This is a genomic window from Collinsella sp. BG-O-102 (assembly GCF_023656745.1).
Taxonomy (GTDB): Bacteria; Actinomycetota; Coriobacteriia; order Coriobacteriales; family Coriobacteriaceae; genus Collinsella.
The window spans coordinates 115,344-173,014 of the sequence record NZ_JAMOKO010000002.1; the positions used below are offsets into that span (position 1 = coordinate 115,344).

Sequence of the window (57,671 nt, forward strand, 5' to 3'; positions counted from 1 at the left end):
TCGCGAGCGCGCCACTTAGCCGTGGAGTTGAGGCAGATGGAGAGCAGCGCATGATCAATAAACGGGTTGTCGAAGCGGTTTTCGACGGCGGCGGCAAAGGCCTTGCAGTCCTCGACATCCAAGTCGGCGGCAAGCGTCGGAATGACCTCGTCGTAGAGCATGGTGTTCATGAAGCCGCGAATGGTCTCGTCATGCATGCAGTCGCGCACGATATCAAAGCCGGCAACCCAGGAACCCGGAACGAAGGCGGTGTGGGCACCGTTGAGGATGCGGACCTTGCGCTTTTTGTACGGGGTGACGTCGGGAGTCACAAAGACACCCGGAAGACCAGCCTTCACAAAGGGAAGCTTCTCGGCAAGCGACTCGTCACCCTGGATGCCCCACATCTGAAAGGGCTCGCGCACGGCCAGGAAGGGATCCTCGTAGCCCAGACGCTCAGCCACCGCGGCGGCCTCGGATGCGTCGCGGATACGGCCCGGTACGATGGTGTCGACGAGCGTGGTGCAGACGGTGCAGTCGTTGGCCATCCACTGCGCAAACTCGTCCTCCCAGCCCCAGTCGCTCACATACTGGTTCATGATGCGCAGCAACTCCTCGCCGTTGTGATCGATGAGCTCGCAGGCGAGGACGATGACGCCCGGCTTACCGGCAGCCCAGCGGGTGTGGAGCACCTGGGCAAGCTTGGCGGGGAAGCTCGCAGGTGGCATGTCGTCGGCCTTGCAGGACGGGTCATAGGCGATACCGGCCTCGGTGGTGTTGGAGACGATAATCTCTAGGTCGTCGGAGACAGCGACCTCCATCATGGCGCGGTAGTCGTCCTCACGATACGGGTTAAGGCAGCGGCTGCAGGCGCTGATCACGCGGGACTCGTCAACCGTGTTGCCGTTCTCCTTGCCGCGCACCAGCACGGTGTACAGGTCGTCCTGGGCATTGATGCCGTCGGCAAAGCCAAAGGCACCGCTGATGGGCTGCACCATGACGACCTTGCCGTTCCAGCCGGTGGCCTCGTTGCCCATGTCAAAGAAACGGTCGACGAAGGCGCGCAGGAAATTGCCCTCGCCAAACTGTAGAACCTTCTCGGGAGCGTCCTTGGGCAGCAGATAGCCCTTGTAGCCGATCTTCTCGAGCGCATCGTAGCTGATGTTCTCCATCTGTGTCTCTCCTTAGATAGCTGTTAGCGTGCAAGCAAAACGGGGGCGCCGTGTGTGGCAACGGCGCTCCCGTGTTCGATGTGATTCGATGCGGGCTTAGGCCTCGACGGTGTCCAGGTCAAAGCCAAAGTAGCGGACCGCATTGTTGTAGCTGATGTCGCGCACAACCTCGCCCAGCAGCTCCATGTCGGCCGGGTACTTGCCCTGCTCGACCCACTCGCCGATCACGCTGCACAGCACGCGACGGAAGTACTCGTGGCGCGGATAGGACAGGAAGGAGCGGGAATCGGTAAGCATGCCCACAAAGTTGCCCAACACGCCCTCGTTAGCCAGAGCCGTAAGCTGCTCGCGCATGCCGACCTCGTTGTCGTTGAACCACCAGGCGGAGCCGTTCTGGATCTTACCGGCAGTCGGAGCCTCCTGGAAGCAGCCCATGACGGTATCGATCATGGTGTTATCGATGGGGTTCAGGCTGTACAGGATGGTCTTGGGCAGGCCGCAGGTCTCCTGGATGGAGTTGAGGAAATCGGCGAGCTGGTCGGACGGCGTGTAGTTGGAGATGCAGTCGTAGCCGGTGTCGGGACCGAGTTTGGCGAACATGGCGCGGTTGTTGTCGCGCTTGCAGCCAAAGTGCAGCTGCATGGCCCAGCCCAGACGGACATACTCGCCGGCAACGAACTGCATAAAGGCAGTCTTGTACTTGAGGACCTCTTCCTCGGTAAGCGGCTCGGCAGCCAGACCCTTGGCAAAGATAGCCTCGATCTCGTCGGCGGTAGCCGGGACGTACATAACGTAGTCGAGTGCGTGGTCGGAGGCGCGGCAGCCCAGCTCGTGAGCAACGTCGTAGCGCTTGGAAATGGCAGCCTTCATGCCCTCAAAGTCGCTGACCTCAACGCCGGCAACCTCGGAAAGGTGCTTGCAGTAGTCGGCAAACTCCTGGCCGCGCTCGATGCGCAAAGCGGCATCGGGGCGCATGGCGGGAACGATCTGAACGTCAAAGCTGTCGTCGGCGGCAATCTTCTTGTGCCACTCAAAGCTGTCGGCGGGGTCGTCGGTAGTGCAGATCATGCGGACGTTGGACTGCTTGATCAGGTTGCGGCAGGTAAAGCTAGCCTCAGCGAGCTTGGCGTTGGCAAGGTCCCAGACCTCCTGGGCAGTCTTGCCATTGAGGACGCCCTCGTAGCCAAAGTAGCGCTTAAGCTCCAGGTGGCTCCACTCAAAGACGGGGTTGCCAACGCAGCGACCCAGGGTCTCGGCCCACTTTTGGAACTTCTCGCGAGCAGGGGCGTCGCCAGTGATAAAACGCTCGTCGACGCCGTTGGCGCGCATCAGGCGCCACTTGTAGTGGTCGCCGCCCAGCCAAACCTCGGTGATGTTCTCGAAACGCTTGTCCTCCCAAATCTCCTTGGGAGAAATGTGGCAGTGATAGTCGACGATGGGCATGCCCTCGGCAAAGTTGTGGAACAGCTCCTCACCGGTCTTGGTGCTCAGCAGGAAATCCTGATCGTCCATAAAGTTTTTCATCAAACAGCCCCTTTGCTGGCAACGCGGGCGCACGGCGCGCTCGTTATCCTTTAGGTGAACGTTCACCATACTAATCCATTACGACTCAAAAGGTGAACGTTCACCTAACAACCATGGGGTGAACGGTAGGTTTTGCCCGTTCAACGGTTGCCGGAGCTGTGACTTGCATGCATTGCGGACCGGTTGGCGTCCCCGAACACCGAACTTGAGCGCTTTTGCTCAGGTGGGTCATGTCCCGACGTACATTTTTGGGAGTATTCAGCATTGGAGCGCGCCGTGCGCCATCCTCAGCGTCCTATTTGGAACGCAGATAGCGCCCGATCGGCATAAAAAGTGCCCCCGATGGCAAATTACGCCATCGGGGGGGGGTAGCGCGCAGAGATGTGGTGTAAGAGGCGGGGCATGCCCCGCCTCTTCCCTTTCTTGAAAGGGAGGGGACACCGCCTAGAATTCGTCGTTGGAGTAATGAAGGTGACGAATGGAAGGAAAGGCGATGCCCCAAGAAGAGAGTGTACTGCGCCTCGGCCGCGACGAGGCCCTCGAGGCGGCGAGGCTTTGGCAGGAGTGCGGCGACGCGCGCGAGTTCGCGTGCAGGGTGCTGGGCGGCGTGATGAACGCGCTGATGGACTCCGAGGCCCAGCAGATGTGCGGCGCGAGCCGCAACGAGCGCAGCGACGGCAGGGAGAACAGCCGCAACGGCTACCGCCCCAGGTCGCTCAAGACCGCCGTGGGCGACGTGGAGCTCGAGATACCCAAGCTCAGGCACGGCACCTACTACCCCGAGGGCATGCTCGCGCGATGGTCGCGCGTCGACACCTCGGTGGCCGCCATCGTGCAGGAGATGTACGTGTGCGGCGTGTCCACCCGCAAGGTCGAGCGCGTGGCGTCCAAGCTGGGCATATCCTCGCTGTCGAGCTCGGAGGTCTCGAGCCTCTGCTCCGACCTCGACGCCGAGGTGGCGGAGTTCCGCCGCCGCGACCTGTCGGGCACGCCGTGCTGCTACCTGTGGCTCGACGCCACCTACATGAGCTGCAGGGTCGGCTCGTCGGTCGTCTCGCAGGGCGTCGTGACCGCGATCGGGCTGGGCGCCGACGGGCGCAAGCACTTCCTGGGCTGCGACGTGGTCGACACCGAGAGCGAGGACTCCTGGGCGGCATTCCTCGGCGGGCTGCGCGAGCGCGGGCTGGCCGGCGTCCGCCTCGTGGTCTCCGACAGCCACGCCGGGCTCGTGGCCGCCGTCTCGCGCCTGTTCCAGGGCTGCGCCTGGCAGCGCTGCGTGACGCACCTGCAGCGCAACCTCCAGAGCGCCTGCTCGGGCAGGCCCGAGGACTCCAAGGCGGCCGTCAGGGACCTCGTGCACGCCGCGGTCTACCAGGACGACCCCGACCTCGCGCGCTGCGTGTGGGCCGAGGCGGCGCCCTGGGTGGCGTCGGTGTCCGCCAGGGCCGGCGAGGTCTTCGAGCAGGCCGAGGACTCCGCGCTGGCGTTCACGGCCTTCCCCAGGGCGCACTGGGCCAAGCTCCGCACCAACAACGTCCAGGAGCGCGCCAACCGCGAGATCAAGCGCCGCTACAGGGTCGTGCAGTCCTTCCCCTCGAGGGAGTCGATGCTGCGCCTGACGTGCGCGAGCCTCATGGAGACCGAGGGGCAGTGGTCCCAGCAGCGCGTGTTCTCCGAGGCCTCGGCCGCCGAGGGCTTCGCCGAGCCCGCGGACAGGCCGGCCCCGACAGAGGGGAGGCGCCGCGCGCTCGGGCGGCGCGCCAGGGAGATAGTGGACGAGATAGTCGAGAAGCGCGGCCTCAAGAAGGAGTAACATCGGGACTTGCAGCGACGGACCTCAGGACACTCTTACACCACGTCTGCGCGCGCGACCATCGGGGGCACTTAAAACAGTCGTTCTGCACCTCATTCAGGGCATGCCAATGCTGAATACTCCCAAAAATGCACGTCGCAAGAGGGGGTACCTGCTCAATCGGCTAAATACCCGCAAGTTCGCAGTAGCGGTCGACATTGCTGGCAAATACCATCTCGACGGCACCCTTCTGGACGGGCACCGTCGGGGTCCTTCCCCACAGCAGATAATCGCCCAGCGTCTTAGCGCCGCGATACGCCAGGCTCGTCGGGTCCTTATAGACAATATTGGTAAAGATACCGCGGCGCAAGGCCAGAGCACTTTCGGGAAACAGGTCGTTGCCGATCACCATGACCCGACCGGCCTTGCCGGTCGAGACGAGCGCGTCGGCAACCACTTCGGAACCAACGGCAAAAACGCTACAGATAAGTTCGGGGGCGTCCGGCGCACTCAAGCGCTTTTCGAGCTCATGCTCGAGTTGTTTGACTTGCGCATGGGCACCTGCAAGATCCTCAACCTGCCATGGAATATCACGTTCGCGCAGGTAATTGTGGAAGGCGCGGGCGGTTAGATAGTGCGAATCGGTATATGGGTCGCCTGTCAAAAGGAGCACGCGGGCGTCGGCCCCAGAAGCATGGACCAGGTTTGCCGCCTGCTCGGCCATAAGGCTGCCTGCCGTCGAATAATCGGCCAAGCTCGCACCCAAACGATTCAAATGCGGACGGTCGCCGTCGACAAGCTCAATCGTCACGCCCGCCTCGGCGATCTGCCCCAAAAGCTCAGTCGCACGATCGTCGCCCGGCGCATAGGCGAGCAAGCCATCAATCTTCTCGCCCACCTGCAGACGCTCGTCGATTTGCTCGAGTGCATCAGCGTAGCCGCCCACGCCAAATTCAACGCGCTCAACCGTAATGCCCCGGTCGATGACCTCCTGTTCAAAGCGATTGCAGCCTTCCCACAGGTAACGGAAAAAGTACGCTCCCTCGCGCGATGCGCGGGGCAGGCAAAACACCAGATTGATATCCTTGCGGCGCAGGCTTGAGGCACTTGTGTTGCGGTGATAGCCCATGGCCTCGGCCTTAGCGTTCACCTTGGCGCGCACGGATTCGCTCACGCCGGCCTTTCCCGTCAGAGCCTTGTGCACGGTATTGATGGAAACGCCAAGCTCGGCGGCTATGTCCTTCATGGTTACGCGAGCGCTCATGCGGTTACTCCGTTATAGATAAGTTGCCAATTAATAGTCCAGTTAACGATACCCCAAAAATACTCTTCGACTCGCCGTGCTCTCCCTCAAATGCACAAAGCGCCCCGCGAACGGATGCTCGCGAGGCGCTTAGATGTCTGGGCCTTACTTGATTCCGCGGCCCAAGTCTTCGGCGATTTTGTCCACGCCCTTAAGTGCGGCGCACGTCTTTTTGTTGGAGCAATGCCCCGTGCAAACGCCACCCTGAGCGCAGTCGGCGCAGGTGCCCTTGCGGTAGATGCGCACGCACACGGCGACAAACGCAATACCGATAACAGCCAGTACAACAATATCGATAGGTGCCATAGCAAGCCTCCTCTAGTTAACCATCACTTACTTTACCCCATTCTCCACCTACCAAATAGGGACAGGTTTATTTTGGTCGGTTTTATCTGCGGAAACGCCACATCTTACTTCTGGAGCAAAGCAATCTGTCCCCCCATTGCGTCAAAAAGCCCGAGTGTCGCTGGGACACCCGGGCTCGTGGAAAGGGGTTAATCCTTATTCGGACTTAAGCGGAAACTGCGGCGGAGGCAGCGTTGGTCTCGTCCTCGTCGGTCCATGCATGCTTGGGCATGGGACGGAAGATCTGGAAGAGCATCGCAACCAGCAGCATGATGGCCACAATCGTCCAGATACCAAACTGTCCAAGGACAAGCAGGTTGTAGAACTGGTTGATGAACAGGCCGATTACCCAAGCGAAGGCGCACTCGTAGCCGATGGCAATCGCAGTCCACTTGCCGGAATCCATCTGGTTGCGAATGGTGCCCATGGCGGCAAAGCACGGAGCGCACAGCAGGTTGAATGCACCAAAGGCAACGCAAGCGCCCATGGTCGGGAACATGCCGGCGAACGCGGTCCACAGGCTCGGGTCGGTCTCGGCGGCGTCGGCAACGGACAGCAGCGAGCCGGCGGTGGCGACGACGTTCTCCTTGGCGACAAGTCCAGAGACAGTCAGCGCGGTGGCCTGCCAGGTGCTAAAGCCGAGCGGGGCGAAGATCCAAGCGACCAGGTTGCCCAGCATGGCGAGCACGGAGTAGTCCATAAACTCCTCGGGGATGCCGTCCATAGCAGGCAGGAAGCCAAAGGAACCGTTGTAGCTACCAAAGTTGGAGAGGAACCAAACCACGACGGTAGAGGCGAAGATGACCGTGCCGGCCTTCTTGATAAAGGCCCAGCAGCGCTCCCATACATGCAGCGCCCAAGAGCGGATTGCCGGGAAGTGATAGGCGGGAAGCTCCATAACGAACGGCGTCGGGCGACCGGCGAAGAGCTTGGTCTTCTTGAGCATGAGGCCCGAGGCGATGACGGCAAAGACGCCCAAGAAGTAGAACAGCGGGCTGATCCACGCAGCGGTGGTGGAAGAATCGCCGATGATGGAGCCCATGAGCAGGGCGATGATCGGCAGCTTAGCGCCACAGGGAATGAACGTGGTGGTCATGACCGTCATGCGGCGGTCCTTCTCGTTCTCGATGGTCTTGGTGGCCATGACGCCGGGGACGCCGCAGCCCGAGGACACGAGCATGGGGATAAAGGACTTACCGGACAGGCCAAAGCGGCGGAACACGCGGTCCATGATGAAGGCGACGCGGGCCATATAGCCGCAGTCCTCCAGGAAAGACAGCATCACAAAGAGCAGGAACATCTGCGGGACGAAACCGAAGATGGCGCCCAGGCCGCCGACGATACCGTCACAGACCAGCGAATCGACCAGGCCGCCGTCCTCGGTACCACCCGCCACAAGGGCGTCGTGCACCACGGTGGTGATGCCGGGGACATAGGGGCCGTACTGTGCTGGGTCGACCGAGTCGGCGTTGTCGCCCGCAGCCTCAACAGCTGCGTCATAGGCGTCACGACCCTGACCGAGCACGTACCAGCCGTCGGTGCCGAAGAGCTGGTCGTTGGTGAAGTCGGTCACCGTGCCGCCCAGGGTGGAAACGGCGATGTAGTACACGCAGAACATGATGACCACAAAGATCGGCAGGCCCAGGATACGGTTGGTAACCACGCGGTCGATCTTCTCGGAGGTGCTCATCTTGGCAGGAGCCTTGGTCATGCACTCGTCGATAATGTGGGCAATCACGCCATAGCGCTCGCCGGTGATGATGGACTCGGCGTCGTCGTCGCAATCCTGCTCGCACTGGGCGACCAGCTGCTCGACGCGAGCGGCCTTCTCCTTGGTGAGGTTGATGAGCTTGCAGGCGTCCGCGTCGCGCTCAAACAGCTTGACAGCGTAGTAGCGACGCTTGTTGGCGGGAACGCTCGCCGGCAGGTTGTTCTCGATGTGGTCCAGAACGTCCTCGATGGAGGAATCGAACTTGTGCTCCGGCACCTGGCCCTTGGAAGCAGCGGACTTCTTGACCTGCTCGAACAGCTCGTTGATGCCCTTGTTCTTAAGGGCCGAGATCATCATGACCGGGCAGCCGAGCTTCTTGGAGAGCTTGTCCGTGTCGATCTTGTCGCCGTTCTTCTCGACCAAGTCGGCCATGTTAAGGGCGACGACCACGGGCAGGCCGGTCTCGATAACCTGAAGCGCTAGGTACAGGTTGCGCTCGAGGTTGGTGGCGTCGACCACCTGGACGACGACATCGGGCTCGCCGCTCATGAGGTAATCGCGCGAGCACTGCTCCTCGGGGCTATAGGGGGAAAGCGAGTAGATGCCGGGGAGGTCCGTGATGGTAACGTTCTTGTCGCTCAGGAGCTTGGCTTCCTTTTTCTCAACCGTGACACCGGGCCAGTTGCCAACGTAGCCGTTGGCGCCGGTGATCAGGTTGAAAAGCGTGGTCTTGCCGCAGTTGGGGTTACCCGCCAGCGCGACATGGATCTGAGAATCCGCCATTCAATCCTTCTTCCTTGTGTGCCTGCGCTGCTTTCTCCGCGCGGGCTGGATAATGTGCTTCAACGTTGCAAGTTTAAGTTAGAAAAACCTAACTTTATCTGCAGAAATATGTGCCGCCGGCCCTTACTGGACCTCGACGACGGCAGCCTCCTCCTTGCGGATGGAGAGCTCGTAGCCACGCACGTTGATCTCGACCGGATCTCCGAGCGGTGCAACCTTTACGACCTTGAACGAAGTGCCCTTGATGAGCCCCAGGTCCATAAGGTGGCGGCGAAGCGCACCCTCACCGTGAAGCTTGACGATGGTGGAGCTCTCGCCCACCTTAACGTCACCCAACGTCTTCATTTACTTGTCCCCCTTTCGGTTTTTTAAATGCTGCGGACTAACTGACGGTCATGATGTGCATGGCAACCTTGGAATCGATACCAAAGCGTGCGCCCAGCACCGTGACGATGATATTGGCGCCACTCGAACTCACCACGTGAACCTCACTGCCCTCGACAAAGCCGAGGTCCTTGAGGTGGTGCTTCATGTCCTCATTGCCCTTTACACGAGACACGCGCACGGTTTCGCCCGCTTTCACCATCGAAAGCGGCATGGCCGGCATCTGCGGTCCGCAAGACATGAGTGTGCTCCTAACGTCAGTTCGTCCTCAACATCGACGCAGCAAAAGTTAACCACGTCTATGTTCGCTACAGTAAACTAGCACGTGGTTAACTTTTTGGAAAGGGTCCCCATTCAGTTTTCGGAAAAGTTTCCTATATGAAACAAAGAAGGCACCGCAAAGACTGTCTCTTTGCGGTGCCTTGTCATACCAATTTATGCAACAGAGGGGGCTGCCCCTTTGCCACATTATTGCGGTTAAAGCGAGAGGTTTCTGATCGACGTGACGCAGGAGGCCTCATCCACGCCCGAAACGCGGAACACGATGTCTTCGCCACATTCGCCGTAGAGAGCCATGAGCCCCATCACATCGCGGCCGTCGGTATGGCGATCGCCGATGCTGACCGATACGTTGCTACGATGCTTGGCAATAATGTCATAGAGCAGCGCAACCGGGCGGGCATGCAATCCCAACGGATCTTTAATCGTCTTTGTAAACTCGACCATGTCCCCTCCCACGACGTCGCACATTCGGCCGGCAAACCCAGCCACGTGGTAGTTATTGTAGCGTTAGATGCTTGTCGAGACCCGCCAGAAGCTCGACTGGAAAGTGCGTCCCGTTATTTGGCTGGAGTCTGGGTCGCAGTTTCCCAAAGGGCCCTGTTTGGGAAACCGCAGCCCACTCTGGACGCAAATTCCGGGTCGCAGTTTCCGCTGAGCGGCCCTAGCGGAAAGCCCATCCCGCTCTGGGTGCAAATTCTGGGACGCAGTTTCCGCGACGCCCAGTCATCCCATGCCCCCACAATCTCGGCGTATAAAAAACGAGGAAAGGCACGTGTCCTTCCCTCGTTACGGGCACTATGTAGTCGCTCGCCTACATCAGGCGCAGGCTGACGTCCTTGAGCTGGGCGCCGGAAACGGCACTCGGGGCGCCCGACATGAGGTCGGAGCCGCTGGCCGTCTTGGGGAACGCCATGACGTCGCGGATGGAGTCGGAGCCGGTGAGCAGCATGCACACACGGTCCAGGCCCAGGGCGAAGCCGCCCATCGGGGGCGCACCAAACTTGAGCGCCTCCATGAGGAAGCCAAACTGCGACTCGGCGCGCTCTTCGGTAAAGCCCAGGAGCTTGAGCATGGACATCTGCATCTCGGCGTTGTGGATACGCATACCGCCGCCACCGGCCTCAAAGCCGTCCATGACAAAGTCGTAGGTGCAAGAACCGGCTGCCAACGGATTGGCCTCGATCTTGGCGATGTCGGTCTCGGTCGGCAGGGTGAAGGGCTGGTGCTCGGCAGCGTAGGCCTTGCGGTCCTCGTCCCAGTGGAACAGCGGGAAGTTGACGACCCACAGGAAGTCGTGGCCCTCGCGCTTGATCTCGAGCGCATTGGCCATGTGGGAACGCATGCCGCCCAGGATCTCGTCGGAGAGCAGGCGCGGGCCGGCGGCGAACATCACAAGGTCGCCGGGCTCAACGTCCATGCGCTCGCGCAGGGCCGCCATCTCCTCGTCCGAGAAGAACTTGACGATGGGGCTGTTGATGGAGCCGTCCTCGCGAAAAGCGATCCATGCCAGGCCCTTGGCGCCAAACGTGGAGGCCACGCCGGCGAGCTTATCGATCTTGGCACGGGCCCAGGCACCGGCGCCCTTGGCGTTGATGGCCTTGACGACAGAACCCTCCTCGTTTGCGGCGGTCGCAAAGACCTTGAACTTGGAGTTGGCAAAGATGTCGGTCAGGTCGACCAGGTGCATGCCATAGCGGGTATCGGGCTTGTCGGAGCCATAGGTGTCCATGGCCTCCCAGTAATCCATGCGGCGCAGCGGCGTGGGCATCTCGACACCCATGCGGCCGAAAGCGTCGGCCAGGACCTCCTCGAGCGCGCTCATGACGTCGTTCTGGTCCACGAAGGACATCTCGATATCGACCTGGGTGAACTCGGGCTGACGGTCGGCACGCAGATCCTCGTCGCGGAAGCACTTGGCAACCTGGTAGTAGCGCTCGACGCCACCGACCATGAGCAGCTGCTTCAGGAGCTGCGGGGACTGCGGCAGGGCGTAGAAGTTGCCCGGCTGGATGCGGCTGGGGACGATAAAGTCGCGGGCACCCTCGGGCGTAGACTTGAACAGGGAGGGCGTCTCGACCTCCATGAACTCACGGTTGTGCAGCGCCTCGCGAATGGCAAAGGTAAAGTCGGAGCGCAGCTTGAGGTTGGCCATCATCTCGGGACGACGGAGGTCCAGATAGCGATAACGCAGACGGGTGTCCTCGCTGGTCTCGATACCGTCCTCAATCTGGAACGGCGGGGTGACCGACGTGTTGAGTACCTCGGCGTGGTCGGTCAGGACCTCGATCTCGCCGGTCGCGAGCTTGGTGTTGGTGGTCTCCTCGCCACGAGCGCGCACGACGCCGTGGATCTTGATGGGCCACTCGGGACGCATGGTCTCGGCGATCTTAAAGGCATCGCCGTCGGAGTGCTCGGGGTCGAAAGTGAGCTGCGTGATGCCCTCGCGGTCGCGAAGGTCGCAAAAGATTAGGCCGCCGTGGTCGCGGCGACGGCTCACCCAACCGGTGAGGGTGACCTCTTCGCCCACGTTCTCGCGGCGAAGCTCGCCGCAGGTACGGGTGTGCATGGAATGCTCATCGATGGGACGGGTCTGGCTCATACCAGTGATCCTCCTTTATGGATCTGTGCCGCCCCGTGTCGTTCCGGGCGGCGTCGTACAGATTTGCCCAGCCTGCGTAAACCGCGCAGCCAGACATGGCGTTCTATCTTATCGCACTCGCGTCGATGTGCCGCGAAAAAGTGGCTCCTGCCCAAAGACTTGACGGAGACGAAACAATTGACGCGCCGCGACACCCGCCCGCGCTCGTCACGTGCGACAATATGCCCCAATAAAACAGCACTCGGAAAGGCCCACCATGACTGCACGCCTCATCGTTATGGATATCGACTCCACGCTCATCAACCAGGAGGTCATCGACCTGTTGGGCGAAGAGGCCGGCGTGGGCGAGCAGGTGGCACAGATCACCGAACGCGCCATGCGCGGCGAGCTTGACTTTAAGCAGGCGCTCGAGGAGCGCGTGGGGCTGCTCGCCGGCCTGGACGAGAGCGTGTTCGAGCGCACCTTTGAGCGCGTGACATTTACCCCCGGCGCGTTGGAGCTTGTGCGCTCAGCGCACAGCAAGGGCTGGAAGGTCGGCGTGGTGAGCGGCGGCTTTCACGAGGTCGCCGACAAGATCGTGGCTGCCACGGGCATCGATTTTTGCCTGGCCAATCGTCTGGAGGTCGTGGACGGCAAGCTCACCGGTAAGTTGGCTGCCGACATTGTGACCAAGGAGTCCAAGCATATCCAGCTGCTGGACTGGGCAGTTGAGTGCGGCGTCGATATGGCACACACCGTGGCAATCGGCGACGGGGCAAACGACATCCCCATGATCCAGGCCGCAGGGACGGGCATCGCGTTTTGCGCCAAGCCCAAGACGCGCGAGGCCGCCCCGTTTACCATCGACGAGCGCAACCTGATGCTCGCCATGGACATCATCCTGCGCGACTAGTCGATCCGTCTAACAATTGAATCAGTCTGTCCTATAGTTTCCGAACAATTTTGTCTTAGTGTTCGGAAATATACCCTTTGAGTGCTAGACTTTGCGCCGTCGAAGGGAACATATATGGATAAGCGAGATCTTGAGCAATTGCTGAGCGATGTTGCCGGCGGAGCAGTCACCCCTGCCGACGCCCTCACGCGCATCCAGACGGCTCCAACCGCCGATTTGGGCTTTGCGCAGCTCGATCTTTCGCGCGGGGTGCGCCAGGGAGCCGGCGAGGTTGTCTACGGGGCCGGTAAAACCGCCGATCAGATTGCCGCCATTATCGAAGCACTGCGCGATGCCGGCCAGGAGCGCATCCTGGTCACGCGCCTGGATGCCGAAAAAGCCGCGCGCACCGCTGAGCTTCTTGGCAACGGCATCGACCTGGGATATGTCCCGGACGCACAGCTCGCCCTCGTGGGCGGCAAGCCCTTCCCTACCGGCAACGGACGCATCGTCGTCGCCTGCGCCGGCACGAGCGACCTGCCCGTCGCCGAAGAAGCCGCGTTGACGGCCGAGTTCTATGGCAACGAGGTCGACCGCCTCTACGACGTGGGTGTCGCCGGCCTGCACCGTCTGCTCGCGCATGCCGAGGAACTTGCCCAGGCACAGGTGGTCATCGCCATTGCCGGCATGGAGGGCGCACTGGCGAGCGTTGTCGGCGGCCTGGTAAGCTGTCCGGTCATAGCCGTTCCCACCAGCGTGGGTTACGGCGCGAACTTTGGCGGCGTGGCCGCACTGCTCGCCATGCTCAACTCCTGCGCCAGCGGCGTCTCGGTCGTCAATATCGACAACGGCTTTGGTGCCGCCTACCAGGCAAGTCTTATCAATCATCTGAGCGCCGGCACGTCCTGCGCCCGCTAAGGAGCATTTCATGTCCAACCATCAGCACACGCTTATCATCGACGGCACCTCGGGCATCAGCGGCGACATGACCGTTGCGGCCCTGCTCGACCTGGGCGCCAGCGAGGAGCACCTGCGCGAGCAACTTGCCACGCTGCCGGTCGACGGCTTTGCGGTCGCTGTCACGCGCGTAAACAAGCATGGCATCGACGCCTGCGACTTCGATGTTCAGCTTGCAGCGGAGCTCGAAAACCACGATCACGATATGGCCTGGCTCTACGGCAACGAAGCGGGCACCGAGCACACACATGAGCATGAGCACCACCATCATGATCATGGCGAGCACGAACACGAGCACTGCCACGAGCATGACCATGAGGCCCACGGCCATGACCACGATGGCCATCATCACGCCCACCACCATCACCACCGCTCTTTGGCAGACGTCACCGCCATCATCGATGGCTCACGGCTAAGCGATGGTGCCAAGCGTCGTGCCCTCGCCATTTTTTCTGTACTCGCTGATGCCGAGGCAAAGGCTCACGGCAAAACGCCCGACACCGTCCTGTTTCACGAGGTGGGCGCCGTCGACTCCATTGTCGACGTCTGCTCTGTCGCCATCTGCCTCGACGACCTTGGTATTGAGGACATCGTGGTCGAGTCGCTCTCCGAGGGTCACGGCACCATCCACTGTGCCCACGGCCTCATGCCCATTCCCGTCCCCGCTGTCGTCAACCTGTGCCAGGCGGGCAATATCGCCCTCGCGCCTGCACCGGTCGCCGGCGAGCTCGTGACGCCGACGGGCGCCGCCATCGTCACCGCGCTGCGCACGTCCGACCAACTGCCCTCACGCTACCGCATCGAAGCCGTCGGCTACGGCGCCGGCAAACGCCCCTACGAAGGTTGCTCCGGTACGCTCCGCTGCCTGCTCGTTCACGCGGACGCATAGCCATGGATGCCCGCAAGGCAAAAAGCCGCGCTGCCATCGTTACGGCGTTCTCCGAGCTCCTGTGCGAGAAAGACTACGGCAAGATCACCGTCGGCGACATCATCACTCGTGCCCACGTAGGTCGGGCCACGTTCTACGGGCTCTTCAAGAGCAAAGATGACCTGCTCGCTGAGCTCGTGCGCGATATCTGCACCCATGCCCTCGACGATGACGGTACGCCCCTCGATGACCCACTCGTACAGGTCGAGCATATCCTCAACAACCTCTGGAATCGTCGGCAGGGTGTACGGGCACTGGTAGCCGGCGCCGGCTCACGCGTCTTCGCCGACTGTCTCCGCAAGACCATCATGTCGCGCGCAGCCGAAACCGTCCCCGTCGGCCCCGCAGGCCCCGCCGGCACCATGGACCGCAGTTTCCTACTACACCACATAGCCTCAAGCTTCGTAGGAATGGTCCAATGGTGGGCCTGGCACAATTTCCAAGCAGATAAAGCCGACGTAGCCAAAGACTACCTCTCAGCCATAAAGCCCCTCTTCACCTAAGTAAGAAGCTCATCCCAAATCATCGACCCAACGCAGGGCTCCGCGCACCCCAAAGTGTCACTCGCGCCTCAACGCCCCCACCAGCAACAAGCGCCCACCACATCCAAATTCAGATATATATGTTGGTTGCTTGTTCGAACGCAGCTGGATTCCCGCAGGGTTCGGCTAGGTTAACTTTCCGCCGCACTCCGCAGGACGCAAGAAGCTCCCGCCGCACGAAGTGCGCAGCGGGAGCTTCTTGCATGTCCGAGGACGCGGCGGAAAGTTAACCTATGCCGAACCCGGGCGTTATATCAATTGTCTTGGACTAGAACATGCCCAAGAAGCCGTGCACAAACAGTGCAGCCAGAGCGGCACCGACAAACGGAGCGATGCCAGGAACAAGCAGGCCATACTTCCAGTTGTTGTCAGCCTTGTTCTTAATCGGCAACACCTGATAGGCCATGCGAGGACCAAGGTCACGTGCCTGGTTCATGGCGAAGCCGGTGATGCCGCCCATGCCCATGCCAACGGCCCAGACAATCAGACCGACGCAGATGGCGAGCAACAGAACGTTCTCACCAGCACGGCTAGCAGCAGCAAGGATGGCGCTGATGAACACGAAGGTGCAGATAGCCTCGCAGAAGAAGTTGCGGGCATAGTTCGTGCCCTCGGTGGTGGGGTTGGTCGAGAAGATGTTGCGCTGAGCAATGGGATCGACGACGCCTTCGGAAGCCTTGAACTCATCGGCATACATAAACCAAGCGATAACGGCACCCACAAAGCCGCCGAGCATATCGGCAAGCATGAAGGGGATGCAGTTGCCCCACGGCACCAGACCGACGATGCACTGGGCAAGCACCATGGCCGGGTTCATGCACACGGCGCCACCAAAGACAAACAGGCAGACCGAGATGCCAAAAGACCAAGTGGTGATGGCAAACATGTGGCCGGAGCCCTGATACTTGGTGCCCTTAAGCACGGTATCGCAGTGTACGCCCACGCCAAAGATGATCATGAGGGCCGTTGCGCCGAATTCGCAGAGGAGTTTGGTAAGCATAAAACCTTATCTTTCTTGTCGGTTATAAACGATTCGTTTAGGCCGCGCGCTAGTGCTGAGCGACGACAACGCCCAGGCCATCGGGAATGACGGCCACCTTGGCATCGGCACCCTTCATCTCAAAGGCGAGCTTGAGCGCCTCCTCGAGGGTGTTGACCGGCGTCATGTGCATATCCTTAATCATCTGGTGATCGCACAGGTCGGTAACCATGATCACAGGGTGATGTGCCAGGATGCGGGCGAAAATCTGGCTCGTCCACTGATCGGGCAGGGTCTCGTCCTTTGGACGATCGATGCAGGCACGCTCAAACTCTGCCGGATCGTTGTCGGCGATGTTGTGATAGAAGCCCTCGCCACCGTGACCGTCGGCACAACCGGCAACGTCGATAATCACACCGCCCTCGGGAAGCGTGGCCTCGGCAGAGCACATGCCCTTCACGGCCTGGTAGATGTTCTGGTCGAGCGGGTAGCCGCCGTTGGTGGTGATGGCAATCTCGCACTCGACGGGCTCAACGCCGGCAAGGCTCTTTACGAACTCGCAGCCAGCCTCGTGTGCCTTGTGGATGTCGCCGGCGAAGGAGCCAATGACCTCGTGCTTGCCGTTGAGCACCACGTTAAGCACAAAGGCAAGGTGAGCCATCTCGGCAGCGGCAAACATGTCCTCGCTCACGTGGTTATGGCACAGGTTGCCGGCACGCGAATGGGAATCGTTCACAAACTGGCCGTTGTGGTTGTACATGATGGTCTTGTAGCTGGCGATGCCAGGCAGGACGGACTTGCGGCTGCCGGAGAAACCAGCAAAGAAGTGCGGCTCAATAAAGCCCTCGGCAAGCAGCAGATCGCAATCGACGGCAATCTTATTGATGATGCACTCGCCACCAGAAGGCAGGGTGCCGATCTTTTTCATCATGCTGTCGTCAGTCGCGACGTGCATAACGATTTCCTCGTTGGCAACAATTTCCTCGCCGTACTTGTTGACGAGCTCCTCGTGCGTCGACGGACGATGCATACCCGTAGCAACCAAAATACGCACGCGAGCCTCGGGCGCAGCGGAATGGATGTGATGCAGCAGAATAGGCATCGTCACACGCGAGGGAACGGGGCGCGTATGGTCGGAGCTAATGATGACGATATCCTTCTTGCCAGCACAAAGCTCCTCGAGCGAAGGCGAGCCATAAGGGTTGGCAAGCGACTCCTCCACCAGCTCTTCCTGCGATTTCGTGGTCTTAAACTCGTTTTGATGACCTTCCATCACACCCGCGAAGTTCTTATCCTCGAGCTCCAGATGCAACGTTTTGTGGTCAAACGGCAGTTCACATTCAAACAATGATGAGCGCCCTCTTCCTTTCAACTGACACACTAGATAAACCGTTGGAAGGATACGCCGCTCACCGAAAAACACCACCGTCCACCGACTCATTAACACAACGTTCATATTTGACCCACAACAAAACGGCCGCGATCCCAAACGGGACCGCAGCCGCTACAGTCGTAAGGCGCGAAGCGCACTTAATTCTCATCAGCCCCAATCCCCGAAGACCGAGAACAAAGGGGCCCGATGGGTCTCCCTCTGAATGCATTCCGCAGCACGAAGCCTTTTCCAAACGCGCGAAGCGCGCCATTATTCCCCCAGCCAGTAATCCGCCGAAGACCGGACATCGCAGGGCCCGCCATTAGTTTACTTTTAGGCACACTCCGCAGGACGCAAGAAGCCCTCGCCGCACGAAGTGCGCAGCGAGGGCTTCTTGCATGTCCGAGGACGTGCCTAAAAGTAAACTAATGGCGGGCCCGGACGACTACAGGGCTATCGATTACCCCGTGTTCTGCAATCCTGCCGAGACGCCGGTCACAGTCGAAAGAATCAGGCTCATGTACTCGGCCTTCTTCTCCTCGGCCATCTCGTCCTGGTTCATACGCACCTCGCGAAGGGCGCGGACCTGGGCGATGGACAGGGCGTCGACGTAGGGGTTGCGCACGCGGACGGCGCAACCGAGCACGCGGCGACGCTGCAGCGGCCACTCATCACCGACGATGGCAAGGACCCACTTACGCGTGAGCTGCATCTCGGTGAAGACCTTCTCGGACAGATCCTGGCGATCGCCCAGGTGCAGATACATCTTGGCGATGCGCTGGTCGGTCTTGGCGATCGACATCTCGATGTTGTCGATAAAGGTGCGGAAGAACGGCCACTCCTGGTAGGCAGCCTTGAGCTGGTCAAGATCGCCAAGCTGCTCGCAGGCGGTGCCCAGACCGTACCAAGCGGCCAGGTTAATGCGCGCCTGGCTCCAGCTGAAGATCCACGGGATGGTACGCAGGTCGTCGAGCGACTTGGCACCCAAGCCGCGCTTGGCGGGACGCGAGCCGATCGGCAGCAGACCGACCTCGGTCAGCGGCGTCACGGTCGAGAACCATGGCGTAAAGTCCTCGGTGTTCAGCAGGTCCAGATAGCGCTCGTGGCTTGCGGTGTTGAGCTTCTCGGCCATATCCCAGAACTTCTGCGTGGTCTCGGTGTTGGTCTTCTCGACACTCGGGGCCGACTGCAAAAGCGTTGCGGCAGCAACGGACTCAACATGGCGCTGAGCCAGCGTGCGGTTACCGTAACGGGCAAAGATGACCTCGCCCTGCTCGGTAAGCTTAAAGAAGCAGTTGACCGAACCCTTGGGCTGCGCCAGCACGGCCTTGTTGGCCGGGCCGCCGCCACGGCCCACGGCACCGCCGCGACCGTGCATGAGCACCAGGTCGATATCGTTCTTCTCTGCCCACTTGGCGATGCGCTCCTGCGCGGAGTGCAGCGCGAGCATGGCCGTGGTAGGACCGGCATCCTTGGAAGAGTCGGAATAGCCCAGCATGACCTCCATGCGGCGGTTGGTCTGGGCAAGGCGCTTTTGCACCACGGGCAGCGTAAGCATCTGATCGAGCACGTCGACGCAGCCCTCGAGGTCCTCGAGCTGCTCGAACAACGGGATCACGTCGAGCTCGGGGACATCCTCCTCGTGTGCAAAGGACAGGTGCGCCAGCTCAAAGACGTCGGCCACATGCTGAGCGCTCTTGGTAAACGAGATGATGTAGCGGTGCGCCATCTTCTTGCCGTAGCGCTTTTGGATGGAGCCGATAGCGCGGAAGGTATCGATGACCTCGCGCGTCATGGGCTGCAGGTCGCCATGGATACCGTTCTCGTGGATATCCTTAAGGGCGCGGGCATGCACCACGGAGTGCTGACGGAACTCCATCTCGACCATATGGAAGCCGAAGGACTCGACCTGCCAGATGATGGTCTGGACCGGGCCGTAGGCAGCACGGACGGCACCGCAGGCGGCCAGCGAGCGCTGGACGACGCGCAGGTCCTCCAGGAACTCATCGGCGCTGTGGTACATGGTGTCGGTGATACGACGGACGGTGGCGTTCAGGCGGTCGGCCATGACGAGCATGACGGCGCGATGCGGCTCGTGCTCGGAGATCAGCTCGGCGCGGGCCGTGTAACGAGGGCTCATCTCGACCTGATGGTTCCACAGGTTAATGAGCTCGGCCGACGGCTTGCTGTAGGTAGCCTCGAGCGTGAGGTTGCGGCCGATGTGGCGGCACTTGTCCTCGAGCTTGAGCACCATGTGCGTAAAGTACTTGGCGGCGACCTCACGGCTCACCTTGGCGGTGACGTTGGGGTTACCGTCGCGGTCGGAACCGATCCAGCTGCCGGGATGGAAGAACGCCGGGCACAGCGGCGGCACAGTACCGGCCTTGTCGCCCAGCACCCAATCGTCAAAACGACGATAGATAACGGGGATAACGTCGAACAGCGTGTTATCGAAGATGTCGATGATGGTATCGGCTTCCTCGACCGGCGTGGGCTTCTTGAGCGCGATGGGGCTCGTACGCACCAGGGCGTCGATCTCCTGCAGCATATGGCGCTCGTTCTCCACCAGGTCGGAGCCGCCCAGACGCGGACGCTCCTCCAGCAGGTTGGAGATACGGCGGATCTTGCCCTCGACGGCCTTACGACGGGCCTCGGTGGGATGTGCGGTAAAGACAGGGTGGAACTCGAGCTTGTCGAGCAGCTCGTTGGCACCCTCGACACCCAGCTCATTCACCAGCTGGTGATAGGCAACGGTAAGCTCGTTGGCAGGATCGACCTCGGTATCGGTCGACGCACCGGCCTCGCGCTCGCGCAGCTGCGCCACACGGTAGTTCTCCTCCGACAGGTTTGCCAGATGGAAAAAGCTCGTAAAGGCGCGAACGATGACCTGCTGCTTATCGAGCGGCAGGCTGTCGATCAAATCGACGACCTCACGAAATGCCACGGCAGTGGGCTCGTCGGCGGTGGGCACGCCCTGCTCGTCGACGGCTTCGTCGGCAGCGCAGGTACCGGGGTTGCCGGCATTGACCACAATCTCGGCTGTCAAAATCTTGTCGAACAGGTCCGCGATCTCGGGATCATACTCGCTAAGCACACGGCGCTCCAGGCGCAAGAACAGCGCCAGATTGTCGCGCAGCTCCTCGGGGATCTCGATCTCGGCGAGACGCTCCCTGGACTCGGCATTCGAGCCGATTCGGTTAACGAGGCGGTTGACCACGGCAGCGACGCGCGCCGCGGCTTCGGGTACAGACTGGTTGCTTAGGTTCTCAGCCACGTTTCCTCCCATTCCTCCTTCTATGCACGTAACATGCGGTATTCATTATAGGCGCTTGAGAAATACTTTCGACACTGATTGCGCTTTACCACACAAAAGTATTTTCTGCATTGCAAAGGTTTTTGCCCTAAATGGTCGTATTTCTCGGTGGGCGGCATACGTAAACGGGGGCATTCCGCATAAAAGCGAAACACCCCCGTAACAATCGCTCTCCATGAGCAGGGCACGTTAGCAGGCCCGAAGCTCAAAAAGATGCGCTACAGGCGCTCGCGAACCGCCTCGACGACGTTGTCCAGATCGGCGAGCACCTCGTCATGGCTCTGCATGTCGCGCACTTTGACCTTGCCGGCGGCAAGCTCGTCGCCACCCAGGACCAAGATGAGCTTGGCGCCTACCTTATCGGCTTGCTTAAACTGGGCCTTGAGCGAACGACCCTGATAGTCGGCCTCGGTCACGATACCTGCGGCGCGAAGCTCCTGCGTAATGGCAAAGACGTTCTGACGCAGCTCCTTGCCGGCGTTGGCGACATAGACGCACGGGGCCTCATCGGCACCCAAATCGCTGCCAAAGGCCTGCAGGGCCAGCAGGGCGCGCTCAAAACCGACAGCAAAGCCGACGCCCGCCGTGGGCTTGCCACCCTCGAGCTCGACCAGGCCATCGTAGCGGCCGCCGCCGCCGATGGAGCCGACGCCGGCGCCAGGGGCCTCGACCTCAAAGACAGTACGGGTGTAGTAGTCCAGGCCGCGCACCAAGGTGGGATCCTCGACATACTCGATACCGGCGGCATCCAGATAGCGCTTGACCTGCTCGTAGTGCTCGCGGCACTCATCGCACAGGTTGTCACCCATCAGCGGAGCCTCGGCCATGATCTCGCGGCAGTGGTCGTTCTTGCAGTCGAAGGCACGCAGCGGGTTGAGCTCGGCGCGCTCGCGGCACTCGTCACACATCTCGTCTGCGTGATCGAGGATGAACTGCTTGACCTGCTCGCGGTAAGCCGGACGGCACTGGGCGTCACCCATCGAGTTGATGAGCAGACGAAGCTTGGAAAGATCGAAGCCCAGGCGCTTGTAGAACTCCATGAGCATGATGATGCACTCGGCGTCTGCCGCCGGATCGGGAGCGCCGAGCCACTCGATGCCCACCTGGTGGAACTGGCGCAGGCGGCCCTTCTGGGGACGCTCGCCGCGGAACATGGCCTCGGCGTAGTAAGCCTTAAACGGCGTGGAGCCCTGGGGCACCAGATTGTTCTCGACGACGGCGCGCACCACGCCGGCCGTGCCCTCGGGGCGAAGTGCCAGGCGCTGCTTGGGCTTGAGTTTGGTGTCGGTGCCCTCGGTAAAGACGCGCTCCAGGTTGGCACCGCTGAACACGCGGAACATTTCCTTGCGCACGACGTCGGTCGACTGGCCGATACCGTGGACAAACACGTCAACCTGCTCGATCGCGGGCGTCTCGATGGGTTTAAAACCAAACGGCTCGAACACGCCGGCCGCAATCTGCTGCATCTTTTGCCAGGCGCGCATCTCGGCGCCGATAAGGTCGCGGGTTCCCTCCGCCTTCTGTGCCTGCATGGGCAAACACCTTTCTTTTGTATCGCGTCATAGGTAGTGGACATTATACGGCACAAAGCAGCAACGCGGCGGCGCGCCTGACCGAACGAGGGTATGGGGACTCGTTCGGCCAGACGCGCCGCCGCGGACGAAGCGGACAAGCGGCGATGCGCTTTGGCCTACCTACTCCCCCGCCACGCTCGCGCGCAGCTTGGCGGCGATGGGCTCGGATGCCAGCAGGAACACGAGCATGACCACGGAGCACGCCAGGCACACGATCCAGGTGCTCGCAAAGGAGCCCGAGACGGCAAAGAGCACATAGACCTGCCAAAGCTCACCCACAAAGCTCATGCCCGCGAGCACCGTCGAGGTGGCGATAACGGTAAGCGAGCCCAATACGCGGCCACTCACCTTATCGGCAACATGGCCGATAACGAGCGAACCCACGACACTCACCACGGTGGAGATGGCATTGGAGATGTTGTACTGCGCAAGGGAAATGCCCAGGTCGCTGACGATCAGCGGCTGGAACAGGCTCATGCAGTTGACGAAAATCGTGTAGCACGTGGCCATGATCACGAAGCCGGAGGTCACAACGAGCCAGCCGGGGAAGAACTTACGCTGCTGGGACATACTGCTCCTTATTTAACAAACGAATAGCCGGCGCCGGGCGCCGGTAGTGCCCAAGATTGCCTTGAAAGACAAGGGCATAGGCCTTACGGCCATGCCCGCAGGCTTGAAAGGCAAGGTTGGGTGCTACCGGTGGTCGGCGATATAGCCCAAAGCGACGGCGGTATAGGCCGCGGCGCCGAGAGGAAGCTCGGCATCGTTAAAACGTGCCTTGGGATGGTGCTGGGCAAAGTGTTCGTCCGTGTCGGTTACGGCCGCGCCCACGGTAAAGTACGCACTCGGAATCTCGCTCGAGATAAGCGCAAAGTCCTCACTCGCCATGGCATGGAAAAGCGGCAAGAAAGCCACCTTGGGCAGCACTGCGCCCACGTAGCCAAGCGACGCCTGAGTCATATCGCTGTCGAGTACAAGCGGCGGAACATCCGAAAGCGTCTCGATGGTCGCCGGCGTACGATATGTTGCGGCAACGCCGTTAACGACCTCCGCGATGCGGGTCTTTAGGTGCTCCATGAGCTCAACATCAAAGCCGCGCAGCGTTCCCTCAAGCACGCAGGTGTCGGGGATGACGTTGGCCGCCAAGCCGCCGGCAAACTTACCAACGGTAAGTGCGACTTCCTTGGCCGCCGGCACCTCGCGGGAGATGAGCTCCTGAAGTGCCAGATGCACATGCACGCCGGCCGTGATGGGGTCGATGCAAATCTCGGGGCTCGAGCCATGGCCGCCCTTGCCTTGAAGCGTGATGCGAAAACCGTACACGCCCGAGAGCGCCGGGCTGCCGTAGAGCACCAAACCAAGCGGCGACTGGCTATTGACATGCATGGCAAAGGCGACCTGAGGACGCGGGTTCTGCAGCAGACCGTCGGCGATGGCGGCGCGGGCACCCTCAAAGGTTTCCTCGCCCGGCTGGAACAGCAACTTAACCGTGGCGTTGGCATCAACAAGCTCTGCCTCGCGCGCTTTGAGCATACGAGCCGCACCAAGCAGCGCCGTCGCGTGCATATCGTGACCGCAAGCGTGCATGCAGCCGTTGGTGGATGCAAAGGGCTCGCCGGATTCCTCGGCAACGGGCAGGGCGTCCATGTCGCCACGGAGCATGATGACCGTACCGGCCTGCTCATTCGTGCAGACGCCATTACCCTGGGCCGCGGCGGCACCGGCGCCGACAAGGCCCACAACGCAGGAACCATCGACGAGCGTGGCAAACGGGATGTCCATCTCGGTCAGGCGCGCTTGGATATACGCAGAGGTCTGTGGGAGGCTATTACCCAGCTCGGGCATCTGGTGTAGATCGTGTCGCCACGCAGCGAGCTCGTCTGCAAAAGCCTGAGCTTCTGCAACAAGACCGTCACCGATAGCGGTCTGCGCCGCTGCGGTGGCCTTGGGCGCTGATTGCGGTTGAAGATCGGACAAAGCTGGTGCCATAGATGCCCTCCAGTATCGTTTTTGCAGCAAGCACTTTGATAGCATAAAGTGCAAGGTACTACTTTAAGGGCGAGGCATAAAAAATGCCGCCCCGGGAGGGCGGCGCAACAAGTTGTTTACAATTGCGGGCGCGGCTTTCGACGCAAAAAATCGAAGTGAGTCTCGCTCAAGATAATCGACAGGAAGATGAGCGCGAAGCCGGCGAGCAGGCGCGAGGTGAGCGCCTCCCCCATCAGCAGCACCGAGAACAGCACACCCGAAGGCGACTCCATCGAAAGGAGCAGCGAGCCCGTCGAGGCCGGGACATGCGCCAGGCCGACGTTTTGGATGAGCAGAGCCACGCATGTGCAGCCCACCGAGAGAAACGCCATCGCAGTGATAAAGCTCGGCGTCCACACGGACAGAGGCGCTTGGGTCTCGAATAGCAGCGACGTTGCCAGGCTCAGCACGCCGTTGCCCACAAACATCCAAAACGTGATGACGTTGATGTCCATTTTGCGACCGTACTTGGCAGTCACCGCCATCTGGATGGCGAAAAAGACCGCACCCGCCAGCGTAATGACGTCACCGATGTTGAATTCAACGCTATCGAGCGCCACCAAACCAATGCCCGCCAAGCACAGCAGTGCCGCGCCCAGGTTATAGCGGGTGAGTTTTTCGCCGCTCAGAAAATAGCTCGCGAACGGCACAAGGATGCAGTACGTGCCCGTCAAAAAAGCATTCTTGCCCGCCGTAGTATGTGCCAGACCGACCGTCTGCAACGCATAGGCCGCCCACATGAGCACGCCCATACTCAGGCCAACGATCAGGTTGCGAGCGTTGAAATGTGCAATGATGCGCTTGTGGAAGACGGCAAACATGACCAACGCTGCGGGCAGAAAGCGTACATAGAGCAGCTCGAACACCGGAATGGTGTCGAGCGCATCCTTCATAGTGGTAAAGGAGTAGCCCCAGATAATCGCCACCGAAAGCAGCAGAACTTTCCAGAACAGCGGCGAGCGAGCGCCGGCGCCGCGGGAGGTGCCGCCCGCGCCTAGGTCCTCGCGAGCAACAGGGCTATCGGGCAAGTTTTCGATTTCGTTGGCAGCGTATTGGGCCATGGAACATCCTCACACTCAAACTGGGCGTGGTGTCCGCACGCGTAAGGCTGCGTGCCGCCTCATGGTCAAATAAAAACGGGACGCGCCGGACCCCCGGCACGCCCCGCTACTGTAGCAACAACCAAGCAACCCGTGCAATCCAGCCCACTAAAGCGTTTTGTTCCGCCGTTCTACCGAACGGCGGACCGGCCGACGCTGCGCGAGCCGCATTCACACCAATCTGACGTTCAATTTCAAGGGCGCGACCAGAAGGTCAGCGCCCTTTCATTTCACGTCACCTTGGCGCAAATGCGGCTCGCTCGCTGACATTGCCGCAGCATCAGCGTTTACATTGTTGCGCTAGATTAATTTAGTACTCTCCAGCTTTTCGATGATCCAGTCGTTAGCTTTGATAACCGGACGGCGGAAGACGACGCCCAGGGCCAGCGACGGAATCAGGTAGCTCGCCAAGATACCCAGCTCAATCCAGTACTCCATATGGTAGGCACCGGCCATGGCGGCGTGCATGGCGTTGATGCCGTGAGTAAACGGCAGGAACGGGTAGATCGCCTGGAACACGGGGCCGGTCATCTCGATGGGGAACGTACCGCCCGAACCGCCGACCTGCATGACCAGCAGCACGACGGCGAGGGCCTTGCCGATATCTCCAAACGATACCGTAAGCGTGTAGACGATATTGGAGAACACTAGACTCGCGACCCAGCCCGCCAGCACAAACTGCAGGGGATTGTCGCACTGGATGCCAAAGAACAGAATGTCGCCCGCGCACACGAGCGTTGCCTGCAGCAGAGCCAGACCGCCAAAGAACAGGTAGCGACCCAGGTAGATCTCGTGCAGGCGCACGGGGATGAGCTCGTTGATAAGCTCATCGTCAACCGAAACCTTCATCATGGCCGCCAGTACGATCGAGCCGACCCATAGCGACAGAATCGTGTAGAACGGCGCCATAGCCGAGCCGTAGTTGCGGATCGGATAGACCGGCTTGCGATCGAGCGCAACGGGGCCGGAAAGCGACACGGCGAGGCCCTCGGGGTCGCTGCCAATCATTGTCTTAATCATGGCCAGGTCACCCGAGATCAGAGCGCTATCAAGCTCGTCCTTAAAGGCACTGATCTTGTCCGACGCCTCGCCCAGCTGATTGGAAGCCTTGTTGACCAGCTTTGCAGCCTTGGAGAGACCCTTCGCGAGCGAACCAGAGGCGTCGGTCAGACCGCTCACGGCGCTATCCAAGTCACCCGAGATACCGTTCAGGGAATCCAGAACGCCCGAAATGGTCTTCTTGAGCTCCTTGGCCTTAACCGAGAACGTAGAATCGTAGTCGGACTTGGCACCCGAGATACCCGCCTTGGCATCGGCGATGGCCTGGTCGACCTCGGCACGCGAATTGTTGACCTCCGCCATGCTGCCCGAAAGGGACTTTGCGGTCGCCGTCAGGTCCTTCGCATTGTTACGGTACTCCGCGGCAATTCTGCCCAGCGACGTCGCAGCGGACTTGAGGCCGTCTTTGAGCTTGTCATCACTCACCTGGTCGGCAAGGTTGCGGAGCCGATCGGCCATCGCATCGATATCGTCAGCACGCGTATTGAGCGCCGCTGCGGCTTCGTTGAGCTGAGACACCGTAAGGTCAACATGCTGATTCGCGGCATCGAATGCCTTCGCAAGCTCGGCGGACACGTTGTCGAACGAGCCCGCGCTTCCGTCAATCGCCGCGTCAACGGCATCGCTGGCGGCCTTGAGCGCTTCCTTGGAATCATTGATTCCGTTCTTGGCGTGCTCCATCAGCTGCTTCGTCGACTCATCAACGGTGCCCGTCTGCTTGAGCATGCCACCCGCCGATGTCAACGAATCGGACGTAGAGCTCAAAATGCCCGCGAGTGACGTCGCGCTCGCCTGAACGTCCTGCAGGTCCTCGACCGAATCGCCCAGTGTAGAGGACAGATTGGCGATAAAGTTGCTCACCTGGTCGGTGCTCATATAGTCGAGCAGGCTGGACACGGTCTTAAGGCCGATAGTCGTAATGGTCTTGGTAAAGGTCTCGTTGACCTGGCTCTGGACGGCGCTCGAGCCCTTCTCGGTCACGATCTGTGCGATGGCGTTGGCCTTCTGGTTCTCATAGAACTCGATATCGGCGTGCTTCACGTCGGTCGAGAAGAGCGTCATCATGTCTGCGCTAAAACTTTTAGGGATAACAACGGCCGCATAGTATGCGCCCGACTTAACGCCCTCAATCGCCTTATCGCGGTCGTTGAGGACGACCCAGTCGAAGTTCTCGTTGCCGCGCAGGGTGGCGGTTACGTTTTCGCCCACGTTGACCTCGACGGGAATCAGATCGCTCTCGTAGCCCTCGTCAGTGTTGACCACTGCAATTTTAAGGTTGCCGGTATTGCCGTAGGGATCCCAGCTTCCGGCGATGTTAAACCACGCGTACAGGCACGGCACGATGATCAGGCCCATCACAACAACCAAGCCGATCACGGAGCGGGACACGTTTTGGACATCGCGCTTAAACAGGTGCAGGATGTTTTTCATTTATGCCTCACCTCCTTTAGAGTGCTTGCCAAGCGGGGTGGTGTCCCCGTCGTTTCCGCTTACGTTGTCAACGTCGTCGACATCTTGAGCCTTACGATGCGCACCGATATGCGGCAGACGGCTCGTGGGCTGTTCGCTGTCCTTGGTGCCCCGCTCGCTGGCGTTGAGACCAAACATGCGACGGGCAGCAGGGATGGCAGCCGTGTGCTCGCGCATCTCGCGGCGAAGGTCCTCGTCCGAAAGCGCCGAGATACGCATCTGGGTATTGAGGCTCGCACGGATGTACTCGATGTTGATGAGCCAGCCACAGATGGCGATAACCGAAATGATCCAGATAACGAGCAGGATAATCTTGCCGTTATTGTCGATATCGAGCACCGTCGAGAGCACAAAGAGCAGGACCTGCACGCCTACCACGGCAGCAAAACCGCCCTTGATGTAGTACGGGTAGCGATGCTCAAACGCCACGGCATGATCGAGCAGCTCGCGACGGTACGAATCGGAATCGAGCATGACGCGCATGGCCGTGCGCAGCGAATAGCGCTGGCGCGGCAGGTCGTTGGACTCGCAGATCATGAGGCCCGTCGTGGAAAGCTGCTTATCAAAGAGCAGGTTAAGGTTGAGCAGCAGCGGACGCAGCTGCAGGCCGATAAAGAGCGCCACGATCAAGAACACGCCCAGAATGCACAGGTTGAACAGGTAGTTGAACGAATACATGCCGCCGACCGTCTCGCGCAGCAGATTGATGCCGTAGGTAAAGGGCAGCAGCGGGTGCAGCCACTGGAAGAAGCCGGGCATCATCTCGATGGGGTACATGCCCGACGAACCCGGGATCTGCACGATGACGAGAATGACGCCGATAGCCTTGCCGATATGCTTAAACGTGGTGGACAGCGCATAGATGATATTGACGTAGGTGAACGAAATGGCGATGCCGCCCAGCACGAACAGCAGCGGGCTGACGCACTGCACGCCAATCACCAGATCGCCTACCGTAACGATGATGGCCTGCAACGCGCCCAGGATCACCAGGAGCAACCAGCGGCCAAAGTAGCCCTGACGCGCGGTAAAGCTGCCGATGCCTTCGCGATCGACCTCGAGCTTGTAGATGGCGATAAGCACGTAGCCGCCCACCCAAAGCGCCAGGTTGGTATAGAACGGGGCAATGCCCGAGCCGAAGCTCTTAACCGGATAGATCGACTTGGACGCGAGCTCAACCGGAGATGCCATGAAATCTGCCACGTCATTGACATCGACGCCCATCAGATCGGCCAGCTCGCCCATGGACTCGGAGGTCTGCAGCGCCGCGATGTCATTGGCGGCGGTTGCAAGCTTGTCCTGGACCTTGGCAAGCGAGGAATCGGTCTGGGACAGCGTGGTCTTGGCCTGGCCGAGCGTAGCGCTAAGCTGCGCCAACGTGCCGCGCGCATTTGCAAGTGTAGGTGTCATACCCGAGACGATACCGGTCAGGTCGCCCGAAACGGCAGCAAAAGAGTCGAGCGCGCTCGAGGCCTTCGGCAGCGCGTTTTGGCCCAAGTCCGTCTGGGCTTGGCCAAGGTTGGTCGCACCGGTATGAATTGCGTTATTGATAGCGTCACTGGCACCCGAAACAGCCGCTGCGTCATTCGCCATGGCGCTCGACTGCGCGGACAGACCGTCCTTGATGCTCTGAAGCTTTTCATTCTGCTCTCGAAGCAAATCGATGGTCGATACAATGCGCGCGTCAATTTCCTCGGAACCTGTCGACGTGTCATTGGCGAGAATCTCCAAGTGCCCGATAACGGCCTTATTGTGGTCGATCGTCGCTTGAAGAGACTCGAGCGAGTTGTCGATACGGGTGGTCGTAGATGTGACCGCGCCCGTCAGCTTGCCGATGGCAGCGTTCGCAGAGGCCGACGTCTTGGTGAGCGCAAGGCTGCCTTCCGAGAGCGCCTTGGAGAGCGAGGTGATGGAGTTGCCCGCCGTGGTGCGAGCTTCGCTCAGCAGGTCGTTGCCCTGGGAGATCGCCTGCGTCAGCGACGGTGCCTGGCCTTGCAAGCCGGCAAGTGCCGCATCAGCCGAGGCGATAGCGCCGCTCGTCTTATCGATGGCGGCATTCATATCGCCAATCGAATCGCGCACCTCGCCCAAGGTGTCGGACGCCTCGGACACCGAACTTGCCAGCGAGTCCTGAGTCTGGGTTGCCTTGTCCTTTAAATCGACACCGGCATCCTTGGCGATACCGGCAACAGTCTTGCCTACCGTAGAGACAAATTCCGAGTTGATCTGCTCCTCGATGGTGTTTGCACCGGTATCGGTAACCTTGGGCGCAATGGCGCTCTTCTTCTCATTGACGTAGTACGTGAGCTTGGGCTGATGGTAGTTGCCGTCGAGCATCGAAACCAGGTTATCCGAGAAGTTCTTGGGAATCACGATAGCGGCATAGTACTCGCCGCTCTCGACGCCCTCCTTGGCATCGGCCGTCGAGTCGACGAACGTCCAGCCCAACTGATGATTCTCCTTGAGCTGGTCGACCACTTTGTCGCCAGCGTTGAGCTCACCCACCAAGTCGTTTTGGGTGCCTCGATCGTTGTTGGCGATAGCAATCTTGATGCCTTGGGTGTTTCCATACGGATCCCAGTTTGCCACGATGTTATACCAGGCATACAGCGAGGGAATAACGCACACGCCTAGGGTAACCACCAGGGCGACGGGGTTCACAAGCAGTCGCTTAATGTCGCGCTTAAATATCGCAAAGGACACCTTTGCATTGGATAGTTTGCTGCCGAGACTCACGCTTGGACCATCCATCCTGTCGTTAAATCGAATCGTACTATCGACAACCATTGTAGTAGGCGCTTTAACGTCTCAAAGCACAATGGTGTTGAGTTTTGCGGGTAGCAATATACTACGAAGATGAGTTAACGTACAGATGTACAGTATCCTAAATTTCAGCAGGTCACAAAACCACAACCCGCACAAATAAATGATCCCTTGGGGACGAAGGGATCATTCAAAAGGAAACGAGAGTGGAAAATCTCCCACTTCAAGCCCGCATTCGAGCCAAAAGTGGGAGATTATCCACTCTCGTTCTAATCTAGTTACGGTGCCGTATCCCCGAACTACATCAAGTTGCAAACAGCCGCCGCGAAGGCCACGGGGTCCTCGGGGAGGATGCCCTCGACCAGCAGGGCCTGATCGTAGAGCAAGCCTGAGTACTGCTTGATCTTGTCAGTGTCGCCCGCCTTCTGAGCAGCGACGAGCTTGGCAAAGACCGGGTGCTTGGCGTTGAGCTCGAGCACGCGCTGGCTCTTGGGCATACCGTCGGGCGCGCCCTCGGGTCCCTTCTGGAGCACCTTCTCCATCTCAAGCGAAAGCGGGCCCTCGGTGGTGATGCAAGCGGGGGCATCGGTCAGGCGCGCGGAGACGGCAACTTTCTCGACCTTGTCACCGAGCGCCTCCTTCATAGCGCTAAAGAGGTCCTCGTTTTCCTTGGTGGCGTCCTCGGCCTCCTTCTTCTCGTCCTCGGTCGCCAGGTCAAGATCACCGGTCGCAACGTTCTTGAGCTCTAGATGACGATCCTCGACCTCGGGCTCGGCACCGTCGGCCACAGCCTTCTCGGCAGCCTCGCGGGCAGCATCGTCCTCGTAGATCTTGGGCATATCAGCGGCAACGTACTCACGCATAGCCTGGAAGGTGAACTCATCCACGTCCTGCGTCAGCAGCAGCACGTCATAGCCGCGGTCGAGCACGCCCTTTACCACGGGCATCTTGGCCAAGCGCTCACGCGAGTCGCCGGCGGCGTAGTAGATGGCCTTCTGATCCTCGGGCATGCCCTTGGCATACTCGGCCAGGGTAATCATCTTCTGTTCCTTGGCAGACCAGAACAGCAACAGATCGGCGAGCTCATCGGCCTTCATGCCATAGCTCGAGTAGATGCCGTACTTAAGACCGCGGCCAAAGTTCTCAAAGAACTTCTCGTAGGCCTCGCGGTCGTTGTCACGCATATCCTCAAGGTCGGCGGTGATCTTCTTTTCCACACGCTTGGCGATGGCCTTGAGCTGACGGTTCTGCTGCAGCGTCTCACGCGAGATGTTGAGCGACACATCGGCGGAATCCACGACGCCGCGGACAAAGTTGTAGTAGTCGGGCAGCAGGTCGTCGCACTTCTCCATGATCAGGACGTTGGAGCTGTAGAGTGCCAGACCCTTCTCGTAATCCTTGCTGTACAGATCGAACGGCGCGCGGCCCGGCACAAACAGCAGGGCATCGTACTCGAGCGTGCCCTCGGCATGGAAGCTGATGGTGCGCGCAGGATCGTCAAAGTCGTGGAACGTGGACTTGTAGAACTCGTCGTAGTCCTTCTGCTCGACATCGGAGCTGTGCTTCTTCCAGATCGGCGTCATGGAGTTGACGGTCTCGAGCTCCTGGTAGTCCTCGTACTCGGGCGTGTAGTCATCGCCAGCATCCTCGGGCTTGGGCTTCTGGCGGCTCTTGGACACCATCATCTGGATCGGGTAACGCACATAGTTACTGTACTGCTGAATTAGGCTCTTGAGGCCCCACTCGGTCAGGAAGCGATCGTAGGTCTCGGCCTCGCCGTCGGCATCGAGCTTCTCGTTCTCGCGCAGCGTCAGGATGACATCGGTACCGTGCTCGGCACGCTCGCCGTCCTCGATGGTGTAGCCCTCAAGACCGTCGGATTCCCACACATGGGCGACATCCTCGCCGTAGGCGCGGCTGACGACCTTCACATGGCTGGCGACCATAAAAGCCGAGTAGAAGCCCACGCCAAACTGGCCGATGATGTCGACATCGGAGCCCTGCTGCTCGGCGTTCTCGGTCTTAAACTCCTCGGAGCCGGAATGGGCGATGGTGCCCAGATTGCGCTCGAGCTCCTCGGCGGTCATGCCAATGCCGTTATCCGAGATGGTAATGGTGCGGGCGTCTTTATCAAAGGAGACGCGAATGGCCAGGTCGCCCTGGTTGATCTTGACGCTCGGATCCTGCAGGCTCTTAAAGTTGAGCTTGTCGACGGCGTCGCTCGCGTTAGAGATAAGCTCGCGCAGGAAGATTTCCTTATTGGTGTAGATGGAGTTGATCATGAGGTCGAGCAGTTTTTTGCTCTCGGTCTTAAATTGACGCATGTGCAGTCCTTTCGCGCTACCCCCGTCCGCAAAAACGGCCCGGTTGCCCGAGCCGCATCGCAGACCTGCTATGTTCAGACTTAGATTTTATAACCCAATAGCGCGCATATATACATACGGAATCGAAAAACTGTATGTCCGAGCGCTCCAATGCGTCAATTGCCAAGGAGTGTCCCCAGCTGCCGGCAGAAAAGGAACGTCCCTATCTGCCATCTACGCGCTTGGCCATCCAGACATGGGGCTGGCCCTCGTCTTCGTAATCTACCGGGGCAATTTGCGTGTAGCCCGCCTTTGCATAGAGCGGCAACACGTATTCCTGCGCATGCAGCTTAATAAGCTTAGCGCCGGCATCGCGTGCACACGAAGCACTGGCCTCGACGATCGCACTCGCCAGTCCGCGACGACGCATAGCCGGCAGCACGGCGACGCGCCCCATAATGTAGGCCTCCCCCGCCGCAACGCCTTCGTCCATGTCGCATGCCGGCAACACCGGGGCCTCTGCGTCAGCCACGCGCTCAAGCTCCTCGGGAAACACGCGCGAGCAACCGGCAAGCTCGCCGTCTACATAGAGCGTCACATGAATGCAGTTCTGATCCTCGTCGATAGCGTCGAACTCATTCTCGTAGCCCTGCTCGTCCATAAAAACGACGCGGCGCACCAACGCCGCGTCATCAAAGCATCCCGTCTTAAGTTGGATATCCATGGCTGCCCTTTCATTCAATGCGAACGTTAGGGACAGATATTAGCGAAAATGAGCTCCGCGCACGCTAAACTTCGCGCGAGCCTTCGCCAGGCAGTCGTAATGACCCACGTTATGGGCATCGCTCGCGATGAAGCTGTACAGGTTCTGATCGAACAGGCGCTGTGCCGGCTTTTTTTCGCGACCAAAGCGACCGCCGGCAATAAAGTCCGCCGAAGCCTGCAGCTTGCAGCCCATATCGACCAGGCGCTCCGCCACGCTTACATCCTTTTGAACCGCACGATAGCGCTCAGGATGAGCGATGATCACCTGGTAGCCACGGCACTGCAAATCGTAAATCGTGTTCTCGTACTCTCTAAACGCATACGCATCGGCATGCGTCGAAAGCTCGAGCAGAAACTCGTTGGTTCCATCGAAATGCAAGTGCTCCGCGGCATCGATACCAAGTTCAACGAGCTTTCGATGGTTGACCTCGAAGCCCATCTGGAGCGGAAAACCGTCAGCGTTATCACGCAGCAGTTCAAAGGCATCCCACATCTTGTCGTAATCAAAATAGGGATCACGGCAGTGAGGAGTGCAAACAATTCTGGTTACACCGGCCCGCTTGGCAGCCTCGAGCATCGCCAAGCTCTCATCGAGATCGGCGGCGCCGTCGTCTACACCCGGCAAGATATGGCAATGAATGTCACGCATAGGTCAGCCTTAATCAACTAAACGTTTGCTCGGTTGGTGAAGATGCCCTTTTTGGAAGTCCCCTGATCGTCCGAGCCCTTCTTCACCTTCTTACCGTCCTTGGTGTAGTAGGAGTAGTAGTACTCGCTGGTCTCGGTCTCGCAGTAGTTCATAACGGTACCGATGAGCTTGACCTTTTCGGACTTCTTAAGCTGGCCGATAGCGTTGAGTGCCTCCTCGCGCTTGGTGAAGTCCTCGCGCACCACGAACAGCGTACCGTCGGTCAGGCTGGCAATCTCGGCAGCATCGATGAAGGTGCCGACCGGGGGAGCATCAAAGATGACGTACTGGAACTTGGCGGACAGTGCCTTTACCAGCTTGGCAAAGCGGTGAGAGACGATGATGTCGGCAGGATTGGGAATATGCGGCTCGGCATCGAGGAAGTAGAAGTTCTTCTGACCCGTCTCGACAATTGCCTGGTCAATGGAGATCTGCTCGGAAAGGACCGCATAGAGTCCGCCGCGCGAACGAACGCCGAGCATATCGGAAAGGGACCTGCGGCGCATATCGGCCTCGACCAGAAGCACGGACTTGCCGCTCGTGGCGATTGCCTGAGCAAGGTTAATGGAAACCGTAGACTTGCCCTCGTTGGGAATCGAGGAGGTAACGGTGATGGTGCGGATGGGGTCGTCCACGCTCGCAAAGCGGATGTTGGCCAGAAGGGTCTTGGCGGCATTCTGTACAACGAGCTTGTCGGTGTTCTTTGCCTTAGCCATGCCTATTTACCACCTTTCATAGCCGGAATTCGGCCAACAACGGGAATGCCCAGGAGCTCTTCTGCCTCTTCGGCACCGCGGATGCGGGTATTGAGCATGTCTGCCAAAACGACATAGGCGACTGCGATAAAGATACCGGCGAGGAACGCGACGGCAATATACAGCGTGCGCTTGGGGCCGCTGGGGGCTTCGGGGGTCTTAGCCTCGTCGATAACGTTGATGCTCTGGGCAGCGCCGACGTTCTGAGCGACCGTACTCACCGAGCTGGCCATGGCCTTTGCGACCTTAGCCGTCTCCTTGGCATCGGTGCCGGTAACCGAAAGCGTAATGACACGCGTGGTGGTCTCGGAGGAAACAGACACCTTGTAGTCATCCAGATCGGTGAGGCCCAGTTCATTGGCTGCGCCGCTCTTAACGCTATCGCTATCCAGCAGCGTGGCGATATCGTTGGAAAGCATCTGACTCGCCGAGAGATCGTTGTAGCTCATCTGACCGCTATCGTCGGTCTTGGCGAGAATGTACATGCTCGTCGTCGCGGTATAGGTGTTGTCCATCGCAACGAAGGACACGATGCCCATGGCGATCGCGCAGACCACCGGAAGGGTGATGACCAGCTGAAGGTGCTTCTTCAGCAGCTGGAACAGTTCGAGAAGGGTCATGCAGCTTGCCTTTCATTTCCCCAGTTCGGATTGACAAAACTGTCCGTATGTTATCGCATCTTTTTACCGAGACCAAACTCTATACATAAGAAACAGGCTCTCCTGTAAAAATGTCGGAAGCAATCGTAAAATTGCACAACAACGCCGCACCCGAAAGTCAAATGCGGCGTCTGCATCAATATCTATGTTGTATCGCTATGCGAATGGCTCGTCCTGCCGTATGGGAAACGTCACCGTAATGGTGGTTCCCACGCCCAACTCGCTCGACAGATCGAGCGTGGCGTGATGATACAGGGCCGCATGCTTGACAATTGCAAGCCCCAGACCGGTTCCGCCGCGCGCCTTGGACCTACTCTTGTCCACGCGATAGAACCGCTCAAATACCTTGCCCTGTTCTTCAGGCGCGATACCGATTCCCGTGTCGGCGACCGCAAGGAACGGATGGCCTTCGTCGTTGGTGCCGCACTGCAGCGTAACCGCACCGCCGGGTCGATTGTAGCGGATGGCGTTGCTCGCCAGATTATAGATGAGCTCGTCAATCAAGCGCGACACGCCTTCGATGACCACAGGCTTGGTCTCATGACTTATCGTCACATTCGCCTGACGGGCGACCTGTTCAAGACGCTGCTCAACCGCGTAGATGGCACGCGAGAGCTCAATAGGCTCCGTGGAACCAATGGGCACCGCCTCGCCCTCAGTTGCACGCTCGGCCTCGTCCAAGTTAGACAGCGTAAGGATATCGTTGACAAGCGCTGCCAAGCGGCCCGCCTCACGATAGATGCGACCGCCAAAGTTGCGCAGGTCGCCCTCGCCCTCGACCATGCCGTTTGCGATGAGCTCGGCATAGCCCGAAATCGCCGTAAGCGGCGTCTTGAGCTCATGGGTGATATTCGCCGTGAACTCGCGGCGCATACGGTCGTTGTCCGCTAGCACCGCCATTTGGCGCTTGAGTTCCTGGCGCTGCGACTCGATACGCTCAAGCATGGGGACCATCTCGGCATAGGCGTGCTCATAGCTACGGCGTGGGTGGTCCAAATCCACCTCTTGCAACGGCGCGATGATGGCACGGGACTCGCGGCGCGCCATAAAAAACGAGAGTACCGCACCCGCTGCTGCGATAAGCAGCATCGGCGCCACCATCGACAGCAAAATCGCCGTAACGCCAGGCTGGGCCTGCGCCAAGCGGACAACCTGGCCGTTATCAAGGGCGACGGCGCGATACAGCATAATCTCGTCGAGCGTAGAGCTTGCGCGCTCCGCGGAACCCAAACCACTCTCAAAGGCCTCGATGACCTCGGGGCGATCGCCATGGTTGGGCAGTGTGGAAGGCGACGCCTCGTTGTCGTAGGCAACCGATCCATCCTTGTTAATCAGCGTGATTCGTAAGTCCTCGCGATCAAGGCTACGCAAGAACGGGATGGGCTCCTGCTGTTCGTCGAGAGCGGCAGCAATGAGCTCGGTTTCCTGCGCCAGATTGGTACTCGTGGCATCCGCCAAGGTGTTTTGCACAAAGAACGCACCCAGCACCGTAAACGCCACGATAACCGCCATGGCGCAGACAAAGATCGTCACAAAAACGCGGTGCGACAGCGTATGTTTTCCCTGGGGGGCGAAGACCACGGGTTACTCCTCCGATGCGGTGGCCGCGGTGTCGTCACCTTCGGCACCATCACCGGCAGAAGGCTCGGCCAAGCGGTAGCCCACGCCGCGCACGGTCTCGATGGCGCTGGCATGCTCGCCCAGTTTTTGGCGAAGCGTCTGCACGTGCACGTCAACGGTGCGCGAACCGCCGTCGAAGTCCCAGCCCCACACGCTCTGCAGCAACGACTCGCGGGTAAAGACCACGCCGGGCTTGCGCATGAGGTACTCGAGCAGGTCGAACTCGCGCAGGGTGAGCTTAAGCGGCTCGCCGGCAACGGTCACCTCGCGATGGCTGGGCGAGAGCACGATGTCGCCCACGCTGAGCACATCGCTCGCCTGCTTGACCATGCCGCCGCGACGCAGCAGTGCGCGGCAGCGGCTCGCAAGCTCCATGAGCGAAAACGGCTTAGTCAGGTAATCGTCGGCACCGCCATCGAGCGCCATCACCTTGTCGAGCTCGGTATCCTTGGCGGTAAGCATCATGATGGGCACCGTCGCCGTCAGGCGATCGGCACGCAGTCGACGCATAATCGCCAAGCCATCGGTATCGGGCAGCATGATGTCGAGCAGGACGGCATCGGGTACCCGTCGCGCCACGGCAGCCTTAAACTCACCGTCGCACGAAAAGCCTTCGGCCTCAATCCCCTGCTTGCGCAGTGCATAGACCGTCAAATCCCTGATGTTGTCATCGTCCTCGACGTAATAGATCATGTTGAACCCCTTTGCGGCCGGCATGACCGCATCTTAACCCTAAAGGTACCTTTACTAGATGGTATCAGCCAAAACGTCCCGTCAAATAATCCGCCGTGCGCGGATCGGTCGGATTCTTGAAGAGTTGCGCGGTGGGCGCGTGCTCCACCAGCTCACCCAGCAAAAAGAATGCGACCGAATCGGAGATACGCGCCGCCTGCTGCATATTGTGCGTAACGACCACGAGCGTGCAGGTCTCTTTGAGCTCGCAGGCCAGCTGCTCCACCACCAGCGTCGACACAGGGTCGAGTGCCGAGGTCGGCTCGTCCATCAGCAGAATGTCGGGCTGCACGGCAAGTGCGCGGGCGATGCACAGACGCTGCTGCTGGCCGCCCGAAAGGCCCAGACCCGACTCTTTGAGCTTGTCCTTGACCTCATCCCATAGCGCAGCGCGACGAAGGGAGTCCTCGACCAGCTCATCCAGCGCAGCGCGATCGCGCACACCCATACCGCGCGGACCATACGCGACGTTGTCGTAGATGCTCATGGGAAACGGGTTGGGGCGCTGGAACACCATGCCCACGCGCTGGCGAAGGCGGCAGATGTCGTAGTCGCCCAGGATATCTTGACCATCGAGCGCAATCTTGCCCTCGATGCGGCAATCCTTGATGCCGTCGTTCATGCGGTTAAAGCAGCGCAGCAACGTGGACTTTCCGCAGCCCGAAGGCCCGATGAACGAGGTGATCTGCTTGTCGCGGATCTTGATATTCACGTCCTTGAGCGCATGGTGGTCGCCATAGAACAGGTCGAGGCCCTCGACATCGATACGCGTCGGCGAGGCGGCAAGATCCTCTGCCGTGGGGCGAGTCGCATCCCCAACCTCGCGCTCGCGCGCGGCCTCGGCCTGCGCTTTCATGAGTTCTTCAAGCTCCGTGGGCTCCACAGCCGCAGCAGCCGTCATACCGCATACCTCCACATCGATATCAATTCAGCAGTATCGATAGTAGGAATCGCGGCTCATATGCACGTGAGCGCATTGTCAAGTGTTTGTAAGGGCACACTGGCTATGCGGCGGGCAGCTCGATGGTGAATATCGTGTGTTCGGGCGTCGATTCACATGCAACGGTACCGCCGTGCGCGCATACGATCTCCTTGGCGATGGCAAGCCCCAGTCCAGCGCCGCCGCGATTGGTCGCACGCGCCGCATCCAGGCGATAGAACTTCTCAAAGATCACCTTGAGCTTTGCCTCAGGGATGGGATCGCCCTGATTGATAAAGCGCACGCGCACGCCACCGCCGTCCCGGCGTCTGGCCTCGATCGTGATGGTCGAGCCCTCATAGCTATAGGCAATAGCGTTTTTCATGATGTTGTTGAACACGCGAGCCATTTTGTCGCCATCCACGAGCACCGTCAGGTCCTCGCGAATATCAACTTGGACTTCCTTATGCTGCTCGTTGAGGATGGGATAGAACTCGTCAGCCACCTGAGCCAGCAGCAACCCCAGATCAACATAGCCGCGCGTGAGCACGATATCGTGGAAGTCAAAGCGCGTGATATCGAAGAACTCTTCGATGAGCGCATCGAGCCGGTGCGCCTTGTCGAGCGCCACGCCCGTAAAGTGCGCACGTTGCTCAACCGGCAGCTCGGGAGCCTCTTGCAGCAGCGAAAGATAGCCCACCACACTGGCAAGCGGGGTGCGTAGGTCATGTGCCAAGTACGTGACCAGATCGTCCTTGCGATGCGACTCGTCACGCAGAGCTTGCTGCACCTTGCGCTCACGGTCACGCACGCGGTTAAGGGCGCCCTCGACCTCCAAGAAGTCGCCGTCGATGTTATCCCAGGTGTCGGGGTGATCGATCAGGCGATCTTGAATACGAGCGGCCAGCACACAATCGGCATGCTGCTCGCCCTGCTCGTAGCCCTGGTAGTACAGGGCGCGGCCGCACAAGAACAGCACGCACACGGCAAGTGCCAGCACAAAGCCAAGCATGTTGAATACAAAGCCGGCATCGAACAGCACCGGCCCTTCGAAGCCGCCGAGCGCCATGGCGCCGATCGCCAACGTCATGGCCCACGCGGCGCCGCCAATCACCACGCAGCGGCGCACGATCTCAAATCGATCGATCAGCAAAAAGCCGACAAGCAGCACCGCCAAGATTCCAGCGATGTTATCAATGCCAATCAGCAGCAAGGTCAACAAAAAGAGCAGCACCGTTGCAAGTGCGCGGTTGTCGACGACTGACCTCACGTATTCAAAGAGTCGATCGGGCACCTCGAACGCTTGCCTATCGTCTTTTGTCATATCAAGATCCTCACAAGCGAAAAGCGTTATTCGATGATGTAGCCGACGCCCCAGACGTTTTTGATAAAGCGCGGCTTTTGTGCGTCGTCGCCGATCTTTTCGCGCAAGTGGCGAATGTGCACCATCACCGTATTGTTGGAGCCGGGCATAAAGTCCTCGTTCCATACCGCGCGGAACAGGTCCTCCACGGCCACCACGCTGCCGCGATGCTCGACCAGATACAGCAAGATTGAATACTCGGTGGGTGTGAGGCGTACCGGTGCACCGTCCACCGTTACGGAACGAGCATCGCGGTTGATCTCCAAGCCGTCGAGCTGAATGGTCGGCGACTCGGCCGCCTGCGCACGGCTACCGTAGCTGGTGTAGCGGCGAAGCTGAGCGTGCACACGCGCGATGAGCTCCAGCGGGCGGAACGGCTTAACCACGTAATCGTCCGCACCAAGCGAAAGGCCCTCGATCTTGTCTTGCTGGGCATCGCGCGCCGTCAGCATGATCACAGGATAGGTATGGCTGGAACGGATCGTACGCAGCAGCTCAAATCCATCGATATCGGGCAGCATGACATCCAGCAGCGCCAAATCGAACTCCTGCTCCAAGATTGCCTTGGCAGCATCGGCCCCGCTATAGGCAATCTGGACATCAAAGCCCTCTTTTGTAAGGTAGATACCAACCAAGTCGGCGATGGCCTTCTCGTCATCAACTACCAGTATGCGCTCGTTCATGCGTGCTCCTCTCGCGCTCCATTATGCCCGAGGCGACGCACGCCACACACAACAAGCGTGGGTGATTAAGTCGGCCTTAAGCACCCTTGTGCCCGTTCGGGTGCGGATGTGGGCCACGCACGCACGCGATGATCGCCGACGCCGGCAAACGATATACTCTAGTTCCAGAAGAGACCATCCCGTCGAAAGCGAAATCCGTGAAGTCCCTCACCCCTTTTGCAAAGCGCTCAGCCCAGCTTGCCGCCGGCTTTGTCTGCGCTATCGCCCTTGCCGCTGGCGTGCCCACCGTCGCCGGCGCCCAAGTGCTCACGACCGACAATGTTTGCGGCAAAACCGCCGATGTGCGCGGTATCACGGCCGAAAACCTGCCCGATATCGATGCGACCAATGCCCTCGTCATGGGCAAAGACGGCACCGTCTACTATGCCCGCGACGCCGATGAGCAGGTCAAGATTGCCTCAATCACCAAGGTCATGACCGCAATCCTAACCGTCGAGAATTGCAAGATGGACGAGAAGGTCACGGTGAGCAACGCCGCAGCCACCGTGGGCAATTCGACCGCCGGCTTGCTCGAAGGCGACAAGCTTACCGTGGAGCAGGCGCTGCGCGGCCTGATGATTCCCTCGGGCAACGACGCCGCCATCGTGCTCGCCGAATATGTGGGCAAGAAGATCGACCCTAAGACCAAAGACGCCGAGGCCACATTTGTGAAGGCCATGAACGAGCGCGCTAAGAAGCTCGGCTGCACCGGTACGCTTTTTGAAAACCCGCATGGTCTGGACTTTGATGAGTGGGCTGGCGATATGCACTCAACCGCACACGACGTAGCGCTGATGATGCAGGAGGCCATGAAAAACGACACGATCCGCGAGGTCGTAGCGAGCGAGGATTCCTGGATCGAGGTCACGGGCGCCGACGGCACCGACCATTCGCATTCCATGGACACGCATAACTATTTGCTGGGCCAAGATGGCAACATCGGTGGCAAGACCGGCACCACCGATGATGCAGGCTATTGCTTTACGGGTGCCTACAACCGCGATGGCGACGAGATCTACACCATCGTTTTGAACTCCACCACCACCGACCAGCGCTTTACCGATACCGCAACCCTTGCCAATTGGTACTACGGTCACAAGGTGACGGTCGCAATCGCCAACACGCAGGAAAAGACCGCCAACGGCAACCCGCTTATGGCACGCATTAGCCAGACAGATTGGACGGATAAGACAATCGACGCCACGCTCGCCGATCCCACGGCGCAAGCGACCGTGTTTTCCCTTGCCGGCGAGGTGACCGAAAAGGTTAGCTACGACGATCTTTCGGGCACGGTGCATGTGGGCGACAAGGTGGGCAGCGTTACGCTCAAGCAGGACGGCACCAAGGTCGCCGTCATGGACCTGGTTGCCGACGAGGAAGGCACAGGGCCGAATCCCATTGAATGGCTCCTTGTGAAGCTCGACCGCCTGGGCCGCCGCATCGACAACCGCCCACTTGCGGCAGAGAGCGAGACCGTCGCCAAGGCTCCTGAGATGTAGAGCGCAAGAATAATCAGCCCACTGAAAGGAGGCGTCCGAAAGGATGCCTCTTTTTTTGAGGGTTCGAATCCCCAGTTAACATTCTTCTAATTAAAAAAGGGCCCCAAATGGGACCCTTCTTTCATGTCATACTGGCGGAGAGCTGGGGATGTCCGGGCATGCTACGCATGCCCTCCGGCTTCAAAGCCTGGCGGCTTTTCGCCCACGGGCTACAAACGCTTTCGCGTTTGCTTAACGCCCGTGCCCTCTCGGGTTCGAATCCCCAGCGCCCTTTCTCGATAATAAAAAAGGGCCCCCGATGGGACCCTTCTTTAAAGTTAAACTGGCGGAGAGCTGGGGATTCGAACCCCAGATGCCCTTTTGGGGCATACTCGCTTAGCAGGCGAGCACCTTCGGCCTCTCGGTCAGCTCTCCGTAACAGCCGTTCTATAGTAACCAAACAGCCAAGGATGGGCAAGAGGAAATTTTCTAATTGCCTAGCATCCTTTCCTCCTTGGAAGCTTCACCTACCCCAGCGAGCGGTTGAGGGAGCCGAGCTCGTCGTTACCCATGGTACGCCACATTTGGAAGATGCAACCGCGCGCCAGGAAAAAGAAGCCGTTGTCGACCAGTTGCACAGCGGCATCTGCCAGCTGATTCGTCACGGCGGACACTGGCGGCAGCTCAAGTCCAGCCTTGCGGATGGTCTCGACCGCCTCCTCGAACGTCGGAGGCTCGCTGACGCCCATCTCGTTCATAAGGCCCTGCATTTCTTCCAGCGCGCTGCTGCCCGACTCCTCGCCGCGCGGCACCAGACGGTAACAAGCCAGCGCCAGGTCGAGCTGATCGCAATTCCAATAGGCAAACGCCAAGCGATAGAACAGGTAGCCGATTGCAGAACGATCGCTGGCAATACGTAGGCCGTGGCGCGCCACCTCGATAATCTCGTCAAAGCGCTCCAGACGCGCAAGCACGTTGATGAGCGCAAAGTGCGACTGCATGGACGAGCGCGCCAGATCGTAAAGATGGCGCACCTCGGGCAGTGCTCGTTCAAAGTCCTCTTGTTCGGCGTAAAAGCTGCAGATCTCGTGCTGGGCAAAGTACAGCGCATCGGGCGCACGAAGGATTCGCACAGAGCGGTCTTCTTCCAACACCGGTAGCACCATGCGCACCAGCTGGTTATCGCAAAACTGCGTTTGAACCGGACCTGTCGCCAAAAGCTCGGCGACGGCGCACTTAGCCTCCAACTCCTCAACAAGACGGGAAAAGCCTTCAAAAGCACCTGTACGGTCGACTTTTGCCTGCTCGCGCAATTCAACAACACGGGCAACGTATGGGTCGTCGTCCTCTTCCATGACCTCCAGCTCGTCAGCCGCATCGGCAAGCAGCAGATCGCGCAGCGCCGGCGGCAGCATGCGATGGTCATCACGCGGACGAGCATGAACCTCCGCAGGTTCAATCGTCTCCGGAGCGGTTGACTCATATGCCTCAAGCACACGCTTGCACGGCATATCGTCCATGTCCATGCTCTCAAGATCCTTGGCGACAGGCACGCAATCGGCCAGATAGGCCGCGCGCCCAAAGAAATACGTTGCGACAACGCACTCGCCCTGCTCACTGTCGGGAGCAGCAATCTGCACATAGCAGCGCGTGATGCAGGTGCCCGCGGCAAAACACGCTGCCGCAAGCGTGAGCGCCACGCGCGCATCGTGCTCCGCGGCCCAGATCGTGCGCGTGTCCTCGTCCAGCTCGTGCCAGGCGTCATCTTGAGCGTCGTATTCACGTTGCGGCATGGCATCAACGACAGACTGCCCAAACCGAACGAGCATAATCCCCTCGGCAACGTTTGCCCGATAGGTATAGTCGAGCCGCGTGACCACGTTAAGCGCCTCGACAATACGCGCGAAGCGGGTACGCACATCCCACTCACCGCCCGGCTGGCAAGCCACCGTTCCCGGTTTGGACCACGGGTTGTCGCTCGAGGTTGTATCGAGCAGTCGGGGAACATCGTTGGTCGTCTTGGCGATATGCCACGCATCAAAGAGCGCGCAGCCCTCAAGGCTCGGCGAGGATGCCGCAGGGACCAATCCGGCCCCGATGTGCTCAAGGATGCCGGAGAGACGGTTAAGACGGCACTCGATGGCAAGCAGCATGTCAATCTCGTCCTGGTCCAGCAGGCTGCGATCAAAATTGAGATAGAAAAGCTTTGAGCGATCGATGCGAGCCAGGCTCATCTCGGACTTAGCGGCGATGGTGCGCAAGCGGGGCAAGTCAATTTCACCCATAAGGGCGGCGGCATAGCGCTCGATACCGCTCGGATTCTCGGCATGGTCAACGCGGTAGAGCAGCGTCTCGATAGCGTCAGGTAGCGGTGTCGTGTTAAAGCCCAAAAACACCTCGACCGGCTCGGGCAACTTTACGAGCTTGATCTTGTCGACAACGTTTTGCATACCCTCGTCGAGTCCGTCGGCGTCCGCCGTGCTCGCAATGGTATTTTCGGAGTCAGCGAATATCACGTAGCGCAGGAACATCGATGCCATGAACTCACCGTAAGGAAGGGAGCGGGTCGAATTCCATGTCTCGTGGTCGGACTGCTCGCGCATGGGGCCTTCGGGAGAGCCGACGGTTCGCGCGCACGCGCGCATTGTGCCGTTGGCTCCCCGAACCACAATCTCACCAATACCGGAGTCCGACTCGTCAAGGACCAGTTCCATGTCGGGATCGTTGGGCAGCGGAGTCTCGCTAACGGGGCGGTCCACCTTGTACACCTCGCCCGAAACGCTTACATAGCCCAAAAGCGACACATGGCTTTTGCCAACGAATTCGACGACATAGCAAGATTCATGCTGATCCTCGCCAAAGAGTTTCCAGACCACGCCATATGAACGTCCCGCAGGCTGCTCGGGCATCGCCGGAAAGCGCTTTTTGGGATCGAGAAACCTGAGCTTGTATGTCGGACGCTCTGCCACGAAGTATCACCCTGATCGGTCGCTTGAAGAAGGAGTGGTCGCGAATTAGTCGCGACATCTACTCGGAATCTTACACGAGTCGACAGGAAATCGTCCCTTTGGACAAAAGCACTCAAGCTGGCGCAAAAGAAAAGCCCCCGTTGCCGGGAGCTTTAATCTCAAATGGTGCGGCGTATAGGATTCCGCGCATCCGCTGCGCGGATCCGCACCGGCTTCGCCCGCCTGCCGGCGTGCTCGCCCGCGGGCTAAAAACGCTCCGCGTTTTCTTTACGCCCGCGCCTCGACCGAGGTTCGAATCAATGCGGTGTTTACGTAAAAGAAAAGCCCCCGTTGCCGGGAGCTTTAATCTCAAATGGTGCGGCGTATAGGATTCCGCGCATCCGCTGCGCGGATCCGCACCGGCTTCGCCCGCCTGCCGGCGTGCTCGCCCGCGGGCTAAAAACGCTCCGCGTTTTCTTTACGCCCGCGCCTCGACCGAGGTTCGAATCAATGCGGTGTTTACGTAAAAGAAAAGCCCCCGTTGCCGGGAGCTTTAATCTCAAATGGTGCGGCGTATAGGATTCGAACCTATGACGTTCTGATTCGTAGTCAGACCCTCTATCCAGCTGAGGTAACGCCGCGACTTGTTGATTATTATGCACATCGACTGAATAAAGGTCAAGCATTTTTCGAAAAAAGTTATCGAATTTGATTTTTACTCATTTTTGACCACTTGATGCGATCTTCAACGCATCGCGATATAAGAAAAGCTCCCGTTGCCGGGAGCTTTAAAATCAAATGGTGCGGCGTATAGGATTCGAACCTATGACGTTCTGATTCGTAGTCAGACCCTCTATCCAGCTGAGGTAACGCCGCAACGCACGGATTATTATGCACGTGACCCCTCGATGGGTCAAGCGACAATTAGAAAAAATTTTACGGAGTGATAATTAAGTTGTTCGTGCCTCGACCGAGGTTCGAATCCATGCGGTGTTGCCATAAAAGAAAAGCCCCCGTTGCCGGAGGCTTTAAAGTTCAGTTGGTGCGGCGTATAGGATTCCGCGCATCCGCTCCGCGGATCCGCGCCGGCTTCGCCCGCCTGCCGGCGTGCTCGCCCGCTCGCTACGGACGCTCCGCGTCCGCTTCACGCTCGCGCCTCGACCGAGGTTCGAATCCATGCGGTGGCGGCATAAAAGAAAAGCCCCCGTTGCCGGAGGCTTTCAATTTCAATTGGTGCGGCGTATAGGATTCGAACCTATGACGTTCTGATTCGTAGTCAGACCCTCTATCCAGCTGAGGTAACGCCGCAGCGCAAAACATATAAAACCACTTTAGCTTATTGGAGTCAAGCACAATCTCAAACTTTTTTTTGGAACGCAGTTTTGTCATGCTGCTCCGCATATACCGTCGTTCCCCGTACGATCGATTGGCTTTTCGATCACGTCAAACTTAGCATCAAGTTCCCTCAGGAGCGATCTCACCCGCTGGGCACAATCATAATCGGCAAACGAGATACTCAACATGCGAGCAACCTGGTTAGATGTCCGGACCCCATAGAAATGCTCCAGGGCCACAAGCCCCTCGTGCGCCACAAACGTCTCAACCACATGCGGCGACTCCTCGTAGCACCATTGGGTCAACGGACCCTCGCTCGTCTGTCGAACCACCAGGCCACCCATGCCAGACGGCTCACACGTCACAAGCAGGTACTCCCCGCCCTCGTCGCTCTCAAACAAAACCACCCGCTCATCAAACAGCTCCATCGCGTCCCCTTTCTCTCGCTCTTATTTAGCAAAAGCATAGCAGGTAGATGGCTGTATACAGAACAGTTGTTCGTGTGTTTTCTATTGAGCTGTCCGCACAGCATGGTATGGCCGCACACAAAAAGGGCACCCCAAAAAGGAGTGCCCTAGCAAATCGCTTATGCAGCCAATCTACGCGACCGGCTCGATCTTCTCGAGGCCGCCCATGTAGGGACGCAGAACCTCGGGGATCGTGATGGTGCCGTCAGCGTTCTGGTAGTTCTCCAGAATGGCTGCCATGGTACGGCCAGCCGGCAGACCGGAACCGTTGAGGGTGTGCAGATAGCGCGAACCCTTGAAGTTCTCGGGGTCGCGATACTTGATGTTGGCGCGACGGGCCTGGAAGTCACCGCAGTTGGAGCAGGAGCTGATCTCCTTGTAGGCGTTGTAGCTCGGCAGCCAGACCTCGACGTCGTAGGTCTGACGGGCAGAGAAGCCCAGGTCGCCGGTGCACAGGCTAATCACGCGATACGGAAGACCCAGCTGCTGCAGCAGGAACTCGGCCTCGGCGGTCATGCTCTCGAGCTCCTTGTCGGACTCCTCCGGCTTGGCAAACTTGACCATCTCGACCTTGTCGAACTCGTGCTGGCGAATGATGCCGCGGGTATCGCGACCAGCGGAGCCGGCCTCCTCGCGGAAGCAGGGGGTGAAGGCGGTGTAGCGGCGCGGCAGGGTATCGGCGTCGAGGACCTCACCGGCGTGCAGGTTGGTGAGCACGACCTCGGCGGTGGGGATCAGGAAGTTGTCGCCCGAGACGTGATAGGCGTCGTCCTCGAACTTGGGCAGCTGACCCGTGCCGAACATGGTCTGACGCTTGACGACGATGGGCGGCCACCACTCCTTGAAGCCACGGCTCGTGTGCGTATCCAGGAAGAAGTTGATAAGGGCGCGCTCCAGGCGGGCGCCGGCGCCACCGAGAACGGTGAAGCGGCTGCCGGAGAGCTTGTTGCCGCGCTCGAAGTCGAGGATGTCGAGGTCGGTGCCCAGATCCCAGTGCGGCTTAAAGTCAAAGTCGAACTCGCGCGGGGTGCCCCAACGACGGCGCTCGATGTTCTCGTCCTCGTCCTTGCCGTACGGCGTGGCCTCGCAAGGAATGTTGGGCAGGTGAGCCATGAAGTCGTACTGCTCCTGCTCGAGGGCGGTGCGGCGCTCGGCCAGACCGTCAATCTTCTCGTTGACGGCGCGCACGGCCTCTTTGGCGGCCTCGGCCTCGTCCTTCTTGCCCTCCTTCATCAGGGCGCCGATCTTCTTGGACTCGGCATTGCGCGTGGCTTGAAGTTCCTCGACCTCGGTGATGACGGCACGACGCTCGTCGTCGAGCTCAAAGAACTTCTCGCGATCCCAAGACGTCTGGCGGTTAGCCATGGCGACATCGATGGCATCGGGGTTCTCGCGAACAAACTTGATATCAAGCATTAGATCCTCCGGCGATATACATTCCATTTAGGTTGCAACCTTGTACATGTATGGGCAAGTATATACTTATGAGCGTTTACGACCCAACTCAACTACGCAAGAAGGCACCCAATGGACGCAGTTTTTTCCTTTTTGTTTGGCACCCGCACCGGTTTTGCCATCCTTTTCGCCGGCGGCATCCTGCTGTTTGCGATTATTGCCTTTGTAATGGAGAAGCGCACCCATAAGATGTATGTCGACCGCGGCCCCAAGTCCGAGGACGAAGAAGACAGCTTCTGGGACTAACCTGCCAAAAAGGGACAGGTTTATTTTGGTCGGTTTTATCTGGGCAAACGCAAGTGCCCCGCAACTGGAATTGAGCCAGTTGCGGGGCACTTTTCGCTAAAAGGACAAAACCGCAGGAAAAACCTGCCAACATAAACCTGTCCCTTTTTTGGTCGGTTTTACTGGAGGGTTGCGTCGATTGCCTTGACCAGGGCGCTGCGCATGCCGGCGTCCTCGAGCGCAACGACGCCCTTGATGGTGGCACCACCGGGCGAGCATACGGCATCCTTCATCGCCGCAGGATGCTGGCCAGTTGCAAGCTGCAGCTTTGCCGTACCCAGCACCATCTGGCTCACAATGCGATAAGCATCCGCACGCGGGATACCGTGCTTGACCGCCGCATCGCCCAGGGCCTCGATTGCCATGGCGACAAACGCCGGAGCGCAACCACCCACCGTGCCGCCCACAAACAGCAGGCTTGTGTCGAGCTCGACGACAGCGCCAAGCTTACCGAGCAGGTCGAACACCACAGCACGCTGCTCGTCGTTAAGCGTCGAAGCCTTCTCGCAGGCGATGACGCCCTCGCCCACCGAAACCGGCGTGTTGGGCACCGTCGAGATATGCGCGACGCCCGGCAGGACCTGCTCCCACTTGGCACTGTCCCAGGTCCAGGCAACCGACAGAACGACCTTTTTGGCAAGAGCATCCTTGAGCGGGGCGAATACCTTCTCGATCATGTACGGTTTGACCGCAGCGACCACGATATCGGATGCGGCGACAACCTCGGCGGCATCGTGGCAGGCGACCATGCCGCGCACCTCGCAACGCTCGACCAAAGCATCGTAGCGGCCTGCGCAGGCGCACATGTCGCCCGCGGCCACGCCGGCGGCAATCCAGCCATCGGCCATAGCACTCGCCATATTGCCAAAACCGACAAATCCGATCTTCATATCACACAGTCCTCTCAGATGCGTTCCTCAAAAACGAAAGTCATTGTCCCACGCTATTGTTTCGTATTGCCGACCTACTTGTGATACGGCTCGCCACGACTGATCTTGCAGGCACGGTAAATCTGCTCTAGCAGCACCACACGCGCCAGGTTATGCGGCAAGGTAATGCGTCCAAAGCTGAGCATCTCGTCGGCGCGGGCGCGCACCTCATCACTCACGCCGTCCGAACCGCCGATTACAAAGGCAATGTCGCTGCTGCCTCGCAGCATAAGATCGTCGAGCCTCGCCGAAAACTCCTCGCTCGAGCGCTCCTTGCCCTCGATAGCCAGCAGGATCACATGCGCTCGAGATGGCAAGGCGGCAAGAATCGCCGCCCCCTCCTTGTCGCGCGCGGCATCCACGCCGCCCGCCTTAGCCGGGTCGATATCGGCCACCTCGCGGATATCCACCTTGGCATAGGCACCTAGGCGCTTGGTGTACTCAGCGCACGCGTCCTTCCAAAAGCGCTCCTTGAGCTTACCGACGCAAACGACGGTGTATTTCACGCGCGTCTACTCCTTCGAATCGTTTTGAACTTTGCCGGCGGCCAGCATCTGCTCGAACATCGAGGCCGACTGCGAAAAGTCGCTCGGCAGCACGACCGTCGAGGTTTTACCCGTGCGAGCGAACTCCGTCATCATCTCGGACCACTGCGTAAACATGAACAGTTGGTTGGCCTCGTCATTGCCGACACCCGTCTCCTGGATGATCTCGAGCGAATCTTTGATACCCAGCGCGATGGCCTTGCGCTGGTTGGCGATGCCCTCACCCGCCTTTTCCATAGCCTCGGCCTCGGCGGTCGCCTCGGTGACGCGCTTGATGCGGTCGGCCTCGGCGAGCTCCTGCGCGGCAGCGCGCTTGCGCTGGGCAGCGTTGATGTCGTTCATGGAGTTCTCAACCTCGGTCGGCAGTGCGATTTTGGTGATGAGCGTCGACACGAGGGTGAAGCCGTAGGCGGCCATCTGCTCGGAAACGGTAGCGTTGACATCCTTGGCGATGTCATCCTTCTTGGCAAAGACCTCATCGAGTGTGTAGACGGGAATCGAAGAGCGCAGGGCGTCGGTGATGAAGTCACGCATCTGGTCGACGGGCTCCTGCAGCATGTAGTAGCTCTTGTAGATACCCGAATCTGCCGGGCCGGCGCCCATGTCATAGCTCACGTGGTACTGAGCAGAGACCTCAAGGCCGATGGTCACGTTGTCCTGGGTCTTAACGTCGATGCCAAAACCGTTTTTCATGGTGCGCAGACTCACCGTGGCGGCCTTGCGGTCGATCACGGGTACCTTCATGTGGAAGCCCGCGTTGACGATGCGATTGAACTTGCCCAGGCGCTCGATGATCACGGCATGCTGTTGTTCAACGACATAGCAGGCGTTGGGAAGCAGCAGCAACAGAATGATGATGGGAATCAAAAGGCTGGTAAGGGCGGCGATGATACCGGACAACAGCATGGTCTCTCCTCTGATAGGCACACGTTGGCATTAGGATACCCGCACGAAGCAGCAACGTGACATCAACAAGAGGCCCATAACAAAAAAGCCCCCATTGCTGGGAGCTCTTTCATTTAATGGTGCGGGCGAAAGGACTTGAACCTTCATGGGGTTGCCCCCATACGGACCTGAACCGTACGCGTCTGCCAATTCCGCCACGCCCGCGTGCAGGAATTAGAATAACGGAGCGCCACCGCGAACGCAAGAACTATTTTTGAAAAAGTTTGCAGGCATTTTCCCAAGCGGCATGCGCGATTGTTTCGGCGTCCTCACCAGTGCGATCGACACGGTCGTTAACCAGCGCGTTTGCCGTAATGGAGATCATTGCGGGCTCGCATTCAAGACCGCGGATGGGCTCCGGAGCCATATACGGGCAATCCGTCTCGAACAAAATTCGATCGAGTGGGGTTGCCGCAAATGCCTCGCGCACGTCGTCGTTGCGCTTAAAGGTAGCCGCACCACCATAGGCGATATAGCAGCCCAGCTCCACAAAGCGCTCCATCGTGGCGCGGTCCTCGCCAAAACAGTGCAGCACACAACCGGCCTGGGGCACGCCCACCTCACGAAGCACGTTGTACGCATCCATATGCGAGGTGCGCTCCCCATCCGAGTCCTCGTGCCGCAGGTGCAACTCCACCGGCACATTGCAGCGCACGGCGACTTCGAGCTGACGTGCCATGCAATCAATCTGCACGCTGTGGGGCGCCGGCGTGATGTCGTCGTCGTAATCCATGTGGTAGTCCAGACCGATTTCGCCAATACCGGCGCACAAAGGGTCATCAAGCGCAGCAACAACCTGCGCGTGAATGTCGTCGGTATAGTCCGGCGCGCCATACGGATGCACGCCGGCAAGATACTTGATCTGCGGGATATCCTGCATCGGCAGAATTTCGCGCGTCAGCCAGTCGCTATAGTCCGTCACGCTGCGCTTGTCGGCGATGGGGTCGAAGACCGTCACCAACAGGTCGATGCCTGCCGCCTTGGCACGCACGAGTGTCTCGGGCACATCCTTGCCCCAGAACGAAAGCAGATGCGCATGTGTGTCGGCAAGCGGTGCCAAGGGCACGGGACAAGCAGCCGTCTTCTTTTTCTTGGTAAACGTCACGCGTTCGGCATTAAGCGTCATGGGAAAGCTCCCGAGCCAGGCACACAAAGTCGGCGACGCCGAGCGTCTCGGCGCGCGTGGTGGGTGCGATACCGCAAGCCTCAAAGGCGGCATCGAGCACGTCCTTGGCAAAGCCGTTGGCGCTCATGGAATTGCGGATGGTCTTGCGACGCTGAGCAAATGCAGCATCAATCACGCGGGCTACAAATTCGCGATCGAGTCCTTCGGGCACCACACCGTCAACACGGTCGATACGCACGACGGCCGAGTCCACGTGTGGCGCCGGCATAAAGCAACGCGGCGGCACCTCAAAGCGACCCGTTACCTGCGCATACAGGCCAAGCTTTGCCGTATAGCCGCCATAGGTCTTGTTGCCCGGCACTGCGGCAATGCGATCGGCAACCTCCTTTTGCACCATGACGACGGCGCGCTTGAGCGCCGGCATCGTCTGGAAAAATTGCAAAATGATCGTCGCCGCCACGTTATAGGGCAAGTTCGCGACAAATACCGTCGGCTCACCGCCCGCAGCCTGCTCAATCTGCCCCGGCGTCACCTTGAGCGCGTCGCCCATGATAAAGCGGAAGTTGGCATAGTCGGCGGCGTGGGCATCGAGCACCGGCTCAAGCTCGGAATCGGCCTCAATGGACGTAACGCACGCCGCTTCCTGCAGCAACGCAAGTGTCAACGTACCGCAACCTGGACCCACCTCGAGTACGCGCTCGTCACCTGCAAGCTCGGCAAGCTCGCAGATACGTTCGATCACATGATTGTCGATTAGAAAGTTCTGGCCCAGGCGATGCTTGGTCGCAAGGCCAAACTCCTCCAGCAGCTCCCTGGTGGCCGTGGGGTTTGCCAAAGGCGAAGTTGTCATGGTTGTCTCCTTAGCATGATGGCGGCGTCTTGAAACAAAAGGGCATGGACCGTGGCGGCCATGCCCTTACAGCTAAACAGCAAATTGCCGATATGGCGCTCGCGCGGTCTCTACGCCAGACGCGGGAACAGCGGATCGCCCTTCTCGACGGGCTGACCACCAGCAAGCAGGCCCCAAGCGCAAATGCCCTTGAGGTCGTCGCTCGCGGCCTCGTCCTCGCAGGACAGGCGGCGCAGAGCCTCGGCAGAAGTCTGGGGCATGAGCGGCATCAGCAGGTGAGCGGCAATGCGGATGGCCTCGAGCAGGTTGTAGATCACAAACGCCAGCTCGTCAGCCTTGGCCTCGTCCTTGGCAAGTGCCCAAGGCTCGGAGTCCTCGATGTAGTGGTTGGCGGCGTGGATGAGCTCCATGACCTCGTCCTTGGCTCCGCCGTAATCGAGCACGTCCATCTTGGCCATGTAGCGCTCGACCAGGCCGTCGGCGATCTTTGCCAGCGGGTTGTCGAACGCATCGAACGATGCGGGCTTGGCGGGCGCGCAGCCGTCAAAGTACTTGCCGCTCATGTTGAGCGAACGCGAGATGAGGTTGCCCCAGCTGTTGGCCAGGTCGGCGTTGTAGACCTGCTCCATGCGATCGAAGCTGATGGCGCCGTCGGTGCCGGGGACGACGTCGGTCATAAAGTAGTAGCGATAGCCCTCGACGCCCAGCATGTCGATAACGTCCTGCGGAGCGATAGCGTTGCCGCGGCTCTTGGACATCTTCTCGGCCTTGCCGGTCTCGGCATTGCGCACGGTCAGGAAGCCGTGGGCAAAAACGTGCTCGGGCAGGGCCTCGCCGATGGCCATGAGCATGGCGGGCCAAATGACGCAGTGGAAGCGGATGATGTCCTTACCCACGATGTGGAACTGCGCGGGCCAGCGATAGGCCAGCTCGGCACGCGCCTCGTCGGTATCGACACCGTAGCCGACGGCCGTCATATAGTTGAGCAGCGCATCGAACCACACGTAGGTCACGTGGCCCTCGTCAAACGGGACCTGAATGCCCCAGTCAAAGCTCGTGCGGCTCACGGAAAGGTCGTTAAGGCCGCCCTCGACAAAGCTGCGCACCTCGTTCATGCGGAACGCAGGCTCGACAAAGTCGGGATGCTCGTCATAGAGCTTGAGCAGCTTGTCCTGGAAGGCGGAAAGCTTAAAGAAGTAGGACTCCTCCTGCACGCGCTCAAGCGGACGGTGGCAGTCGGGGCACAGGTGCTGGCCGACGCTGCCGTACTCCTCGTCGCCCTTCTGGACCTGCGTATCGGTGAAGTAGGTCTCGTCAGGCACGCAATACCAGCCGTCGTAGCTGCCCTTATACAGGTAACCGGACTCCTTCATGCGCTCCCACAGGTACTGCACGGCATGATGCTGGCGCGGCTCGGTGGTGCGGATGAAGTCGTCGTTGGAAATCTCGAGCTTGCTCCAAAGCTCCTTGAAGTGCGGGGCCTGGCTGTCGGTCCACTCCTGCGGCGTCATACCATGCTTGGCTGCGGCCTCGGCGACCTTCTCGCCGTGCTCGTCCATGCCGGTCAGGAACTTGACGTTATAGCCGGCGGAGCGGCGATAGCGAGCCTGAACGTCGGCGATGATGGTGGAATAAGCCGTGCCCAGGTGCGGATCGGCGTTGACGTAGTAGATGGGCGTCGTGATAAAGAACGAAGGCTTGCTTTGATCCATGGGGTTTGTCCTCCAGAAAAACGTTGCATACAGAGGATGATTCTAGCGCAAGGGCTGGATATCCTCCATCTATTGCATATCGAGCACCATGGCATAGACATCGCGCTTGCGGCGCGAATACTTCTGAGACAGGCGCTTGGCCACCGCAGACGCGGGCTCCCCCTCCTCGAGCGCGGCGCGGATATCCTCGCGCAGGGCCTCGTCGGGATCCGCTGCCGTGGCGCCGACCGGCACGATACCGGCCTCCTCATCCTCGCTCGGCGGCGCGATGACCAGCGCGATCTCGCCCTTTACCTCGCCGCGAGCACGCAGCTCCTCGGCAAGCTGGGCAGCGGGCCCGCGCAAGACCTCCTCGTGCAGCTTGGTGAGTTCGCGGCAGACGGCAACCTCACGCTGGGGAAAGACCTCCGCCACGGCCTCGAGCGTCGCCACGATGCGATGTGGAGACTCGTAGAAGATGAGTGCGCCGGGCACCACGGCAAGGCGCTGCAAACGGCGCACACGGTCGCCGTGCTTTCGGCCCAAAAAGCCCTCGAAGAAAAAATGCTCGCAGGGAATGCCGGACGAAACAAGCGCCGTGACGCAAGCAGAGGGCCCGGGAATAACTTCGACGGGCACATCGGCCTCACGCGCCGCCTCGACCAGCGCCTGGCCGGGATCGGACACGCTCGGCATGCCGGCGTCCGAGGCAAAAGCGAGGGTCTCCCCCGCCAGCAGACGGTCGACCAGGCCGGCGGCGCGGCTGGCGATCACATTCTCGTCGCAACGGACAAGCGGCTTGGAAATGCCCAGGTGCATCAGCAGCTTTGACGTCACACGCGTGTCTTCGCAGCAAATGGCATCGGCGGCGGCAAAAGCCTCGCCAACGCGCGGGGACAGGTCGCCTAGGTTGCCGATGGGCGTGCCGACCACATAGAGTTTGCCCGTATGGGCGCTGTTTTGCGTCATATCAACCTATTCAATCATGCCGCGCTCGAGCGTACCGAGCGCCGCGCGGGCGTCCCATGCTGCAATGCGCTTCTCGGTCTTCCACGTTTGGAAGAACCAACCGGCAGCCGGCGCAAACGAAGCCAGCTGGTTGGCGATAAACACGCGCTCGTAGGCATTGCGGCCCTCGGGCGTAACCGACGAGTTAGCAAAGATCGCCGCGCCCGACCATTCGCCCACCAGCACGGGGAACCCAGTCGAAATCGCCTCTTTAAGCTCGCGCTTGTTACGCGAAATCGCCGTCGTCAGCCCGCGGGGGCTCGTGATGTCGAGCGCATACTCGTCGCGGTAATGGTACAGGTGAAGGTCCATGTAGACGTTCTTGTACTTGGCGCCGCGCATAAAATGCTTCCACTCGCTGGGATGCCCCGACGACGAGAAGACGACGATCTTATCCTCGGGCATATACGAACGGACGAGCTCGTAGGCATCGCGATAGAAATTGCGCAGGTAGTGAGCGGGAATGCCATCCGTCATGGTGAAGAGGCTCTTGCGAACGCTCATCTGCGGCGTGTCCAGCAGCTCAATGCCCAGCAGGCTCTCGGCCTCGCCATAGCGATCGGCCAAGCGCTCGAGCACGTCGAGTGCGACATGGCGGCCGTTAGTGGACGAATGCCACTCGGCAACAGCCTCCGGCGTGGTGGGCGAATCGTTGGAATCGCCCTGGCCACCGGGCACAGTTGCCAGATCGAGCAGCACGCGGATGTCGTACTTGGCAGCCCACTCAATCGCGCGGTCGATGTAATCGACAACCGATATGTAGGAGGCATCGGACTCCTGTGAGCCAAAGGCATACCAAGGCACCGGCAGACGCACGGCATTGAGACCGATCTGCGCCATGCGACGAAAATCGCCCTCGCTCACAAACGTCTCGTAATGGCGGCGCATGCGCTCGTTATAGGCGGCGGTACCCATGGCCTCCTGTAGCTCGGCCGCGTTGGATGCACCGGTCGCCGCGTACAGCGACGGGGTCACCCAAGGCTCGGGAATAAACCAGCCAGAGAGATTAACGCCGAGTATCCTCTCCATCACTGCCCCCTTCGGATCGTGCAGGCTGAGCCTGCATCGTATTGCACAGGAAAAGTATCGTTTTGAGTATACCCGCGCGTGCGGACAGACGACCGAACGGTCTGTAAAGTGGCGCAAAAGCGGGAGGAATATCTGGGCGGGCCCGAGATGGCGCGCCGAGATGTACATATGCGCCGGAAGTAGGCGGCCGAAAAGCGCATCCCGTTCTGAGCGCGGGATCTGGG

General features: G+C 59.7%; 46 protein-coding genes and 5 tRNA genes (1 of these 51 only partly in view). 7 read left to right on the top strand and 44 right to left on the bottom strand.

What is annotated here, in order from left to right; translation table 11 throughout:
* Positions 1-1,151: the 5' portion of a tagaturonate reductase gene (locus tag NBH09_RS01645; RefSeq protein WP_195543842.1), read on the bottom strand. The gene continues 364 nt to the left of window position 1, outside the view; the window shows 1,151 of its 1,515 coding nt (coding positions 1-1,151); its start codon is at positions 1,149-1,151; the stop codon falls past the left edge of the window.
* 96 nt (positions 1,152-1,247) lie between these two features.
* Positions 1,248-2,675, bottom strand: coding sequence for a glucuronate isomerase (gene uxaC / locus NBH09_RS01650; protein WP_250786875.1), 1,428 nt, complete (start codon positions 2,673-2,675; stop codon positions 1,248-1,250).
* A 493-nt stretch (positions 2,676-3,168) separates the two neighbouring features.
* On the opposite strand from uxaC, the gene NBH09_RS01655 reads away from it, so the two are divergent.
* Positions 3,169-4,488, top strand: coding sequence for an IS256 family transposase (locus NBH09_RS01655; protein WP_250786876.1), 1,320 nt, complete (start codon positions 3,169-3,171; stop codon positions 4,486-4,488).
* Between the two features lie 163 nt (positions 4,489-4,651).
* On the opposite strand, the gene NBH09_RS01660 is transcribed toward NBH09_RS01655, so the two are convergent.
* The 7 genes from NBH09_RS01660 to aspS form a co-directional block, all read right to left on the bottom strand.
* Entirely contained in the window at positions 4,652-5,731 is a 1,080-nt protein-coding gene (locus NBH09_RS01660; RefSeq protein WP_006234771.1) for a substrate-binding domain-containing protein, read from the bottom strand.
* A gap of 144 nt (positions 5,732-5,875) precedes the next feature.
* Positions 5,876-6,076, bottom strand: a complete 201-nt coding sequence (locus NBH09_RS01665) for a hypothetical protein (RefSeq protein WP_035136858.1) — start codon at positions 6,074-6,076, stop codon at positions 5,876-5,878.
* A 205-nt stretch (positions 6,077-6,281) separates the two neighbouring features.
* Complete coding sequence (gene feoB, locus NBH09_RS01670; protein ID WP_250786877.1) at positions 6,282-8,609, bottom strand: ferrous iron transporter B; 2,328 nt, start codon at positions 8,607-8,609, stop codon at positions 6,282-6,284.
* Between the two features lie 123 nt (positions 8,610-8,732).
* Positions 8,733-8,954 carry a FeoA family protein gene (locus NBH09_RS01675; RefSeq protein WP_006234774.1) on the bottom strand — a complete coding sequence of 74 codons (222 nt, stop codon included), beginning with the start codon at positions 8,952-8,954 and terminating at the stop codon, positions 8,733-8,735.
* A 37-nt stretch (positions 8,955-8,991) separates the two neighbouring features.
* Positions 8,992-9,234: a FeoA family protein gene (locus NBH09_RS01680; protein WP_250786878.1), complete on the bottom strand. Its 243-nt coding sequence runs from the start codon at positions 9,232-9,234 to the stop codon at positions 8,992-8,994.
* A gap of 236 nt (positions 9,235-9,470) precedes the next feature.
* Positions 9,471-9,719, bottom strand: coding sequence for an HPr family phosphocarrier protein (locus NBH09_RS01685; protein ID WP_158564421.1), 249 nt, complete (start codon positions 9,717-9,719; stop codon positions 9,471-9,473).
* A gap of 367 nt (positions 9,720-10,086) precedes the next feature.
* Positions 10,087-11,874: an aspartate--tRNA ligase gene (gene aspS / locus NBH09_RS01690; RefSeq protein ID WP_250786879.1), complete on the bottom strand. Its 1,788-nt coding sequence runs from the start codon at positions 11,872-11,874 to the stop codon at positions 10,087-10,089.
* A 256-nt stretch (positions 11,875-12,130) separates the two neighbouring features.
* On the opposite strand from aspS, the gene serB reads away from it, so the two are divergent.
* From serB to NBH09_RS01710, 4 genes are all read left to right on the top strand, one after another.
* Positions 12,131-12,766: a phosphoserine phosphatase SerB gene (serB, locus tag NBH09_RS01695; RefSeq protein ID WP_118335448.1), complete on the top strand. Its 636-nt coding sequence runs from the start codon at positions 12,131-12,133 to the stop codon at positions 12,764-12,766.
* Between the two features lie 114 nt (positions 12,767-12,880).
* Complete coding sequence (larB, locus tag NBH09_RS01700) at positions 12,881-13,663, top strand: nickel pincer cofactor biosynthesis protein LarB (protein ID WP_250786880.1); 783 nt, start codon at positions 12,881-12,883, stop codon at positions 13,661-13,663.
* A 10-nt stretch (positions 13,664-13,673) separates the two neighbouring features.
* Complete coding sequence (gene larC / locus NBH09_RS01705; protein WP_250786881.1) at positions 13,674-14,591, top strand: nickel pincer cofactor biosynthesis protein LarC; 918 nt, start codon at positions 13,674-13,676, stop codon at positions 14,589-14,591.
* A gap of 2 nt (positions 14,592-14,593) precedes the next feature.
* Complete coding sequence (locus NBH09_RS01710) at positions 14,594-15,133, top strand: TetR/AcrR family transcriptional regulator (RefSeq protein ID WP_117840715.1); 540 nt, start codon at positions 14,594-14,596, stop codon at positions 15,131-15,133.
* A 307-nt stretch (positions 15,134-15,440) separates the two neighbouring features.
* Here NBH09_RS01710 and larD read toward each other — a convergent pair whose 3' ends face one another.
* The 19 genes from larD to NBH09_RS01805 all read right to left on the bottom strand — a co-directional run bounded on the left by larD (position 15,441) and on the right by NBH09_RS01805 (position 41,317).
* Positions 15,441-16,172, bottom strand: coding sequence for a D/L-lactic acid transporter LarD (gene larD / locus NBH09_RS01715; protein ID WP_117840713.1), 732 nt, complete (start codon positions 16,170-16,172; stop codon positions 15,441-15,443).
* Between the two features lie 49 nt (positions 16,173-16,221).
* Complete coding sequence (gene larA / locus NBH09_RS01720) at positions 16,222-17,499, bottom strand: nickel-dependent lactate racemase (protein ID WP_195234153.1); 1,278 nt, start codon at positions 17,497-17,499, stop codon at positions 16,222-16,224.
* Positions 17,500-17,983: 484 nt separating this feature from the next.
* The gene (locus NBH09_RS01725) at positions 17,984-20,797 is read right to left on the bottom strand and encodes a phosphoenolpyruvate carboxylase (protein WP_411161048.1); all 2,814 of its coding nucleotides are present in this window, start codon (positions 20,795-20,797) and stop codon (positions 17,984-17,986) included.
* A gap of 257 nt (positions 20,798-21,054) precedes the next feature.
* Complete coding sequence (gene hisS, locus NBH09_RS01730) at positions 21,055-22,368, bottom strand: histidine--tRNA ligase (RefSeq protein ID WP_117640032.1); 1,314 nt, start codon at positions 22,366-22,368, stop codon at positions 21,055-21,057.
* A gap of 162 nt (positions 22,369-22,530) precedes the next feature.
* Positions 22,531-22,980, bottom strand: a complete 450-nt coding sequence (locus NBH09_RS01735; RefSeq protein ID WP_175406112.1) for an MFS transporter — start codon at positions 22,978-22,980, stop codon at positions 22,531-22,533.
* 123 nt (positions 22,981-23,103) lie between these two features.
* The gene (locus NBH09_RS01740) at positions 23,104-24,399 is read right to left on the bottom strand and encodes a M20 family metallopeptidase (RefSeq protein WP_138374569.1); all 1,296 of its coding nucleotides are present in this window, start codon (positions 24,397-24,399) and stop codon (positions 23,104-23,106) included.
* A 116-nt stretch (positions 24,400-24,515) separates the two neighbouring features.
* Positions 24,516-25,499, bottom strand: coding sequence for a DMT family transporter (locus tag NBH09_RS01745; RefSeq protein WP_138374568.1), 984 nt, complete (start codon positions 25,497-25,499; stop codon positions 24,516-24,518).
* Positions 25,500-25,838: 339 nt separating this feature from the next.
* Positions 25,839-28,028: a YhgE/Pip domain-containing protein gene (locus tag NBH09_RS01750; RefSeq protein ID WP_195245838.1), complete on the bottom strand. Its 2,190-nt coding sequence runs from the start codon at positions 28,026-28,028 to the stop codon at positions 25,839-25,841.
* Positions 28,029-30,803: a YhgE/Pip domain-containing protein gene (locus NBH09_RS01755; protein WP_250786882.1), complete on the bottom strand. Its 2,775-nt coding sequence runs from the start codon at positions 30,801-30,803 to the stop codon at positions 28,029-28,031. It abuts the gene before it with no gap.
* A gap of 326 nt (positions 30,804-31,129) precedes the next feature.
* Positions 31,130-33,154 carry a molecular chaperone HtpG gene (htpG, locus tag NBH09_RS01760; RefSeq protein ID WP_250786883.1) on the bottom strand — a complete coding sequence of 675 codons (2,025 nt, stop codon included), beginning with the start codon at positions 33,152-33,154 and terminating at the stop codon, positions 31,130-31,132.
* Positions 33,155-33,356: 202 nt separating this feature from the next.
* Entirely contained in the window at positions 33,357-33,857 is a 501-nt protein-coding gene (locus NBH09_RS01765) for a GNAT family N-acetyltransferase (protein WP_138114010.1), read from the bottom strand.
* Between the two features lie 39 nt (positions 33,858-33,896).
* Positions 33,897-34,547 carry a tyrosine-protein phosphatase gene (locus tag NBH09_RS01770; protein ID WP_022094060.1) on the bottom strand — a complete coding sequence of 217 codons (651 nt, stop codon included), beginning with the start codon at positions 34,545-34,547 and terminating at the stop codon, positions 33,897-33,899.
* A gap of 17 nt (positions 34,548-34,564) precedes the next feature.
* On the bottom strand, positions 34,565-35,302 hold the full coding sequence (locus NBH09_RS01775) for a CpsD/CapB family tyrosine-protein kinase (protein WP_055309657.1): 738 nt from the start codon (positions 35,300-35,302) through the stop codon (positions 34,565-34,567).
* A 2-nt stretch (positions 35,303-35,304) separates the two neighbouring features.
* Entirely contained in the window at positions 35,305-35,961 is a 657-nt protein-coding gene (locus tag NBH09_RS01780) for a YveK family protein (RefSeq protein ID WP_055309656.1), read from the bottom strand.
* Positions 35,962-36,156: 195 nt separating this feature from the next.
* A complete protein-coding gene (locus NBH09_RS01785) occupies positions 36,157-37,581 on the bottom strand; it encodes a sensor histidine kinase (protein ID WP_250786884.1) in 1,425 nt (474 codons plus the stop codon).
* Positions 37,582-37,584: 3 nt separating this feature from the next.
* Positions 37,585-38,313, bottom strand: coding sequence for a response regulator transcription factor (locus NBH09_RS01790; RefSeq protein ID WP_089572665.1), 729 nt, complete (start codon positions 38,311-38,313; stop codon positions 37,585-37,587).
* Positions 38,314-38,377: 64 nt separating this feature from the next.
* Complete coding sequence (gene pstB, locus NBH09_RS01795) at positions 38,378-39,253, bottom strand: phosphate ABC transporter ATP-binding protein PstB (protein WP_215694906.1); 876 nt, start codon at positions 39,251-39,253, stop codon at positions 38,378-38,380.
* A gap of 103 nt (positions 39,254-39,356) precedes the next feature.
* On the bottom strand, positions 39,357-40,595 hold the full coding sequence (locus tag NBH09_RS01800; protein WP_250786885.1) for a sensor histidine kinase: 1,239 nt from the start codon (positions 40,593-40,595) through the stop codon (positions 39,357-39,359).
* Positions 40,596-40,621: 26 nt separating this feature from the next.
* Positions 40,622-41,317: a response regulator transcription factor gene (locus NBH09_RS01805; RefSeq protein ID WP_250786886.1), complete on the bottom strand. Its 696-nt coding sequence runs from the start codon at positions 41,315-41,317 to the stop codon at positions 40,622-40,624.
* A 197-nt stretch (positions 41,318-41,514) separates the two neighbouring features.
* Here NBH09_RS01805 and NBH09_RS01810 point away from each other — a divergent pair, with 197 nt between their 5' ends.
* The gene (locus tag NBH09_RS01810; RefSeq protein WP_250786887.1) at positions 41,515-42,855 is read left to right on the top strand and encodes a D-alanyl-D-alanine carboxypeptidase family protein; all 1,341 of its coding nucleotides are present in this window, start codon (positions 41,515-41,517) and stop codon (positions 42,853-42,855) included.
* A 323-nt stretch (positions 42,856-43,178) separates the two neighbouring features.
* Here the strand turns inward: NBH09_RS01810 and NBH09_RS01815 are convergent.
* The 7 genes from NBH09_RS01815 to serS form a co-directional block, all read right to left on the bottom strand.
* Positions 43,179-43,269, bottom strand: a tRNA-Ser gene (locus tag NBH09_RS01815).
* A gap of 92 nt (positions 43,270-43,361) precedes the next feature.
* Positions 43,362-45,803, bottom strand: a complete 2,442-nt coding sequence (locus tag NBH09_RS01820) for a tetratricopeptide repeat protein (RefSeq protein ID WP_250786888.1) — start codon at positions 45,801-45,803, stop codon at positions 43,362-43,364.
* Positions 45,804-46,346: 543 nt separating this feature from the next.
* Positions 46,347-46,423: transfer RNA gene (locus tag NBH09_RS01825), tRNA-Arg, on the bottom strand.
* Between the two features lie 158 nt (positions 46,424-46,581).
* Positions 46,582-46,658 (bottom strand) — tRNA-Arg (locus NBH09_RS01830).
* Positions 46,659-47,013: 355 nt separating this feature from the next.
* A tRNA-Arg gene (locus NBH09_RS01835) sits at positions 47,014-47,090 on the bottom strand.
* Between the two features lie 77 nt (positions 47,091-47,167).
* On the bottom strand, positions 47,168-47,545 hold the full coding sequence (locus tag NBH09_RS01840; RefSeq protein ID WP_117765452.1) for a hypothetical protein: 378 nt from the start codon (positions 47,543-47,545) through the stop codon (positions 47,168-47,170).
* A gap of 171 nt (positions 47,546-47,716) precedes the next feature.
* A complete protein-coding gene (serS, locus tag NBH09_RS01845) occupies positions 47,717-49,000 on the bottom strand; it encodes a serine--tRNA ligase (protein WP_117563693.1) in 1,284 nt (427 codons plus the stop codon).
* Between the two features lie 111 nt (positions 49,001-49,111).
* On the opposite strand from serS, the gene NBH09_RS01850 reads away from it, so the two are divergent.
* Positions 49,112-49,285 carry a DUF6724 family protein gene (locus tag NBH09_RS01850; protein ID WP_168170424.1) on the top strand — a complete coding sequence of 58 codons (174 nt, stop codon included), beginning with the start codon at positions 49,112-49,114 and terminating at the stop codon, positions 49,283-49,285.
* A 158-nt stretch (positions 49,286-49,443) separates the two neighbouring features.
* Here the strand turns inward: NBH09_RS01850 and proC are convergent, their stop codons facing one another.
* The 9 genes from proC to NBH09_RS01895 form a co-directional block, all read right to left on the bottom strand.
* Positions 49,444-50,214 (bottom strand): pyrroline-5-carboxylate reductase, encoded by a 771-nt coding sequence (gene proC / locus NBH09_RS01855; RefSeq protein WP_250786889.1) that lies wholly within the window; start codon positions 50,212-50,214, stop codon positions 49,444-49,446.
* Positions 50,215-50,288: 74 nt separating this feature from the next.
* Positions 50,289-50,759: a 23S rRNA (pseudouridine(1915)-N(3))-methyltransferase RlmH gene (rlmH, locus tag NBH09_RS01860; protein WP_117655498.1), complete on the bottom strand. Its 471-nt coding sequence runs from the start codon at positions 50,757-50,759 to the stop codon at positions 50,289-50,291.
* 6 nt (positions 50,760-50,765) lie between these two features.
* Complete coding sequence (locus NBH09_RS01865) at positions 50,766-51,704, bottom strand: SPFH domain-containing protein (RefSeq protein ID WP_117746891.1); 939 nt, start codon at positions 51,702-51,704, stop codon at positions 50,766-50,768.
* Positions 51,705-51,821: 117 nt separating this feature from the next.
* Positions 51,822-51,908 (bottom strand) — tRNA-Leu (locus NBH09_RS01870).
* A gap of 43 nt (positions 51,909-51,951) precedes the next feature.
* Positions 51,952-52,869 carry a TatD family hydrolase gene (locus tag NBH09_RS01875; RefSeq protein ID WP_250786890.1) on the bottom strand — a complete coding sequence of 306 codons (918 nt, stop codon included), beginning with the start codon at positions 52,867-52,869 and terminating at the stop codon, positions 51,952-51,954.
* Complete coding sequence (rsmA, locus tag NBH09_RS01880; RefSeq protein WP_250786891.1) at positions 52,859-53,719, bottom strand: 16S rRNA (adenine(1518)-N(6)/adenine(1519)-N(6))-dimethyltransferase RsmA; 861 nt, start codon at positions 53,717-53,719, stop codon at positions 52,859-52,861. Before rsmA ends, NBH09_RS01875 begins: the two co-directional genes overlap by 11 nt.
* Positions 53,720-53,829: 110 nt before the next feature.
* Positions 53,830-55,431, bottom strand: a complete 1,602-nt coding sequence (gene metG, locus NBH09_RS01885) for a methionine--tRNA ligase (protein WP_250786892.1) — start codon at positions 55,429-55,431, stop codon at positions 53,830-53,832.
* Positions 55,432-55,500: 69 nt separating this feature from the next.
* Entirely contained in the window at positions 55,501-56,379 is an 879-nt protein-coding gene (gene rsmI, locus NBH09_RS01890; protein ID WP_250786893.1) for a 16S rRNA (cytidine(1402)-2'-O)-methyltransferase, read from the bottom strand.
* 6 nt (positions 56,380-56,385) lie between these two features.
* Positions 56,386-57,447 carry a glycoside hydrolase family 5 protein gene (locus tag NBH09_RS01895; RefSeq protein ID WP_118206061.1) on the bottom strand — a complete coding sequence of 354 codons (1,062 nt, stop codon included), beginning with the start codon at positions 57,445-57,447 and terminating at the stop codon, positions 56,386-56,388.
* Positions 57,448-57,671: the final 224 nt, after the last annotated feature.

Bases quoted from the DNA above. Each gene is read 5' to 3' on its own strand.
- NBH09_RS01740 (WP_138374569.1), bottom strand. From the start codon at position 24,399: ATGGCACCAGCTTTGTCCGATCTTCAACCGCAATCAGCGCCCAAGGCC.
- NBH09_RS01655 (WP_250786876.1), top strand. From the start codon at position 3,169: ATGCCCCAAGAAGAGAGTGTACTGCGCCTCGGCCGCGACGAGGCCCTC.
- aspS (WP_250786879.1), bottom strand. From the start codon at position 11,874: ATGAGCCAGACCCGTCCCATCGATGAGCATTCCATGCACACCCGTACC.
- larB (WP_250786880.1), top strand. From the start codon at position 12,881: ATGGATAAGCGAGATCTTGAGCAATTGCTGAGCGATGTTGCCGGCGGA.
- NBH09_RS01675 (WP_006234774.1), bottom strand. From the start codon at position 8,954: ATGAAGACGTTGGGTGACGTTAAGGTGGGCGAGAGCTCCACCATCGTC.
- NBH09_RS01895 (WP_118206061.1), bottom strand. From the start codon at position 57,447: ATGGAGAGGATACTCGGCGTTAATCTCTCTGGCTGGTTTATTCCCGAG.
- feoB (WP_250786877.1), bottom strand. From the start codon at position 8,609: ATGGCGGATTCTCAGATCCATGTCGCGCTGGCGGGTAACCCCAACTGC.
- NBH09_RS01875 (WP_250786890.1), bottom strand. From the start codon at position 52,869: ATGACGCTTAATGCCGAACGCGTGACGTTTACCAAGAAAAAGAAGACG.
- NBH09_RS01770 (WP_022094060.1), bottom strand. From the start codon at position 34,547: ATGCGTGACATTCATTGCCATATCTTGCCGGGTGTAGACGACGGCGCC.
- larC (WP_250786881.1), top strand. From the start codon at position 13,674: ATGTCCAACCATCAGCACACGCTTATCATCGACGGCACCTCGGGCATC.
- NBH09_RS01840 (WP_117765452.1), bottom strand. From the start codon at position 47,545: ATGGAGCTGTTTGATGAGCGGGTGGTTTTGTTTGAGAGCGACGAGGGC.
- larD (WP_117840713.1), bottom strand. From the start codon at position 16,172: ATGCTTACCAAACTCCTCTGCGAATTCGGCGCAACGGCCCTCATGATC.
- NBH09_RS01745 (WP_138374568.1), bottom strand. From the start codon at position 25,499: ATGGCCCAATACGCTGCCAACGAAATCGAAAACTTGCCCGATAGCCCT.
- NBH09_RS01775 (WP_055309657.1), bottom strand. From the start codon at position 35,302: ATGGCTAAGGCAAAGAACACCGACAAGCTCGTTGTACAGAATGCCGCC.
- NBH09_RS01780 (WP_055309656.1), bottom strand. From the start codon at position 35,961: ATGACCCTTCTCGAACTGTTCCAGCTGCTGAAGAAGCACCTTCAGCTG.
- NBH09_RS01850 (WP_168170424.1), top strand. From the start codon at position 49,112: ATGGACGCAGTTTTTTCCTTTTTGTTTGGCACCCGCACCGGTTTTGCC.
- metG (WP_250786892.1), bottom strand. From the start codon at position 55,431: ATGGATCAAAGCAAGCCTTCGTTCTTTATCACGACGCCCATCTACTAC.
- proC (WP_250786889.1), bottom strand. From the start codon at position 50,214: ATGAAGATCGGATTTGTCGGTTTTGGCAATATGGCGAGTGCTATGGCC.
- serS (WP_117563693.1), bottom strand. From the start codon at position 49,000: ATGCTTGATATCAAGTTTGTTCGCGAGAACCCCGATGCCATCGATGTC.
- NBH09_RS01660 (WP_006234771.1), bottom strand. From the start codon at position 5,731: ATGAGCGCTCGCGTAACCATGAAGGACATAGCCGCCGAGCTTGGCGTT.
- NBH09_RS01685 (WP_158564421.1), bottom strand. From the start codon at position 9,719: ATGGTCGAGTTTACAAAGACGATTAAAGATCCGTTGGGATTGCATGCC.
- NBH09_RS01665 (WP_035136858.1), bottom strand. From the start codon at position 6,076: ATGGCACCTATCGATATTGTTGTACTGGCTGTTATCGGTATTGCGTTT.
- uxaC (WP_250786875.1), bottom strand. From the start codon at position 2,675: ATGAAAAACTTTATGGACGATCAGGATTTCCTGCTGAGCACCAAGACC.
- htpG (WP_250786883.1), bottom strand. From the start codon at position 33,154: ATGCGTCAATTTAAGACCGAGAGCAAAAAACTGCTCGACCTCATGATC.
- NBH09_RS01710 (WP_117840715.1), top strand. From the start codon at position 14,594: ATGGATGCCCGCAAGGCAAAAAGCCGCGCTGCCATCGTTACGGCGTTC.
- NBH09_RS01805 (WP_250786886.1), bottom strand. From the start codon at position 41,317: ATGAACGAGCGCATACTGGTAGTTGATGACGAGAAGGCCATCGCCGAC.
- serB (WP_118335448.1), top strand. From the start codon at position 12,131: ATGACTGCACGCCTCATCGTTATGGATATCGACTCCACGCTCATCAAC.
- rsmI (WP_250786893.1), bottom strand. From the start codon at position 56,379: ATGACGCAAAACAGCGCCCATACGGGCAAACTCTATGTGGTCGGCACG.
- NBH09_RS01765 (WP_138114010.1), bottom strand. From the start codon at position 33,857: ATGGATATCCAACTTAAGACGGGATGCTTTGATGACGCGGCGTTGGTG.
- NBH09_RS01680 (WP_250786878.1), bottom strand. From the start codon at position 9,234: ATGTCTTGCGGACCGCAGATGCCGGCCATGCCGCTTTCGATGGTGAAA.
- hisS (WP_117640032.1), bottom strand. From the start codon at position 22,368: ATGCAGGCACAGAAGGCGGAGGGAACCCGCGACCTTATCGGCGCCGAG.
- NBH09_RS01865 (WP_117746891.1), bottom strand. From the start codon at position 51,704: ATGCTGTTGTCCGGTATCATCGCCGCCCTTACCAGCCTTTTGATTCCC.
- rsmA (WP_250786891.1), bottom strand. From the start codon at position 53,719: ATGACAACTTCGCCTTTGGCAAACCCCACGGCCACCAGGGAGCTGCTG.
- NBH09_RS01735 (WP_175406112.1), bottom strand. From the start codon at position 22,980: ATGTCCCAGCAGCGTAAGTTCTTCCCCGGCTGGCTCGTTGTGACCTCC.
- NBH09_RS01790 (WP_089572665.1), bottom strand. From the start codon at position 38,313: ATGATCTATTACGTCGAGGACGATGACAACATCAGGGATTTGACGGTC.
- NBH09_RS01750 (WP_195245838.1), bottom strand. From the start codon at position 28,028: ATGAAAAACATCCTGCACCTGTTTAAGCGCGATGTCCAAAACGTGTCC.
- pstB (WP_215694906.1), bottom strand. From the start codon at position 39,253: ATGACGGCTGCTGCGGCTGTGGAGCCCACGGAGCTTGAAGAACTCATG.
- NBH09_RS01800 (WP_250786885.1), bottom strand. From the start codon at position 40,595: ATGACAAAAGACGATAGGCAAGCGTTCGAGGTGCCCGATCGACTCTTT.